Source organism: Mycobacterium sp. UM_CSW, from assembly GCF_000455205.1.
Taxonomy (GTDB): Bacteria; Actinomycetota; Actinomycetes; order Mycobacteriales; family Mycobacteriaceae; genus Mycobacterium.
On sequence record NZ_AUWQ01000053.1, the window covers coordinates 1 to 56,735 of the forward strand.

The window sequence follows — 56,735 nt, forward strand, 5'->3', positions numbered from 1 at the left end:
CGTCGACCTGGACGGCACCGAGCGGCTGATCACCTTCATCGACACCCCGGGCCACGAGGCGTTCACCGCCATGCGTGCCCGCGGTGCCAAGGCGACCGACATCGCGATCCTGGTGGTCGCCGCCGACGACGGCGTGATGCCGCAGACGGTGGAGGCCATCAACCACGCGCAGGCCGCGGACGTGCCGATCGTGGTGGCGGTGAACAAGATCGACAAGGAGGGCGCCGACCCGCAGAAGATCCGCGGGCAGCTCACCGAATTCGGTTTGGTCCCAGAGGAATTCGGCGGTGACACGATGTTCGTGGACATCTCGGCGAAGGTGGGCACCAACATCGAGGCGCTGGAGGAGGCGGTGCTGCTGACCGCGGACGCCGCCCTGGACCTGCGGGCCAACCCCGACATGGAGGCGCAGGGCGTGGCGATCGAGGCGCACCTGGACCGCGGCCGCGGGCCGGTCGCCACGGTGCTGGTGCAGCGCGGCACGCTGCGGGTCGGCGACTCGGTGGTGGCCGGCGACGCCTACGGCCGCGTCCGCCGGATGGTCGACGAGCACGGCGAGGACGTCGAGGAGGCGCTGCCGTCGCGGCCGGTGCAGGTCATCGGGTTCACGTCGGTGCCCGGCGCCGGTGACAACTTCCTGGTCGTCGACGAGGACCGCATCGCGCGGCAGATCGCCGACCGGCGCAGCGCCCGCAAGCGCAACGCCCTGGCGGCCCGCTCGCGCAAGCGGATCAGCCTGGACGATCTGGATGCCGCGCTGAAGGAAACCAGCCAGCTGAACCTGATCCTCAAGGGCGACAACGCCGGTACGGTCGAGGCGCTGGAGGAGGCCCTGATGGGCATCCAGGTCGACGACGAGGTGGCGCTGCGCGTCATCGACCGCGGCGTCGGCGGCATCACCGAGACCAACGTCAACCTGGCGTCGGCGTCGGACGCGATCATCATCGGGTTCAACGTGCGTGCCGAGGGCAAGGCGACGGAGCTGGCCAACCGCGAGGGCGTGGAGATCCGCTACTACTCGGTGATCTACCAGGCGATCGACGAGATCGAGAAGGCCCTGCGCGGCATGCTCAAGCCGATCTACGAGGAGAACCAGCTGGGCCGCGCCGAGATCCGGGCGATCTTCCGGTCCTCGAAGGTCGGCCTCATCGCCGGCTGCATGATCAGCTCGGGTGTGGTGCGCCGCAACGCGAAGGCCCGGCTGCTGCGGGACAACATCGTGGTCGCTGACAACCTCACGATCACCTCGCTGCGCCGGGAGAAGGACGACGTGACCGAGGTGCGCGAGGGCTTCGAATGCGGTATGACGTTGGGCTACAACGACATCAAGGAAGGCGACATCATCGAGTCCTACGAGCTGGTGCAGAAGGAACGCGCCTGATTGCCACCGCTGACGATGCAGAACGAAGTGATGAGGAAGAGGCGGTGAATCATGCCTGACCCCGCAAGGGCGCGCCGGTTGGCCAAACGGATCTTCACGATCGTCGCCTCGGCGATCGAGTTCGAGATCAAGGATCCGGGCCTGGACGGGGTGACCATCGTCGACGCGAAGGTGACCGCCGACCTGCACGACGCGACCGTGTTCTACACGGTGATGGGCCGCACGCTGGACGACGAGCCCGACTACGCCGCCGCGGCGGCCGCGCTGGAGCGTGCCAAGGGGGCGCTGCGCACCAAGGTCGGGGCCGGCACCGGCGTGCGCTTCACGCCGACGCTGACGTTCACCCGTGACACGACGGCCGACAGCGTGCAACGGATGGACGAGTTGCTGCAGCGTGCCCGCGCCGCGGACGCCGATCTCGCGCGGGTTCGCTCGGGTGCCAAGCCGGCCGGGGAGGCCGATCCATACCGGGTAAGCGGGGCCGGGGACGGGAGCGACAGGAACGCCGGTGACGACGATCGACCCGAAGACTGACCTGGCCAGTGCCCCGCGGATCGGGGCACGTGTCGACGCCGGCGGCGCCGTCGAGTTGCTGTCGCGCGCCGAGTCGATCGCGGTGATCGCCCACGTCCACCCCGACGCCGACACCATCGGCGCGGGGCTGGCGTTAGCGCTGGTGCTGGACCGGTGCGGCAAGCGCGTCGAGGTCAGCTTCGCCGCGCCGGCGTCGCTGCCCGAGTCGCTGGCCTCGTTGCCCGGCTGTGAGCTGCTGGTGCGCCCGGACGAGCTGCGCCGCGATGTCGATTTGGTTGTGACCGTTGACGTTCCGAGCGTCAAGCGGCTCGGGGAGCTGAGCGATCTGGCCGGCCCGGGCCGCCCGTCGCTGGTCATCGACCACCACGCCTCCAACGATCTGTTCGGCAGCGCCAACTTCATCGACGTGTCGGCGGACTCCACGACGATGATGATCGCGGACATCCTCGATGCGTGGGACGAGCCGATCGACCGTGACGTCGCGCACTGCATCTACGCCGGCCTGACGACCGACACCGGGTCGTTCCGCTGGGCCAGCGCCCGGGCGCTTCGGCTGGCGGCGCGGCTGGTCGACCTCGGCGTCGACAACGCCGCGGTCAGCCGGACGCTGATGGACACCCACCCGTTCGGGTGGCTGCCGCTGCTGTCGCGGGTGCTGGGCTCGGCGCAACTGGTGCCGGACGCGGCCGGCGGCCGCGGGCTGGTGTACGCGGTCGTCGAGCATCGGGACTGGATCAGTTCGCGCGCCGAGGAAGTCGAGAGCATCGTCGACATCGTGCGCACCACGCAGCAGGCGGAGGTGGCGGCGGTGTTCAAGGAGGTCGACCCGCAGCACTGGTCGGTGTCGATGCGGGCCAAGGCGCAGGTGGATCTGGCGGCCGTCGCGTCGGAGTTCGGCGGCGGGGGCCACAGGCTGGCCGCCGGCTATTCGACCGTCGGTTCGATCGACGACGCGGTCGCGTCGCTGCGCGCGGCGCTCGGCTAACCGCGGGCTAGAACGCCCAGCTTCCCGCGCGCTGCAGCACGAAACCGTGGTCGCCGCTGGTGGTGTCCAGGCAGGCCACCAGGTTGTCGGCGCCCACGGCGCACGTCACGTTCAGGTATGACACCTTCTGTCCCGCCGCCAACGGCTTGCCGCCGGATGTCAACGGGGGCGGGTTGCCTTCGCACCCGCTGTAGGTCATGCGGCTTAGCTCGTAGCCCGGCCCCTTGAAATTCACCGCGCCCACGACGCAGTCACCCGGCTTCGTGTGCCCGCCGCCGGGAAACGGCACGTCGTCCATCCCGGGCATGTCGCCGCTGCACTTGATGTCCTGTGACGGTTGCGGCGGGGGCGCCGTTCCGCCGTAGAAGTCGCACACCAGCGTCGGCGTGGGCGCAAAGCTGATCCGGGTCGCGCTGCCCTGGGGCGTGGTGGCGTAGCCGTCCGCGGCGACGGAGGTGAAGCCGTCGAGGTTGGGGAAGCCCGGGGGTGGCACCGCGCCGGCGTGCGGCGCGGGCGCCGCGATCGCGGCGGCCGCCAGGATCAGGCCGCCGAGGGCACGCAGGGCGTAGCGGCGAGCACGCATCGTTTCCTCCTAACGCACCTGGGCCCGCCCGCGCTGCAGCACCGCGTCGCGGTTGGCGGCGATGTCGTCGCCGCTGGTGCGGAACTGCCGGGCGGCCGTGGCCTCCAGCCACAGCCCGGTGCTGGTGTGCGTGTCGTCGATGCGGTGATAGGACGCCAGCAAGGCCCGCACCGCGTTCTGGTTGTTGCCGACGATCGACGCCGCCACCTGGCGGGCGGTGGGCAGCAGCCGGTCGTGCGGCACCACCTCGGTCACCAGGCCGGCGCGCAGCGCGTCGGCGGCCGACAGGTAGTCCCCGGTCAGGCTCATCCGCCGGGCCAGGCCGACGCCCACCTTCTGGGGGAGCCGCACGGTCAGTCCCCAGGTCGGCAGCAGGCCCACCCGGGCGTGCGTGTCGGCGAAGCGGGCCTGCTCGGAGGCGATCAGGACGTCGCAGTACAGGGCCAGCTCCAGCCCGCCGGTGACCGCGGCGCCGTTGATCGCGCCGATCACCGGCTTGGTCAGCGCCGGCCAGCGCGGCGAGATGTCGGGGAGCGCCGTGTCGCTGCCCAGCTCCTTGAGGTCCAGCCCCGCGCAGAACACCGGGTCGGCGCCGGTGACGATGACGACGTCGACGCCGTCGTCGGTCTCGGCGTCGGCCAGGGCCCCGAAGAAGCGGTCCCGCAGCGCCGAGGACAGCGCGTTGCGCGCCTCGGGACGGTTGAGGGTCAGGGTGCGCACCCGCTCGTCGGTCTCGATCAGCAGGACGTCTGTCATGTGTTCACCGTAGTCAGCCGGGATCGCCCGAATTCGCCGAGTCTGCGCTGAGAGCGTCGCTGCGCCGAAAATACTCGATCTGACCGCAGTCTCGATGCGCTGAACGCAGGCTCGCGGCTGGCGCATTTATCGTTGAGACCATGTGCCGGAACATCACCGAACTGCGGGGCCTGCAGCCCGAGGCCACCCCGGAGGAAGTCGCGGCGGCGGCGCGCCAGTATGTGCGCAAGGTCAGCGGCATCACCCGCCCCTCGGCCGCCAATGTCGACGCGTTCGAGGCCGCGGTCGCCGAGGTCACCGAGACGACGGCGCGATTGCTGGCGGCTCTGCCGCCGCGGCGCCAGCCACCGAAGACCGTGCCGCCGTTGCGCCGCCCGGAGGTGCGGGCCCGCCTCGCCAACGCGAAATGACACCCGCGCTCAAGGAGTGGAGCGCCGTCGTGCACGCGCTGCTCGACGGCCGCCAGCGGGTGCTGCTGCGCAAGGGCGGCATCGGCGAAAAGCGGTTCGAGCTCGCGGCCCGGGAGTTCTTGCTGTTCCCGACCGTCGCCCACAGCCACGCCCAGCGCGTCCGGCCCGAGCACCGCGACCTGCTCGACGCCGGGGCCGCCGACAGCACCGACGACCACCTGGTGCTGCGCGCAGCAGCGAAAGTCGTTGCGGCGCAAGAGGTCAACCGGCCGGATGGCCTGCCGGCGATCGAGGACCTGCACATCTGGACCGCCGAGTCGGTGCGCGAGGATCGGCTGGACTTCCGCCCCAAGCACAAGCTGGCGGTGCTGGTGGTGTCGGTGATCCCGTTGGCCGAGCCGGTGCGGATCCCGCGGGCCCCCGAGTACGGCGGCTGCACCAGTTGGACGCAGCTGCCGCTGGCCGACGTTCGCTTTGCCGCGCCGGTGCACGACGAGGCCGCGCTACGCCGGGTGGCGCTGCGGGTCCGCGACGCGGTCGGCTAGCGGATCGGCGGGGCCCTCGGGAAGTAGCAGCCGGGAAAGCCCGTAGTGCACAAAGTGCGTGGCCGGTGTGGCCTGCCCGGCCGTCAACAACGGTTCGGCGGAGCCAAGGTTGCGCGCGAAGCGTGGAAACCAGCTGCCCGCGATCAGGACGCGGATGCGTGAGCCGGCGCGGAAGCGGTGGGCGATCCCGTCGAGCTCCACCCGCACGATCTCGGTCCCGGCGGCGGCGTCGGCGGCGCCCAATCGCCGGTAGCCGTCGCTGACATTGCGGGAGCGGCCCTTGGCGTCCACCTCGCTGACCCGAACGAACAGATCGACGTGGGGGTTGTCGGAGCTGTGCGCCAGCTCGACCACGGGGGTCCCGTACACGTAGAGGTCGTGGGTGAGCGTGAGGCTGGTGAACGCCAGGACGTCGTCGCGCGAGGCGAGGCGGGTGTCGTCGCGGTAGCCCCCGTTCGTGGACAGCAGCGGGCCGCCGGTGGTGGGCGTCGGGTCGGCTGGGTCGGAGCGAAATGTGGCCGGGGCCAACCCATCCGGGGTCGGCGCGGTCTCGCCCAGGTGCCCGCCGGGGCGCAGGTGCAACGCCCGTTCGGTGGTGGCAGGCGGCCAGTCGGGCAGGTGGCGCCAGGCTTGGCCCTTGTCCGCGCCGGTGACGTACACGTGCACGCTGCTCGGCCGGCGCTGGGGCTCGCCGCGCAGGTGGGCGTCCAGCCAGTCCAGCGTCTCGCGCGCGCTGATCGGGAGCGCCTTGCCGAGCAACTGGGTGTGCGTCCACGGGCCGATGGTGAGCGCGACCTCGACACCGCGGCCGCGCAGCTGGGCATACTGCTGCAGCGTCTGCCGGATGAAGATGTCCTGCCAGCCGCCGATGAGCAGCACCGGCACCCGCGCCCGGTCCAGCGCGTCGGTGAACCGCCGGGCGTCCCAGAACACGTCGTCCCGCTCGTGGTGTTCGATCCACGATTCGAACCACGGCGCGCCCTCGCCGAGCATCGCCCGGGCGGCGGTGCCCAGGGGCAGCGCACCCGCCGCCTCGGCCACCTTGCGCCGGGCCTGCAGCTGGCGCAGCGCCATCTTGATTCCTCGCGGGTCCTCCTGGTGAGCGACCAGATCGCTCCAGCCCAGGAAGTCGTTGACGGCGAACGAGCCGGTGCCCCACACCGAGGCGTTGAAATCGTGTGGGCCCGCGGTGATCACGGCCGCGGCCAGCTCCGGTGGCGGGTCTTGCAGCAGCGCCCACTGGGTGAAGCCCAGGTAGGACACCCCGACGGTGCCGAATCGGCCGGTGAACCAGGGCTGCTCGCGCAGCCAGACGACCGTGTCGGCGCCGTCGGCGGCCTCGTTGACCATCGGATCGAAATCCCCGCCCGACCCGTATGTCCCGCGCACGCTCTGCAGCACGACGTGGTAGCCGCGGGCGGCGTGCACCCGGGCATAGGCGTGCGAAAACGGAAACCCTCGCCCATAGGGTCCGCGGACGAGCAGGGTGCCCGCGGGGCTGGAGGTGACCGGCGCGTAGTGGTCGGCCGCCAGCGTGACCCCGTCGCGCATCGGCACGTCGACGCGCTTCACGGTGTACTCGGTGGTGGCCCGGGGCAGGCCCAACAGCCGGCCGAGCGCGGCGTCGCCGACCCGTCCCAGCGTGCGCGGGTTGGGCTGAGCGGGGCGAGTCGAGGTGGTGCTCACCGACCCCACACTAGGTTTTTCCCCCGACGCCGGGCGGCTTTATCAGAACTTGTAGTAGGGCGCGAGGTCGTTGGCGCGCTGCAGATTGGTGGACATGCAGTCCACCTCCGGGTTGGAGTAGACGGCCGAGTAGTACAGCGCCTGCTGCAGGACCCCGTAGCTGGTCTTGAACGCGACCATGCAGGAGAAGAACCAGAAGCTGTTGTGGTAGGTCGGCTTCATCACCCAGTACTGCGCCGCGCGGTGCCCCGCAATCGTGGTCTCGATCGCGTCGGCGGGCAGCGATTGCTCGTAGGTGCGCCAGATGATGGGCTCGACGGCCAGCTGGTAGTTGCCCGCGTCGAAGTGGCAGCGCAGCCCGTCCTCGTGTTCGGGTGGCGTGAATCCCAACCCGAGCCGCTGCACGACGTCGAACGGGATGTCCTCGCAGGCGTCGAAGGGACGCGGGTCGGTGGTGGCCACGATGGGACTCTTCATGGTGGTCTCCATCGGTTCGGCCGTCGACCGCAGCTCGACCGGACCACCGCCGTTCGGGCCCGGCGGGGCGCTTTGCCAACCCGCGACCAGCGCCGTGGCCAGCGCACCCAGCGCCGAAACCAGCCGCAGCTTGGCGATCACCGACATGTCCTACCCTCCCTTGCCGGGAGTGTAGAGCCCCCGCAGTGAAAAGAGAACACGTTCTAATCCCGCGGGCAAGGGCCTGGCGGAAACCGGCTCATCGCCGCGGGTCGTTAGGCTGGTTAGTCGTGGCGAGCCGGGAATCGAGTAATGGTGCGCAGCCGACGCTGTGGGCGGTTTCCGACCTGCACACCGGTCACCTGGGCAACAAGCCGGTCACCGAATCGCTGTACCCGTCGTCGCCGGACGACTGGCTGATCGTCGCCGGCGACGTCGCCGAACGCACCGACGACATCCGCTGGGCGCTTGACGTGCTGCGGCGCCGGTTCGCCAAGGTGATCTGGGTGCCCGGCAACCACGAGCTGTGGACCACCACCCGCGATCCCGTGCAGATCTTCGGCAAGGCACGCTACGACTACCTGGTCAACATGTGCGACGAGATGGGCGTGGTCACGCCCGAGCATCCGTTTCCGGTTTGGACCGAGCGCGGCGGCCCGGCCACGATCGTGCCGATGTTCCTGCTCTACGACTACACCTTCTTGCCCGAGGGGGCGACGAGCAAAGCCGAGGGCCTGGCGATCGCGCGGCAGCGCAACGTGGTGGCCACCGACGAGTTCCTGCTCTCGTCCGAGCCGTACGCCACCCGGGAGGCCTGGTGTCGCGAGCGACTGGCCGCCACCCGCGCCCGCCTCGAACAGCTGGACTGGATGACACCGACCGTGCTGGTGAACCACTTCCCATTGGTGCGCGACCCCTGCGACGCGTTGTTCTACCCGGAGTTCTCGCTGTGGTGCGGCACCACCAAGACCGCCGACTGGCACACCCGCTACAACGCGATCTGTTCGGTGTACGGGCACCTGCACATTCCGCGCACCACCTGGTACGACGACGTGCGCTTCGAGGAGGTGTCGGTGGGTTACCCGCGGGAGTGGCGCCGCCGCAAGCCGTACAGCTGGCTGCGCCAGGTGCTGCCGGATCCCCAGTACGCGCCGGGCTACCTCAACGACTTCGGCGGCCACTTCGTGATCACCCCCGAGATGCGCCGTCAGGCCCAGCAATTCCGGGAACGAGTGCGGCAGCGGCAGTCTCGATGACGGCCCGCACGCTGGTGTCGGCGGTCTTGCCCGACACCGCATCGCAGGATCTCGCGTACGCGGAGGTGTATTCCGACCCGCCGGGCCTGACCCCGTTGCCCGAAGAGGAGCCGCTGATCGCCAAGTCGGTCGCCAAGCGGCGCAACGAGTTCATCACCGTGCGGCACTGCGCCCGCATCGCGATGCGCGAGCTCGGCGTGCCGCCGGTGCCGATCCTCAAGGGCGAGAAGGGCCAACCCTGCTGGCCCGACGGTGTGGTGGGCAGCCTCACCCACTGCACGGGCTACCGCGGCGCGGTGGTGGGGCGCGCGGGCGCGGTGCGCTCGGTGGGCATCGACGCCGAACCGCACGACGTGCTGCCCGACGGCGTCCTGGGCGCGATCGCCCTCGACGACGAACGCCAGGAGATCGCCGCGTTGCCCGCCGGCCTGCACTGGGATCGGATCCTGTTCTGCGCCAAGGAAGCAACCTACAAGGCGTGGTTCCCGCTGACCGAGCGCTGGCTGGGTTTCGAGGACGCCCACATCGTGTTCGACCCTGATTCACGCGGGGGCGGCACCGGGACGTTCGTCTCCAAGATCCTGATCGACGGCGCCGCGCTGTCGGGTCCGCCGCTGACCGCGCTGCGAGGCCGCTGGTCGGTCGAGCGGGGACTGGTGCTCACCGGCATCGTCCTATGACCGGACCGGGCATAGTCGTGGTCGACAAGCCGGCCGGCATGACCAGTCACGACGTCGTGGGTCGCTGCCGCCGCATCTTTGCCACCCGCCGGGTGGGGCACGCGGGGACGCTGGACCCGATGGCCACCGGCGTGCTGGTGATCGGCGTCGAGCGGGCCACCAAGATCCTCGGCCTGCTCACCGGGGCGTCGAAGTCGTACGCCGCCACCATCCGGTTGGGTCAGACCACCTCCACCGAGGACGCCGAAGGCGAAGTGCTGCAATCGGTTTCGGCCGCACACGTGACCGATGAGGAGATCGCCGCCGCAGTCGCCGGGCTGCGCGGGGACATCGAGCAGGTCCCGTCGGCCGTCAGCGCGATCAAGGTGGAGGGCCGCCGCGCCTATCGGCTGGTCCGCGAGGGCCAAATGGTCGAGCTGGCGGCTCGGCCGGTGCGCATCGACCGGTTTGAGGTGTTGCGCGTCCAGCGCCACGACGAGGACGTCGACGTCGACGTCGAGGTCGACTGCTCGTCCGGGACCTACATCCGCGCGCTGGCCCGCGATCTGGGCGCCGCGCTGGGCGTGGGCGGGCACCTGACGGCGTTGCGGCGCACCCGCGTCGGGCGCTTCTCGCTGGACCAGGCGCACACTCTCGACGATCTCGCCGAGGCGCCGCGGCTGACCTTGACCTTGGATGACGCGTGCTTGCTGATGTTTCCGCGCCGCGACCTGTCCGCCGGGGAGGCCCTAGCGGCGGGCAACGGCAGGGCCCTGGCGCCGGCCGGCATCGACGGCGTCTACGCCGCCACAGACGCGGACGGCCGAGTGATCGCGCTGCTGCGCGACGAGGGGCCGCGGACCAGGTCCGTCGTGGTGCTCCGCCCGGCCACGCTCTGACCCGTCAGAGCCGGCCGAGCAGTTCGGTCTTCTTCGCGGCGAACTCCTCGTCGGACAGGATGCCGCGCTCGTGCAGGCCGGCCAGCGATTCGATGGCCGCGACGATTGCCGCGGAGTCCTCCGGTGGGCCGGCAGGTTGTTTGGCGGCCGCTGCCTCGGGTGGGAATTGCACCTCCGGCGCGAACTGTGGCGTCGGGCCGGACTGGTACTGCGCCTGGTAGCCGGGGGCGGGCGCCGCGCTAGGAGTCTGCCGGGTCTGACCTGCCTGATGCGCACCGACCTCACTCAGACTCGACACGCCGAAGGTGCCGAACTGGCTGGTGAAGCTCACCGAGCTGTAGCCGGCGCCCTGCTGCTGTTGCACACCGCCGATTTGGTGCTCGCCGGTGTCGAAAATCCTTGTGACGCCGTTGATGTGGATGGCCAGGCGCCGCGTGCTCGGGAAGAACGCGTAGCGCACGTCGTTCTGTCCGCCGACCGAACTCGGCACCCCGAGGTCGGCCGGCCACCAGTTGTTCGAGGCGTACGCGGCCGGGGAGTCCGGGGGCGGGGCGGGAAATACCGCGGTGGTGGCGAGCAGCTGGGCCAGCTCGTTGCACAGCGCGTCGACGCGGGCCTTGAGCGCGTTGTCGAACATGTTGCCGACCATCGTCATGCCGCCCCGCATCCACTGCCCGTTGCCGCCGAGCTCGGGGATGGAGAACTGGGCCATCGTGCCGCCACCGATGCGCAGCGCGACCAGCATCGAAAGCACCGCTTCTTGGGAGAGCCCATGGCGCTTGGCGATCTCGGCAATCGCGTCGGCGGCCTCGGGGGTAACCGTTGCCTTCATAGTCGTGAATCTTTCGTCGTCGGTACTGGTTCGAGCCTACGCAAAACGGGTGGCGATGAGCATGGGATGACGGCGTCGCAGCCGGGGTTCCGGGTGACCAACCCGCAGAGCTAAGCTGCCGCCTAGACGGGTGTCAAAAAAGCCCACCATTCGGAAGGCGCGAGCTATGTCCAACAAGGTTTACGTCGTCGGCGTCGGCATGACGAAATTCGAGAAGCCGGGCCGCCGTGAGGGCTGGGACTACCCGGACATGGCGCGGGAGTCGGGCACCAACGCGCTCGCCGACGCCGGTGTCGACTACCGCGACGTGCAGCAGGGCTACGTCGGCTACGTCGCCGGCGACTCGACGTCGGGCCAGCGGGCGCTCTACGAGCTGGGCATGACCGGCATCCCGATCGTCAACGTCAACAACAACTGCTCGACCGGCTCGACCGCGCTTTTCCTGGCGGCGCAGGCCATCCGCGGCGGGATAGTCGACTGCGCGATCGCGCTCGGATTCGAGAAGATGCAACCGGGCTCGCTCAGCGGCGGCGCCCAGGACCGCGAATCGCCGATGGGCAAGCACGTCAAGGCGATGGCCGAGATCGACGAGTTCGCGATGCCCGTCGCGCCGTGGATGTTCGGCGCCGCCGGCCGCGAGCACATGCGCCAGTACGGCAGCACCGCCGAGCACTTCGCCAAGATCGGCTACAAGAACCACAAGCACTCCGTCAACAACCCGTACGCGCAGTTCCAGGAGTCCTACACGCTCGACGACATCCTGGCCGCGCGGATGATCTCCGACCCGCTGACCAAGCTGCAGTGCTCGCCGACCTCGGACGGTTCGGGCGCGGCGATCCTGGCCTCGGAGAGCTACGTCGACCAGCACGGGTTGGCCGGCCAGGCGGTCGAGATCGTCGGCCAGGCGATGACCACCGACTTCGCGTCGACGTTCGACGGCAGCGCCAAGAACCTCATCGGCTACGACATGAATGTCCAAGCCGCGCAACAGGTTTACGACCAGTCCGGGCTGGGCCCGGAGGACTTCCAGGTGATCGAGCTGCACGACTGCTTCTCGGCCAACGAACTGCTGCTGTACGAGGCCCTCGGCCTGTGCGGTCCGGGCGAGGCACCCAAGCTGGTCGACAACGGCGACACCACCTACGGCGGGCGCTGGGTGGTCAACCCGTCCGGCGGGCTGATCTCGAAGGGACACCCGCTGGGCGCGACTGGGCTGGCGCAGTGCGCCGAGCTGACCTGGCAGCTGCGCGGCACCGCCGACAAGCGTCAGGTGGACAACGTCAACGCCGCGCTACAGCACAACATCGGGCTGGGCGGCGCTGCCGTCGTCACCGCCTATCAGCGCGCCGAACGCTAAGGGCGCCATGTTCGAATGGTCCGACACCGACCTGATGGTTCGGGATGCGGTTCGCCAGTTCGTGGACAAGGAGATCCGCCCGCATCTGGACGAACTGGAAAGCGGTGAGCTGTCGCCCTACCCGATCGCGCGAAAGTTGTTCAGCCAGTTCGGCCTCGACGTCATGGCGGCCGAGTCGGTCAAGAAGATGCTGGAGCGCGAACGCGCGGGAAAGAACGAAAAGCACGACGGCGCGGGCGATTCCGGCGGAATGGGTGCCCAGGGGTCGATGGTCGCGGTGCTGGTGTCCGAAATCGCCAGGGTCAGCATCGGATTGCTGAGCACGGCGTCGGTCAGCCTCGGCCTGGGGGCGGCGACCATCATGAGCCGCGGCACGCTGGCCCAGAAAGAACGCTGGCTGCCCGACCTGATGACGCTGAAAAAGATTGCGGCGTGGGCCATCACCGAGCCGGACTCGGGCTCCGATGCGTTCGGCGGCATGAAGACGACGGTCAAGCGCGACGGCGAAGATTACATCCTCAACGGCCAGAAGACGTTCATCACCAACGGGCCCTGCGCCGATGTGCTGGTGGTCTACGCCAAACTGGACGAGGGTGACGCCACGGTGGACCGACGCAACCGCCCCGTGCTGATCTTCGTGCTGGACGCGGGAATGCCGGGCCTGACGCAGGGCAAGCCGTTCAAGAAGATGGGCATGATGTCCTCACCGACAGGCGAGTTGTTCTTCGACAACGTGCGGCTGACCCCCGATCGCCTGCTCGGCGAGAATCAGCGCGAGGCCGACGGCGACGGCCGCGACAGCGCCCGCGACAATTTCGCCGCCGAACGGATCGGGATCGCGATGATGGCGCTGGGCATCATCAACGAATGCCACCGGCTGTGCGTGGATTACGCGAAGACCCGCACGCTGTGGGGCAAGAACATCGGGCAGTTCCAGCTGATCCAGCTCAAGCTGGCCAAGATGGAGATCGCCCGAATGAACGTGCAGAACATGGTGTTTCACACCATCGAGCGGCAGCAGGCGGGCAAACCGCTGTCGCTGGCCGAGGCGTCGGCGATCAAGCTGTACTCGTCGGAGGCGGCCACCGACGTCGCGATGGAGGCCGTGCAGCTGTTCGGCGGCAACGGCTACATGGCCGAGTACCGCGTGGAACAGCTGGCCCGCGACGCGAAGTCGCTGATGATCTACGCCGGCAGCAACGAGGTGCAGGTCACCCACATCGCCAAGGGGCTGTTGAGCTAAGCGACGACCCAAATCGCCCGCGCGGCCGGGCTGCCGAGGTCGACCGTGCTCTCGGCGCCGTCGGCGGACTCGATCGCCACCGAGATCATTCCGGCGAATTCCCGGCGGGTCAGCACCCGAAGCCGCGAGTCGAGCTGTATCCCGACGCCGGTGAAATACCGCAGCATCTCCGGGTCGGCGTCGGAGATGCGGGCCACCGTCCCGCTGTCCCCGTCACGGCACGCCCACAGCTGGCGGGCCGGCGGGGTGGGGACCTGACCGTCGGAGGCCGGAATCGGGTCGCCGTGCGGGTCGCGTTGCGGGTAGCCCAGCTTGGCGTCGATGCGGGCCACCAGCCGGTCCGACACCGCATGCTCGAGCACCTCGGCCTCGTCGTGCACCTCGTCCCAGCGGTAGCCCAGCTCGTTGACCAGGAAGGTCTCCAACAACCGGTGCCGGCGCACCACCTCGAGGGCCGCGCGGCGCCCCGCCTCGGTCAGCGTGACCGCGCCGTACTTCTCGTGGTCGACCAGGCCCTGCTCGGCGAGCTTGCGGATCGACTCCGACGCGGTGCTGGCCGACACCCCGATCCGGTCGGCCAGCATCTTGGTGCTGACCTTCTGCGGGGCCCCGTCCGGCGACCACTCCTGGGCATTCCAGATGACCTTCAGGTAGTCCTGGCCGACCGCGGTGATGCCGCCTGGCTCGTCGTCAGCCCTCACAACCAGAGAGTTTAGGCAACCCACACCTGATTCGGCGTGCGGCGCCGGGATCTCGTCACCCCATGTTCGCGCCCGGCATCGTAGGCTTGCCATCGTGCAGCGGTGGCGCGGCCAAGACGAGATTCCCACGGACTGGGGCAGATGCGTGGTCACCATCGGGGTGTTCGATGGTGTGCACCGCGGCCACGCCGAGCTGATCGCGCACGCGGTGAAGGCCGGCCGCGCGCGCAACGTGCCGACGGTGCTGATGACGTTCGACCCACACCCGATGGAAGTGGTCTATCCCGGCAGCCACCCGGCGCAGCTGACGACGCTGACCCGCCGCGCGGAGCTGGTCGAAGAGCTTGGCATCGACGTCTTCCTGGTGATGCCGTTCACCACCGACTTCATGAAGCTCACCCCGGAGCGCTACGTCCACGAGCTGCTGGTGGAGAACCTGCACGTGGTCGAGGTCGTGGTCGGGGAGAACTTCACCTTCGGCAAGAAGGCCGCCGGCACCGTCGCCACCCTGCGCAAGGCCGGCGAGCGGTTCGGCTTCGCCGTGGAGTCGATGTCGCTGCTGTCCGAGCACCACAGCAACGAGACCGTGACGTTCTCGTCCACCTACATCCGGTCCTGCGTCGACGCCGGCGACATGGTGGCGGCGACGGAGGCGCTGGGCCGCCCGCACCGCGTCGAGGGCGTCGTCGTCCGCGGCGAGGGTCGCGGCGCGGAGCTGGGCTTTCCCACCGCGAACGTGGCGCCCCCGATGCACTCGGCCATCCCGGCCGACGGCGTGTACGCGGCCTGGTTCACCGTGCTCGGACACGGGCCGGTGACTGGCACCGTCGTGCCGGGCGAGCGCTACCAGGCCGCGGTGTCCATCGGCACCAATCCCACCTTCTCGGGGCGCACCCGCACCGTCGAGGCGTTCGTCCTGGACACCGCGGCCGACCTGTACGGACAGCACGTGGCGCTGGACTTCGTCGCGCGCATCCGCGGCCAGCGCAAGTTCGAGACGGTGAAGGGCCTCGTCGCCGCGATGGGGGACGACACCGAGCGGGCGCGCAACCTGCTGTCGGCGGGTTGATCTCTGTAGTCACATGCCACATCAGTCTCTGCGCGCGGCGGCGCCCTGTGTGCCCACCTCAAAGCGACAACGGCCCGTCGTCGGTGCCGTCTGCGGCCGTTGTCGCTGGAAGGCGGGCACACGCAGTGCTCTCCCGGCCAGGGACCAATGAGGCAAAAGTGAAGGATGCGGCGTCGGAGGTTCGTCGTTTGTGCCCCGGGGATGCGCCGCTGATAAACTGCCTGACGACATCGGCGCGTGCTGCGGTTCGCGGTGGCCGCGCCGTGAATTCCACTGATCGCGGACCAATTGATGGAGATATTTTCGTGGCGCTTACAGCCGAGCAAAAAAAGGAGATCCTGACCTCCTACGGCCTGCACGAGACCGACACCGGGTCCCCGGAGGCCCAGGTCGCGCTGCTGACCAGGCGGATCGCCGATTTGACCGAGCACCTCAAGGTGCACAAGCACGACCACCACTCGCGGCGCGGACTGCTGCTGCTGGTGGGCCGGCGCCGCCGGCTGCTGAAGTACGTGTCCCAGATCGACGTCGAGCGCTACCGCTCGCTCGTCGAGCGCCTGGGCCTGCGTCGCTGACGCTGGCAAATCGCCAGTGGGGCTGGCCGGCCAAGTTCGCCCGTGTAGAGTAGGAGCGTTCTGGGCCGGTTCGGCCCGAGCAAACGGTGCGGTTTGCGCAGATCCGCGTAGGCCGTTCCAGCAAGTCACAAGGGAGCAGCCCAGTCTGCATCGGGCGGTCTTCGGTAGTGGCTGCCGGGCTCTCCGGATCTGGGGCAGGTCGGCCGCTTCGATCGATGGCCGTAGCCGCATTCAGACTTCTTCCTTTCAGGGAAGCTCTCGGGTTACTCGCGCGTGACGACGCGAAACAGCTCAATACCCAGAGAGGCCATACGGACACCCATGTCTGTAGCTGAAATTGAAGAGGGCGTGTACGAGGCGACCGCCACCATCGACAACGGGAGCTTCGGCACCCGCACCGTACGTTTCGAGACCGGTCGGTTGGCCCAGCAGGCCGCCGGCGCCGTGGTCGCTTACCTGGACGACGAGAACATGCTGCTCTCGGCGACCACCGCCAGCAAGAGCCCCAAGGAGCACTTCGACTTCTTCCCGCTCACCGTCGACGTCGAGGAGCGGATGTACGCCGCGGGCCGCATCCCCGGCTCGTTCTTCCGGCGTGAGGGACGCCCGTCCACCGACGCGATCCTGACCTGCCGGCTCATCGACCGCCCGCTGCGCCCGTCGTTCGTCAACGGGCTGCGCAACGAGATCCAGGTCGTGGTGACGATCCTGAGCCTGGACCCCAACGACCTGTACGACGTGCTGGCGATCAACGCCGCGTCGGCCTCCACCCAGATAAGTGGCCTGCCGTTCACCGGCCCCATCGGGGGAGTGCGGGTGGCGCTGATCGACGGCACCTGGGTCGCCTTCCCGACCGTCGAGCAGCTCGAGCGCGCCGTGTTCGACATGGTCGTCGCCGGCCGGATAGTCGGCGACGGTGACGCCAAAGACGTCGCCATCATGATGGTCGAGGCGGAGGCCACCGACAAGGTCATCGAACTGGTCGAGGGCGGCGCCCAGGCGCCGACGGAAACCGTTGTGGCGCAAGGCCTGGAGGCCGCCAAGCCGTTCATCAACGTGCTGTGCACCGCGCAGCAGGAGTTGGCCGACGCGGCCGCCAAGCCCGTCGGTGAGTACCCGACGTTCCCGGACTACCAGGAGGACGTCTATTACTCGGTCGCCTCAATCGCGACCGACGAGCTGGCCAAGGCGCTGACCATCGGCGGCAAGGCCGAGCGCGACGCGCGCACCGACGAGCTGAAGGCCGAGGTGCTGCAGCGGCTGGCCGAAACCTACGAGGGCCGCGAGAAAGAGGTCAGCGCCGCGTTCCGCTCGCTGACCAAGAAGCTGGTCCGCCAGCGCATCCTGACCGACCACTTCCGCATCGACGGCCGCGGCATCACCGACATCCGTGCGCTGTCGGCCGAGGTCGCCGTCGTTCCGCGGGCGCACGGCAGCGCGCTGTTCGAGCGCGGCGAGACCCAGATCCTCGGGGTCACCACGCTCGACATGGTCAAGATGGCCCAGCAGATCGACTCGCTGGGACCGGAAACGTCCAAGCGCTACATGCACCACTACAACTTCCCGCCGTTCTCCACCGGCGAGACCGGCCGGGTCGGTTCGCCCAAGCGCCGCGAGATCGGGCACGGCGCGCTCGCCGAGCGCGCCCTGATCCCGGTGCTGCCCAGCGTCGAGGAATTCCCGTACGCCATCCGCCAGGTGTCTGAGGCGTTGGGCTCCAACGGCTCGACCTCGATGGGCTCCGTCTGCGCGTCCACCCTGGCGCTGCTCAACGCCGGTGTGCCGCTCAAGGCGCCGGTGGCCGGCATCGCAATGGGCCTGGTCTCCGACGACGTCGAGGTCGACGGTAAGACCGAGCGTCGCTTCGTCACCCTGACCGACATCCTGGGTGCCGAGGACGCGTTCGGCGACATGGACTTCAAGTGCGCCGGCACCAAGGACTTCGTCACCGCGCTGCAGCTGGACACCAAGCTCGACGGCATCCCGTCGCAGGTGCTGGCGGGCGCGCTGGCGCAGGCCAAGGACGCGCGCCTGACCATCCTCGAGGTGATGGCCGAGGCCATCGACGCGCCCGACGAGATGAGCCCCTACGCGCCGCGGGTGACCACGATCAAGGTCCCGGTGGACAAGATCGGCGAGGTCATCGGCCCCAAGGGCAAGGTCATCAACGCCATCACCGAGGAGACCGGCGCGCAGATCTCCATCGAGGACGACGGCACCGTGTTCGTCGGCGCCACCGACGGGCCCTCAGCGCAGGCCGCGATCGACCGGATCAACGCCATCGCCAACCCGCAGCTGCCGACCGTGGGCGAGCGCTTCCTCGGAACCGTGGTCAAGACAACGGATTTCGGCGCGTTCGTGTCGTTGTTGCCCGGCCGCGACGGGCTGGTGCACATCTCCAAGCTCGGCAAGGGCAAGCGCATCGCGAAGGTCGAGGACGTGGTGAACGTCGGCGACAAGCTGCGGGTGGAGATCGCCGACATCGACAAGCGGGGCAAGATCTCGCTGGTCCTGGTGGCCGACGAGGACTCAGCGGAATCAGCGGAGACGCCGCCCGCCACGCCCGCACCGGCCGATGCCACCAGCTCCGTTTAGGAAGCCAGCACCGGCGTCCCTGCGTCGCGGCACGCAGATCGCCGAGGTGAGCGCCGACCACAAGGCCGTCCGCCGCACCACACTGCCGGGGGGCCTGCGCGTGGTCACCGAGCACCTGCCCGCGGTGCGCTCGGCCTCGGTCGGGGTGTGGGTCGGCGTCGGATCGCGCGACGAGGGCGCCACCGTGGCCGGGGCGGCGCACTTCCTCGAGCACCTGCTGTTCAAGTCGACCCCCACCCGCACGGCCGTCGACATCGCCCAGGCGATGGACGCCGTCGGGGGCGAGCTGAACGCGTTCACCGCCAGGGAGCACACCTGCTACTACGCGCACGTGCTCGACAGCGACCTGGAGCTGGCGATCGACCTGGTCGCCGACGTGGTGCTCAACGGACGCTGCGCCGCGGCGGACGTGGAGCTGGAACGCGACGTCGTCCTCGAAGAGATCGCCATGCGTGACGACGACCCCGAGGACGCGCTGGGCGACATTTTCCTGTCGGCGCTCTTCGGTGACCACCCCGTGGGCCGGCCCGTGATCGGCACCGCGCGTTCGGTTTCGGCGATGACGCGGGGCCAACTGCACTCGTTTCACGTGCGGCGCTACACCCCCGAACGGATGGTGGTCGCGGTCGCCGGCAACGTCGATCACGAACAGGTGGTCGCGCTGGTGCGCGAGCACTTCGGGCCGCACCTGATCCGCGGGCGGCAGCCGATCGCTCCCCGCAAGGGCGCCGGGCGGGTCACCGGCCAGCCTGGGCTGGCGCTGGTCAACCGGGATGCCGAGCAGACCCACGTGACGCTGGGCGTCCGCACCCCCGGCCGCAGCTGGGAGCATCGCTGGGCGCTGTCGGTGCTGCACACCGCGCTGGGCGGGGGCCTGAGCTCCAGGCTGTTCCAGGAGGTCCGCGAGCTGCGCGGCCTGGCCTATTCGGTCTACTCGGCGGTGGACATCTTCGCCGACAGCGGCTCGCTGTCCGTGTACGCCGCGTGCCTGCCCGAGCGTTTCACCGACGTCATGCGGGTCACCAGCGACGTTCTCGACGCGGTCGCGCGCGACGGCATCACCGAGGCGGAATGCCGCATCGCCAAGGGGTCCCTGCGCGGCGGGCTGGTCCTGGGGTTGGAGGACTCCGGCTCCCGCATGAGCCGCATCGGACGCAGCGAGCTGAACTACGGCAAACACCGCAGCATCGAACACACCCTGCAGCAGATCGACGCGGTGACCGTCGAGCAGGTCAACGCGGTGGCCCGCCGGCTGCTGGGCAAGCGCTACGGCGCCGCCGTTCTGGGCCCGTATGCGTCGAAACGATCGCTGCCCCAACAACTTCGGGCGATGGTATCTTAGGCCGCATGTCCGCCTCCTCACTCGCGCCGTGCCGGCGCTCGCCGTCAGCGAACTAGCCGCATGGTCCTCGGCTTTTGGGATATCGCGGTGCCCATCGTGGGTGCGCCGATGGCCGGCGGTCCCGGCACCCCGGCGCTGGCCGCGGCGGTCTCCAACGCGGGCGGGCTCGGCTTCCTCCCCGGCGCGTACATCAGCGCCGAGCGGCTGGCCGAGGACATCGCCGCCGCGCGCGCCCTGACGACGGGCCCGCTCGGCGTGAACCTGTTGGTGCCCCAGCCCAGCGTCGCCGACTGGATCGCGCTGGACTACTACGCCGAGGAACTTGAAAACATCGCCGACCACTACCAGTGCGAGGTCGGTCGGCCCGAGTTCGGTGACGACGACGACTGGGAGCGCAAGCTCGAGGTGGTATCCGACGTCCACCCCGAGCTGGTCTCCTTCACCTTCGGTGTCCCGCCGCCGGACGTGATCCGCCGGCTCAGCGCGCAGGGATTGCTCGTGATGGTCACGGTGACGTCGCCGTACGAGGCCGGGATCGCCGTCGCCGCGGGCGCGGACAGCCTGGTGGTCCAGGGGCCCGACGCGGGCGGGCACCGCGGCACCTTCGCTCCGGACATGGAACCGGGCACCGAGTCGCTGCACCAGCTGATCGATCGGATCCACCGGGCGCACCGCGACATCCCGATCATCGCGGCGGGCGGGCTGGGCACCGCCGAAGACGTCGCGGGCGTGCTGCGCCGGGGAGCGGTGGCGGCGCAGGTCGGCACCGCGCTGCTGCTGTCCAACGAGGCCGGCACCAGCCAGGCCCATCGCACCGCCATGAAGAACCAGCTTTTCGGCAAGACCATCGTCTCGCGCGCGTTCTCGGGTCGGTACGCGCGCAGCCTGGAAAACGATTTCATCCGGCGCCTCGACACGGTCGCCCCGCTCGGTTATCCCGAGGTCAACCAGATGACCTTGCCGATCCGGGAAGCCGCCACCGAACGGGAAGACCCGGACGGGATGACCCTTTGGGCCGGAACGTCATTCGGTGATGCCCGACCGGGGCCGGTGGCCGACATCGTCGCCGGCCTCGACGTCTAGCAGGCTCGCCGGGTCGGTGTGGGGCAGGCCGAGGTCGGTGGCCACCCGCTCGGACAGCAGCATCCCGTCGTGCGTCGAAAGGCCCTTGGCCAGAGCGGGATCCGACCGGCACGCCGCCCGCCAGCCGGCGTCGGCCAGCCTGAGCACGTACGGCATCGTCGCGTTGGTCAGCGCGACGGTCGACGTCTTGGGCACGGCGCTGGGCATGTTCGCCACGCAGTAGAACAGGGTGTCGTGCACCGCGAACGTCGGATCGTCATGCGTGGTGGGCCGGGAATCCTCGAAGCAGCCGCCCTGGTCGATGGAAATGTCCACCAGCACCGCCCCCGGCTTCATCTGCGCGACAAGGGAATTCGAGATCAGCGTGGGGGCCTTGGCGCCGGGCACCAGGACGGCGCCGATCACCAGGTCGGCCCGCTTAACGGCACCCTCGAGCTCGTAGGCCGACGAGTATCGGGTGCCGACGCGGCCCGCGAACTCCGCGTCCAGCAGCCGGAGCTTGGCGATGTTGACGTCGAACACCATGACGGTCGCGCCCATGCCGCTCGCGACCCGGGCGGCGTTGTAGCCGGCCGTGCCGGCCCCGATCACCACGACGTCGGCGGGCTTGACGCCCGGCACCCCGCCCATCAGCACGCCGCGCCCGCCCTTGGTGCGCATCAGGTGATAGGCGCCGACCTGAGCGGAGAGCCGTCCGGCGACCTCGCTCATCGGGGCCAGCAAGGGCAGCGCGTCGTCGGCGGTCTGGACCGTCTCGTAGGCGATCGAGGTCGCGCCGGCGGCCAACAGGGCGTCGGTGCAGGCGCGTGAGGCCGCCAGATGCAGGTAGGTGAACAGGACCTGGCCGCGGCGCAGCAGTCCGTATTCGGACGGTATCGGCTCCTTGACCTTGAGCAGCAGGTCGGCATCGGCCCACACCTGTTCGGCGGCGCCGGCCAGGTCGGCGCCCGCGGCCTTGAACTCCGCGTCGGGGATCGCCGAGCCTTCCCCGGCGCCGGACTGGACGAGGACCTCGTGGCCGCGGCGGGTCAATTCCGCCACACCGGCCGGGGTGATGGCCACCCTGAATTCGTTGGTTTTGGTCTCGGTGGGGATCCCGACGCGCATGCGTCAAGTGTGAAGAAAGTTCGAGAGTGCAGCAAACATGCTGATGATAATTCTGTAGACTCGTGTTGTGCCCGATCCATCTCCCGAACAGAAGGGCAGGGCCGCCGACCCGCCGAAGGATGTTCGACCCGCGCCCCTCGATGCGGTCGACCGCAAAATCCTGGCCTTGCTGCACGCCGATGCGCGCATCACCAACAACGCGCTCGCCGAGGCGGTCGGGATCGCGCCGTCGACATGCCACGGCCGGGTTCGGCGGCTGGTGGACCTCGGCGTAATCCGCGGCTTCTACGCCGACGTGGATCCGGTCGCCGTCGGGCTGCCGCTGCAGGCGATGGTCTCGGTCACCCTGCAGTCCAATGCGCGCGGCAAGATCCGCAGCTTCATCCAGCAGATCCGCACCCGGCGGCAGGTCATGGACGTCTATTTCCTCGCCGGCGCAGACGATTTCATCCTGCACGTCGCCGCCCGCGACACCGAGGACCTCCGCTCGTTCGTCGTCGAAAACCTCAACGCCGATGCCGACGTCGCGGGCACCCAGACGTCGCTGATTTTCGAACATCTTCGTGGTGCGGCACCGATTTAGCCTTATGATCGGCGGATGAAGCGCGATCCCGCCGTAGCGATCGTGGGGGCCGGCATGTCCGGCCTGTGCGTCGCAATCGCGTTGCTGCGCAGCGGAATTCGCGACGTAACCATCTACGAGAAGGCCGACGAGGTGGGCGGCACCTGGCGGGAAAACACCTATCCCGGCCTGACCTGTGATGTGCCGTCGCGGGTGTACCAGTACACCTTCGCCACCAAGCCCGACTGGTCGCACATGTTCTCGCCCGGCGGCGAGATCCAGTCCTACTTCCGGGGAGTGGCCGACCAGTTCGGCCTGCGGGACCGGATCCGGTTCGGCACCGAAATCGTCGGCGCCCGGTTCGAAAACGACCGCTGGCTGCTGCGCACGGACGCCGGCGAGGAATCGAGTGTCGACTTCCTGATCTCGGCGACCGGCGTGCTGCACCATCCCCGGATGCCGTCGATCGCCGGGCTGGACAACTTCGGCGGCCACGCCTTCCACTCGGCGCGCTGGGACCATTCGGTGGAGCTGTCGGGGCGGCGAATCGCGTTGATCGGCAACGGATCCACCGGCGTGCAACTGGTCTGCGGGCTGGCCGGCGTGGCGGGCCGGGTGTTGCTGTTCCAGCGCACCGCACAGTGGATCGTCCCAATGCCCAACCCGCAATACTCCAGGTTCGCCAGCCTCACCCACCGGGCCGTTCCCTGGCTCGACCGGTTCGCGTATCGGGCCTACGGCCTCATCTTCGACACCTTCGCCGTCGCGCTGACCAAGCCGGGACTGCGCCGAAAGGCGATGGGGGCGCTGTGCCGGGTCAGCCTGCGCCAGGTGCGCGATCCCGAGTTGCGCGCGGCGCTGACGCCCGATTACCAGCCGATGTGCAAGCGGCTGGTGGTGTCGGGCGGTTTCTACCGCGCGATGCAGCGCGACGACGTCGAGCTGGTCACCGCCGGCATCGACCACGTGGAGCGGCGGGGCATCGTGACCGAGGACGGCGAGCTGCACGAGGTGGACATCATCGTGCTGTGCACCGGGTTCGACACGCACGCGTTCTTCCGCCCGATGTGCCTGACCGGGCGGGACGGCATCGCCGCCGACGACGTCTGGCGCGACGGGCCGCGGGCCTACCAAACGGTCGCGATGCCCGGTTTCCCCAACTTCTTCATGATGCTCGGCCCGCACAGCCCGGTGGGCAATCACTCGCTCACCGCCGTCGCCGAACACCAGGCCGAGCACATCCTGGGCTGGATCGAGCGTTGGCGCCGAGGCGAATTCGACACCATCGAGCCGACGGCCGCGGCGACCGAGCGCTACAACGCGCAGCTGCGCGCCGCGATGCCCGACACCGTGTGGACCACCGGCTGCAACAGCTGGTACCTGAACAAGGACGGGGTGCCCGAGGTTTGGCCGTTCACGCCCGCCAGGCACCGCGCCATGCTGGCGAACGCCGATCCCGCACAGTACGACCTGCGCCGCCGCGTCGCGGCAGGATAAACCCGGTACCGGCGGTTTCGCATAGCTGGACCGCGTCACTATACTTGCCTGCGATGTTCACCGTCGACGACCAGGCCGCGGGTCCGCATGACGCGTCGCTCGACCACGAACGCCTGGTCCTCGAGGCGCGCGACGTGGAGTTCGACTGGGCCGAGCTGCCTTTCCACTACGTGCCCGGCGAGCCGTTCGCGACCCACGTCCTCAACGTCCTGCACCTGCTGCTGCCCGCCGGCGAGGAGTTCTTCGTCGACGTGTTCAAGCAGGCGTTGCCGCTGATCAAGGACGACCAGCTGCGGCTTGACGTGCAGGGATTCATCGGTCAGGAGGCCATGCACTCGCAGGCGCACTCGAAGGTGCTCGCCCACTTCGCCGCGCAGGGCGTCGACCTCACCCCGTACACCGACCAGATCAGGTGGCTGTTCGAGAAGCTGCTCGGCCCCAAGCCGGGGTGGGGCCGGCGACGCCGGCACAGCTGGCTGCTGGAGCAGGTTTCGATCGTGTCGGCGGTCGAGCACTACACCGCCATCCTGGGCGAGTGGGTGCTGGGCGCGCCCGCCCACGACGCCATCGGCACCGACCCGGTGATGCTGGACATGCTGCGCTGGCACGGCGCCGAGGAAGTCGAGCACAAGGCCGTCGCCTTCGACACCATGAAGCACCTGCGCGCCGGCTATCTGCGCCGGGTGCGCGCCCAACTGGTCGTGACGCCGGCCATGCTGTTGTTCTGGGTCCGCGGGGTCCGCTTCCTGTACTCGGTGGACCCGCACCTGCCGCTGGGAACCAAGCCGCACTGGTGGGAGTACATCCGCGCGGCGCGCCGGGGTTTGGTGCCCGGGCCGCTGCGCTTCGTGCGGGTGGTCGCCGACTACTACCGGCCGGGTTTCCACCCGTCCCAGCTGGGCGGGCTGGAGGCGGCCGTCGACTACCTGGCGCTCTCGCCCGCTGCGCGGGCGTCGCACTGACCTATGGCCGCGACCTCGAGCGTCACCGCCTCCGACGGCGTCGCCTTGGCGGTGCACCGCTACACCGAGATCGACGCGGCGCGCCCCACCATCCTCGCGATTCACGGCTGGCCCGACAACCACCACCTCTGGGACGGCGTGGCGCACGAGTTCGACGAGCGCTACGCCGGCCGCTACAACGTGGTGGCCTACGACGTCCGCGGCGCCGGCGAATCATCGCGTCCCGCAAAGCGATCCGGCTACGCCTTCTCCCAGCTGGTGTCCGACATCGGCGCGGTGATCGACAGCCTGGGTGTCGGGCCGGTGCACCTGCTGGCCCACGACTGGGGTTCGATCCAGGCCTGGGCGGGGATCACCGACGACTCGGTGATGGCCAAAGTCGCGTCGTTCACGTCGATTTCGGGCCCGCACCTGCGCTACGCCGGCAGATTCCTGCGCTCGGCGCGAACCGCGCGGGCCGTCGGCCAGGTCGCCAGGCAGCTGCTGGGATCGATCTACATCGCGTTCTTCCTGTGTCCAGGCCTGCCGGAGCTGGCGTTCCGCTCGCGGCTGGGCGTGAAAGTCCATGAAACCCTTGAGCGCATCGGCCGGACGAGCACGCGCAGCCGCCGCGAGCGGCCGCCGCGGTCCATCGCCGACTACGTCAACGGGCTGGGCCTGTACCGCGCCAACATGCCCGGGCCGATGCTGCGGCCCGGCCCGGAGCTGCCCAAGACCACCGTCGCCGTGCAGACCCTGGTGCCGCGCAAGGACATCTTCGTGACGCCCGCGGTGCAACGGTTCACCGGCGCGATTCCCGAAGAGGGGCGGGTGATTCCGATCGAGGGCGGCCACTGGGCGGTGACGTCGCGCCCCGAGGTGATCGCCCGCCTGACCGCCGAGTGGGTCGACCACACCGTCAGCGGCGCCGCCGCCGGTTCGGTGGTGCGCGGCGGACCGCGCGAGGTCGGCGGCAAGCTGGCGCTGATCACCGGGGCGGGCGCGGGCATCGGCCGGGCCACCGCGGTGGAGCTGGCCCGGCGCGGCGCCCGCAAGGTGCTCATCGTCGACCGCGACCTAGCCGCGGCCAACGACAGCGCGGACGCCGTGCGCGCGGCGTGCGCCGAGGCGGTGGTGTACCAGGTCGATGTCAGCGACGAGTCCGCGATGAACGACCTTGCCGCGCAGGTGTTTAACGAGCACGGTGTGGTCGACATCCTGGTGAACAACGCCGGCATCGGGATGGCGGGCCGGTTCCTGGAGACCAGCTCGGCGAACTGGGACGACATCCTGGGCGTCAATGTCCGCGGCGTCATCTCCGGCAGCAGGGCGTTCGCCGCGCAGATGGTCGAGCGCGGCGAGGGCGGCACGATCATCAACGTGGCGTCGGCGGCGGCGTTCATCCCGTCGAAATCCATGGTCGCCTACGGCACCACCAAGGCGGCGGTGCTGGCGTTCAGCGAATCGCTGCGGGCCGACCTCGCCGACGAGGGCATCTCCGTCACGGCCGTATGTCCGGGATTCGTCAACACCAACATCGCCAAGAGCACCGTCTACGCCGGCATGACCGCCGAACAACAGGAGCGCGCCCGGGAGAAGGCTGACGCGGCATACCGGCGCCGCAACTACACGCCGGAGGCCGTGGCCAAGGCGATCGTCCGGGCCGTCGAGACCGGCCCCGCCGTGCTGCCGATCGCCGCCGAATCCCGGATCGGCTACGCGCTGCGCCGCATCAGCCCGTCGGCGCTGCGCCTGTTCGCCCGCTACGATATCCGGCAGAGTTAGGGATTCCGCCGTGCCCGAGAGCATTTGGGGAAGCAGGCCGGTCGACCTGTACGGTCGGCGCGACCGCGACCGCCTCGGCACGATGCTGTGGGGCGTGCGCCTGTGGTTCGGCGGATTCGCCGCGGTCTCGCGGTGGCAGCCGTCACGGGTGAAGCCGGTGCCGCGGGCCCTGCGCGCGGTGATCACGAAGCGCGAACTCGTCGCCCCCGACGTCGTCGCGCTGACGCTGGCCGACCCGGACGGCGGATTGCTCCCGTCGTGGACACCGGGCGGGCACATCGACGTGCAGTTGCCCTCCGGCCGGCGCCGGCAGTACTCGCTGTGCGGCCCGCCCGGGCGGCGCACCGACTACCGCATCGCCGTGCGCCGGATCGCCGACGGCGGAGGCGGTTCCATCGAGATGCACGACGCCTTCGCGGTGGGGGACACGTTGGTGTTCGAGGGCCCGCGCAACGCCTTTTACCTCGGCACCGCCGAACGCGACGTGCTGTTCGTCATCGGCGGCATCGGGGTGACGCCCATCCTGCCCATGATGCAGGCGGCGTCACAGCGCGGAATCGATTGGCGCGCAATCTATGCCGGAAGAAGCCGCGAGTACATGCCGTTCCTGGACGAGGTCTCCTCGCTGGCCGGGGACCGGCTGACGATCTGGGCCGACGACGAGCACGGCCGCTTCGCCGGTGTCGACGACCTGCTGGCCGGCGCCGGCCCGACGACGGCGGTGTACGTCTGCGGGCCGACGCCCATGCTGGAGGCGGTGCGCGCGGCACGCAACGAATTCGCCGACGCGCCCTTGCATTACGAGCGGTTCAGCCCGCCGCCGGTGGTCGACGGGGTGTCGTTCGAGCTGGAGCTGGCGCGCTCGGGGCGAGTGCTCAGCGTGCCGGCGAATCGTTCGGCGCTCGACGTCATGCGTGATCTTGATCCGACCACCCCGTACTCGTGCCAGCAGGGCTTCTGCGGCACGTGCAAGGTCAAAGTGCTTGGCGGGCAGGTCGATCACCGCGGCCGGGTGGCCGTCGGCGACGACGAAATGGTGGTCTGCGTGTCGCGGGCCAGCGGCGATCGGCTGGTCATCGACGCGTAAGCCGGTAGCCCACGTGGGCAACCTTGATGCCAGGCAGCGGCTCCCAGTCGAGGGTGCGGCCGTCGACGCGAAAGTTGTTCTTCTCGTAGAAGCGGCGCGCTTTGTCGTTCCGCACCGCGGCCCACAGGATCACGTCGCCGGACGGGTGCGCGCTCAGGATTTCGTCGAGCAGGCGGCGGCCGATGCCGTGCCGCTGGCTTTCGTCCGCGATATACAGCGCGTCGATCTGGACGGCGCCCCGTTCGTCGGGGTCCGGCCCGAAGATGGCGACGCCCAGCGTGCGGCCACCGGACTCGGCGACCCACATCCGCCAGCCCTCGCGGTTCAGCGTGTGCGGATAGATCTCGGCGACCCAGCGCTTCGGCGGACCCAGGATGTCGAGCAGCGGCGGCGTGAGTATTCCGTCCCAGGACCGCCGCCAAACCGGATAGTGCATCTCCGCGACGTCGGCGAAATCGTCCGGCGTGGCTTCGCGGATCCGGATGTCGAGGGCCTCCACACGTCAAGGCTAAGGGTCAAGGCCGGGGCCGTCGCTCCAGATAGGCGGCCAGGGCGTTGGTCAGACCGCGCCGGGCCATGTCCAGGTCGGCGTACGAGCCGAGCTGGCGCTCCGAGACCAGCCCGCGCATCGCGCCGGGGATGAGCGCGGCCACCTCACGCACCCGGTCCGGGTCGACGTCCAGGCCGGCGAAGGCGTTCTGGCACGTCTCGAGCCAGCTCTTGCCCCAGGAGAACAGCTCGGCCGCCGTGCGCGGGTAGAGCCGTTCGAGCTCGCGGGGGTCGCGGGGGAGTGCCGCCCGCAGGTTTTCGATGGCGCGGGAATCCGCCGACGCCAGGCCACGGTAGAGCGTGTCGATGATGGCGCCGACGCGCTCGCGCAGCGGGGCGTCGGGGTGTTCCGGCTCCGACAGCACAGAGAACGTGGCGGCGCGCCGCTCGGCGGTGCGGTGCAGCACGGCGGCCCAAAAGCCGTCGGTGTCGCCGAACTGGTATTGCACCGCGCCCCAGGTGGCGCCGATGTCCTTGGCGATGCGGTTGGCCGACACCGACCCCGGCTCGCCCGAGGCCAGCGACTTCAGCGCGGCCTCGAGCATGCTCTCGCGCGTCGCGTTGCCGCGCCGGTTGGGGCGCCGGCCGGCGACCTTGGTTTCGGCCACCCGCCTAGCCTAACATTTTCATAGAGGGTACTCTGATTCGGCGAGGAGGGATGCCCGCATGGCCAAACCGCCGCTGTCGATGAAGCCGACCGGATGGTTCCAGGTCGCGTGGTCCGACGAGATCGGAGTCGGCGACGTGCACAAAATGAAGTACTTCGACCAGGAGATGGTCGCCTGGCGCGCCGAATCCGGCGGCCTCACCGTGATGAACGCCTACTGCGAGCACCTCGGCGCGCATCTCGGCTACGGCGGCAAGGTCGTCGGCGAGGTGCTGCAGTGTCCGTTCCATGGCTGGCAGTGGAGCGCCGAGGGGCGCAACGTCTGCATCCCATATCAGGATCGGCCCAACCGCGGCAGGCGAATTCGCACCTATCCCGTGGTGGAGCGCAACCAGTCGGTCTACATCTGGCACGACGTCGAGCGCCGCGAACCCTTCTTCGACGCGCCCGACGTGTTCGCCTCGTTCGATGACGGCCGCAGCGCCGACGACTACTACCCGCAGCAGCGGCTTTACCGCCAGAGTCTGGAGCTGCATCCGCAGTACGTGCTCGAAAACGGTGTGGACTTCGCGCATTTCAAGTTCGTGCACAACACGCCGATCGTGCCGGTGTTCACCCGCCACGACTTCGCCGACGCGGTGTCCTTCGTCGACTTCACCATCACGTTCGAGGGCGACGACGGCCAGAAGATCGAGGACGTCAACAGCGGCGTGGAGGCGATCAACGGCGGGTTGGGCATCGCGGTGACCAAGAGCTGGGGGATGGTCGACAACCGCACCATCTCCGCCGTCACCCCCGTCGACGAATCCACTTCCGATGTCCGGTTCATGGTCTACATCGGGCGGGCCCCTGGCAAGGATCCGGCGCGGGCCGAGTTGAGGGCGGCTGAATTCGGCCGTGAGGTGATCCGGCAGTTCGAGCAGGACATCGAGATCTGGCAGCACCAGCGCTACTCCGACCCGCCCGCCCTGGCTCCCGACGAGTACGAGGGCTTCACCGCGATCCGCAAGTGGGCCAAGCAGTTTTATCAGGAAGGCTAAGCCAAAATGAATGCACCGATCCGCGTCTTCCAGGTGGCCACCGGAAACGTCGGTTCCGAGATGATCAGGCGGATCGCCACGCAGCCGGACCTGGAACTCATTGGCCTGCACTGCTATTCGCCTGAGAAGATCGGGCGCGATGCCGGCGAGCTCGCGGGCATCTCGCCCAACGGCGTGACGGCCACCGGCACCGTCGAGGAGATCATCGCGGCCAAGCCGGACGTGCTGACGTTTCACGGCGTCTTCCCCGACGAGGACCTCTACGTCAAAGTGCTTGAGGCGGGCATCAATATAGTCACCACCGCCGACTGGATCACCGGCTGGCACCGCGACACGAACCACCCGCACCCGTCGGGCAAGCCGGTGACCCAGGTGCTGGCCGAGGCCTGCGAGAAGGGGGGCTCGACGTTCTACGGCACCGGCATGAACCCGGGCCTGAACCAGATCCTCGGCGTGGTGTGCTCGGCCGACGTCGCCGACATCGAGAACGTCACCACCATCGAGTCCGTCGATGTCTCGTGCCACCACTCCAAGGACACCTGGCTCGAGGTGGGCTACGGCCAGCCGGTCGACGATCCATCGATCCCGTCGAAGCTGGAGAAGTACACCCGCGTCTTCGCCGACAGCGTGCTGATGATGGCCGACTGCTTCGACCTGCCGCTCGACGAGGTGAAGTTCAGCTACGAGCTGGGCGCCTGCACCAAGGACGTGGACCTGGGCTGGTACACACTGCCCAAGGGCTCGCTGGGCGGCAACTACATCAAGTACCAGGGCATGGTGGACGGGGTGCCCCGTGTCGAGACGCACCTGGAGTGGCAGATGACCCCGCACACCGACCCGAGCTGGAACATCAAGGGCTGCTACATCACTCAGATCAAGGGCGACCCGTGCGTATACAACAAGCACATGATTTTCCCCAAGCCCGGCGTGGACCTGTCCAATCCGGACAACTTCGCCTCCATCGGCATGACCGTCACGGGCATGCCGGCCCTCCGGGCGATCCAGTCGGTGGTGGCCGCGCGCCCGGGACTCCTCACCAGCGCCGACCTGCCGCTGCGCGGGTTCGCGGGGCGGTTCAAGACGTAGGCGGCCGGGTCAAGGGGCCTCGTCGTCATCGTCGTCGAAGAGGCGTTCCGGGTGGTGATAGTCGTTGGTGCGCGGTTGGCCGCGGTCTAAGTGCGGCGGCGGGATCCACTCGGTGCGGCCATCAGGGAGTTTTCTTGTCCGCCAGCCTTTTTCGATCAGCTTGTGATCGGGCTTGCAAGCGAACGTGAGCTTGTCCACATCGGTCATGCCGCCGGTGGCCCAGTCGTCGATGTGGTGGACCTCGGACCAGTAGCCCGGCATGTCGCAGCCGGGACGCGTGCAGCCGCGCGCCTTCGAGTAGAGGACGATGCGCTGGTCCGGTGACGCGATTCGCCTCGACCGGCCCAGATACAACGGCCGATTCGAGTGTTCGTCGAAAACCGCAAGATAGTGGTAGGCGTGGCTGGCCATCCGGATCACGTCGCGCATGGGCAGCAGCGTCCCGCCGCCCGTCACGGCTCGACCCGTGCCGGCGGTCAGTTCCCGCAGCGTGGTCGACACGATGACGGTCACCGGCAACCCGTTGTGCACCCCGAGTTTGGGGTCGCCCAGCCGGCTACGCACCAGGGCGTTGAGCGCGTCGTGCTGGCGTTGGGCGTGGCTTCGGGTGTCCCTGCTTGCGAACTCCTCGGCGGGCTCGCCATCGACGCGAGGGGTTTCGTCGTCCGGGTTGCACATCCCGGGTGCCGCGAACCGCGCCAGCCACGCATCGATGTTGGCGCGCAACTCCGGCGAAGCCACCAGCTTCCCGATGCTCATCCCGTCGGTGCGCTGCCCGCACCAGGTGAAGCCGCGCTGGCGGGCCCGGTCGGCGTCGGAGAACTTCCCGTCGGGATTGATCCGCAGCGCGCACTGATTCGCCACCCTCTGCAACTGGTCGGGGCGTAGTGCCAGCGCCTGGCGGGCCAGAAACCCCTCGGCTTTTTCGACCGTATCGACCGGTATGGCTTGCGGCAGGTCGCGGACGAAGGTCTGGATCACCCGCAGGTGCTGACCGTCGAGCATTCCTTCTCGCCACGCCTCGGCGGTCGCGGGCAGCTCGGGCGCCAGCTCCTGGCCGGTCAGGGTCCGGCGTGGCGAAAGCTGTTTGACGTCACGCAGCCGACGGCATGCCTCCGCGTAGCTGATCCGCAGCCAGTCGGCGACCACCTTGTGGACCGGTCCGCCGATGTCGGCGGAGTCCTCATCGGCCAGGCCGGCGATCACGTCGTGGCTCACCGCAACCTGGCGGCGGCGCGACGCTTCCATCTGCTCCAGCGCGCGAAGGCGGACGATCGGGCTGAGGGTGCCGAAATTCAGCCCGGCGACCTTCGCCGTGGCCGCGTGCAACTCGTCCAGCGCGGCGGACACCTCGGCCGGAAACGCCATCGAACCCATGTTCGAATGCTATCCAGCGCCGCCGACACCGGCTATCGAAAAAACGCGTTCCTGTGGATCAATGCCGAACTGTGGATAAAGCCATTTCCGAGGGTTTCCGAGGGTTTTCCGAACGAAATGTCAGGCGCTCGGACACAGATCGCGTTGGGCCCAGTAAACGAGGAGGTCCGCCTGCGCGGGGTTCAGCCCGTTGGGGCCCAGGTCGGTATCGGACTTCTGCAGCGCCATGGCCTGCAGCTGCGCGGGCGGAACTCCGTACGAAAGTTGCTGGCACAGCCGCTGACCCGTTTGCAACAGCGCCGGGTCACCGCCGGCGAAGTCCTGAATCCCGGCGTTGTGCAGATCGTTGAGATAGGAGATCGGGTCGGCCTGAGCCGGGCCGGCCCAGACAACCCCGGCGGCCACAAGTGGGCCAGTTATTGCCGCCAAGCTCATAAACCGGCCAGAGCGCCTCTGTGCCGCCATGGTTCCTCTCCTTTTTTAGGTTTGCCCAAATTGGAACGCTCAATATCTTGAAGCAAATTCGGCAAATGCGCCAGCGGTCTGACGAGGATCCTCGAGGAGCGGCAACGCCCCGGTCTAGGGTGAAGGCCATGCGGGTAGGCGTGCTGGGGGCGAAGGGCAAAGTCGGGTCGACGATGGTGGTGGCCGTGCAGGCCGCCGAGGATCTGGTCCTGTCGGCGGAAGTGGACGCCGGTGATCCGCTGAGCCTACTGACCGAGGGCGACACCGAGGTGGTCATCGACTTCACCCACCCCGACGTGGTGATGAGCAATCTAGAGTTCCTGATCGGCAATGGAATTCACGCCGTGGTCGGGACGACGGGCTTCACCCAGGAGCGCCTCGACCAAGTGCAGTCGTGGCTGGCCGACAAGCCCGACACGAGTGTGCTGATCGCGCCCAACTTCGCGATCGGGGCCGTCCTGTCCATGCATTTCGCGAAGCAGGCGGCGCCGTTCTTCGACTCGGCCGAGGTGATCGAGCTGCACCACCCGCACAAGGCCGACGCCCCGTCGGGCACCGCCGCGCGCACCGCGAAACTGATCGCCGAGTCCCGAAAGGGCTTGCCGCCCAACCCCGATGCCACCAGCAGCAGCCTGCCCGGCGCCCGCGGCGCGGACGTCGATGGAATACCGGTGCACTCCGTGCGGCTGGCCGGGCTCGTCGCCCATCAGGAGATCCTGTTCGGCACCGAGGGCGAGACGCTGACCATCTGCCACGACAGTTTGGACCGCACGTCGTTCGTGCCGGGCGTGCTGCTGGCCGTGCGGCGGATCAAGGAGCGCCTCGGCCTCACCGTGGGCCTCGAGCCCCTGCTGAACCTCACATGACCGCACGCACGCTGTACATCCAGCTGCTCATCGCGTTCCTGTGCGTGGCGATGCTGGTGTACTTCGTGCTGCTGGGACGCCTGGCCGTCACGATGATCGGGTCGGGACGGCCCGCCGCCATCGGGCTCGGCGCGGCGCTGCTGATCATGCCCGCGATCGGCCTATGGGCGATGATCGCCACGCTGCGGGCGGGGTTCGCCCACCAGCGCCTCGCCCGCCTGATCGCCGCTGACGGAATGGAACTCGACACCAGTGAGCTGCCGCGGCGGCCGTCGGGCCGCATCGAGCGGGAAGCGGCCGACGCGCTGTTCGCCACGGTGCGCACCGAGGTCGAGGCCGAACCCGACGACTGGCGGCGCTGGTACCGGCTGGCGCGGGCCTACGACTACGCGGGGGACCGCCGGCGCGCGCGAGAGGCCATGAAGACCGCGTTGGAACTGCAGGCGGGCCGATGAGCAAGACGCTGCTGATCGTCCACCACACGCCGTCGCCGCACACCCAGGAGATGTTCGAGGCCGTGCTGTCCGGCGCCACCGATCCCGACATCGAGGGCGTCGAGGTCGTACGACGGCCCGCGCTCACCCTCGCACCCGCCGACGTGCTCGGCGCGGACGGCTACCTGCTCGGGACTCCCGCCAATCTCGGTTACATGAGCGGTGCGCTCAAGCACGCGTTCGACGTCTGCTACTACCCGTGCCTCGACGCGACGCGAGGGCGACCCTTCGGCGTGTACCTGCACGGCAACGAGGGCACCGAGGGCGCCGAGCGGGGCATCGAGGCCATCACCACCGGGCTCGGTTGGACGAAAGTGGCTGAGACCGTGGTGGTTTCGGGAAAGCCCAGCAAGGCCGACCTGGAATCGTGCTGGGAACTTGGCGCGACCGTCGCCGCTCAGTTGATGGGTTGATCGAAAGAAGCCGGCATGAAGGCGTCCGCGGGTTGGGCCAGCGCCAGCGCCGTGCTGGAGCCGAACGGTCCGTGCCGGTCGAACAGAATCGCGGTGCCGGTGGCCACACCCGATGTGCCGTAATGGCTCTGGGCCGCCAACCCGAGGAACTCGCCGTCCGGCAGGCGGCTCGCGGTGACGGTGTAGTCGGCGTTGATATAGCGCAAACCCCCAGTGCCCCAATGGGTCAGCGAACTCGTGATGTCGCCGACGAACGCCAGCCGGGTGAAGGGCGTGAGCGGGTAGCCCTGCACCATCGGGCGAAACAGCCGCGTCCAGGCGAACTTCTGGGAATGGGCCTGCTCCCACTCGCCCGCCGCGATGCCGGGGCTGCCCACACGCGTCGCGCCGTACCCCCAGATGAGAAACGGCATGTCGGCCGGGAAGCCGTCGGAGTCGGCGGGAAGCGGCGGCATCTCGACCGGGCCGGACCACACCTCGCCTTCGGGGTGGTCGCCCCGTCGCAAGAACAGCGAGCTGGCCCGCGCGACGATTCGCCCGTTCTGCACCAGCGCGGCGTCGACGAGCTTGATGCGCCGGCCTTCGCGCTGCACCGAGGTCTCGATCCGCACCGGTTCGGGCAGCACCGGGCGCAGCAGGTCGACCGTGATGCGCGCGGGCTGAAGGTCGGGTTCGATCCCGGATCGCTCGATGCCGAACGCCAGCAGGCCGCCGACGTTTTGGCCTCCCAGCGCCGTGCCCCAGGGTCCTCGCGTCAGCGGGCCGGGCAGATAGGAGTCGCCATCGACAGCGAAGAACGCCTCGGGCATGATGGCGGAATCCTCGATGGTCACCGCTATCACGATAGGACAGGAGGATAACTAAGGACCGGGCATGCCTCCAGTGATCGAAATTCCCCGCACGCACAACCCATTCCCGACGACCGGCGTGTCCCGTGGCGTCGACGGTGTCCCGCGCTACGAGCGCCTGCCCGCCACCCTGCTGGACATGCTCGCCGAACAGGTCGACAACCGCCCGAGCAGTGAGGCCGTCGCTGAATTGGGCGCCGGCCGATTGACCTACCGGCAGCTGTGGGACCGCGCGGCACGGGTGGCCGGCGGCCTTCGGGCCGACGGCCTGAGCCCGGGCGATCGCGTCGCCGTTCGTTACCCGGCCGGCATCAACTGGGTGCTCGCGTTCTGGGGCACCGTGATGGCCGGCGGCGTTGCGGTCGCGGTCAATACGCGCTCGGCGCAGCCGGAGGTGGAGTTCGTCCTGTCCGACTCGGGTGCGCGGATGGACCTGGCGGCGGACGCGCCATTGCCCGACGGCGACCCCTACGTCACTCACGGGCTCGGGCCCGCGGATATTGCCGCCCTGTTCTACACGTCGGGCACCACCGGCCACCCGAAGGGCGTGCCGACCACCCACGAGGCGTTCGTGACCAACACCGAGAACGCGATCCGCTGCCTTGAGCAGCCGAGGGACCTCGGCGAGGAAATGCGCACCCTCGTCTCGGTGCCGCTGTTCCATGTAACCGGTTGCAATTCACAGCTTTTGGCCGCCGCTCGCCTCGGGGGAGCGTCGGTGATCATGCCCGCGCTCAACCTCGACGAATTGATCGCGACGCTGGCGGCCGAACGCATCTCCGTGATGGTGACGGTGCCGGCGATCTACGCCCTGATGTTGCGGCACAAGGCCTTTGCCGGCGCCGACGTGTCCTCGGTCCGCTGGGTCGGTTATGGGGGCGCGCCCATTGCGCCCTCGTTGGTGGGGGCGGTGAAGGAGGCGTTTCCGCAAGCCACCGTGTTCAACGGGTACGGCATGACCGAGACCGCCTCGCTGATGACTGTCCTGCCGGATCGCGACGCCGTCGAGCACGCCGACTCCGTGGGGTACGCGGTCCCGTCGGTGGACCTCGGCCTGGTCCCGTTCGGCGGCGACGAGCCGGGGGTGGGCGAGTTGGTCACGCGCGGCGCCAATGTCACGGCGGGCTACTGGAATCGGCCGGACGCCAACCGGGCCACGTTCGCGGATGGCTGGCTGCACACCGGCGACGTGGTTCGCGTCGACGATGCGGGGCGGGTGCACATCGTCGATCGGCTCAAGGACATCATCAACCGGGGCGGCGAGAACGTCTCCAGCGTCGAGGTCGAGGCGGCGCTGTTGTCTGCGCCGAATGTCGCCGACGCCTGCGTGCTCGCGGTGCCCGACGACGTGATGGGCGAAAAGGTCGGCGCCGTGCTGTTCGCCGGCGAGGGCGAGATCGACGTGCGCGCCGTCCTCGACCATTGCCGCGGCCGGCTGGCCGACTACAAGATTCCGCAATACGTCACCGTGGTGACCGAAGCGCTGCCCCGCAACGCCGGCGGCAAACTGCTCAAGGGCAAGCTGCGCGGCGAGGTGAAATGGGGCGACCCGCTCCGATGAGCGCCCTGCTGATCGCCAACCGCGGCGAGATCGCCCTCCGAATCATCCGCACGGCAACGGAACTGGGCATCCGAACGGTGGCGGTCTACGCCGAAGACGACGCCGAGAGCCCCCACGTGCACGCGGCCGACGAAGCGATCGGCCTGCCGGGCGCCGGGCCGGCGGCCTACCTGAACCAGCCCGAACTGCTCGCCGCGGCCAAGCAGTCCGGCGCCGAGCTGATCCACCCGGGTTACGGGTTCCTCTCCGAGAATGCCGAATTCGCGCGCGACTGCGCGGCCGCCGGATACACGTTCGTAGGTCCGGGCCCCGACGTGCTCGAGCTGGTCGGCGACAAATCGTCGGCCCGCGACGCCGCGGCCGCCGCGGGCGTGCCGGTGCTGCCGGCAACCCAGGGACCCAGCAGCGTCGAGGACGTCAAGGCATTTTTCGCTGAGCAGGGTGGCGCCGTCATGATCAAGGCCCTCGCCGGCGGCGGGGGCCGGGGAATGCGGAAGGTGAGCCGCGCCGAGGAGATCGAGCACGCTTACCAACAGTGCGCGGCGGAGGCGCAACTCGGCTTCGGGGATCCCACGCTGTTCGCCGAGGCCGTCCTCGACGCCGCGCGGCACATCGAGGTGCAGGTCGTCGGCGCGCCCGCCGGGCACCAGACGCGCGCGCTGGCCCTCGGTGACCGCGACTGCAGCGTCCAGCGGCGCTACCAGAAGCTGGTCGAAATCGCACCCGCCCAACAGCTTTCGGACCCACTACGCCATTCGGTGCATCAGGCCGCGGTCCGGCTGTGCGCCAGGGTGGGTCTGCACGGTGTGGCCACCGTCGAATTCCTGGTCGCCGGGGACCGGTTCGTCTTCCTCGAGGTCAACCCGCGCATCCAGGTCGAGCACCCCGTCACCGAGGAAACCACCGGGGTTGACTTGGTGGCCATACAGCTGGCCATCGCCCGCGGCGCGTCGTACTACGAACTCGGGCTCCCCGCCGGGATCGCCTCGGACGGAAGCGAAGTGATCGGCGAGCCGGCCGCCCGGCGCGGCATCGCGATCCAGGCCCGGGTGAACATGGAGACCTTCGCCGCCGACGGTTCGGTGGTGCCGGCGGCGGGCACGTTTACGGTGTTTTCGCCGCCGAGCGGCCCGGGCGTACGTGTCGACACTTACGGCCGGCCGGGCCTGGTCACCAGCCCGCGCTACGACTCGCTGCTGGCCAAGGTCATCACCCACGTGCGCGGAACGTCGTGGCCCGCGGCGGTGCGCAAGGCTCACACCGCCCTGGGTGAATTCGGCGTCGAGGGCGTGCGCACCAACATCGGGTTCTTGCGAGAGCTGCTGGGCGACAGCGAGATCCAATCGGGCTGGGTGACGACGGATTTCCTCGACGAGAAGCTTCCCGCGCTGGCCGCCGCCGCGCTGGCTCACCAGCAGGACGTCCGCGTCGCGCCGGTCGAGCTCTACCCCGGCGAGGAAGTGCTGCGCGCCCAACTGGCCGGCACGGTCTTGGAGGTGGCCGCGGAGGGCGAGGCGTTCGGGGCCGGCGCCCCGCTCGTCGTCCTCGAGGCGATGAAGATGCAGCACGTGCTCGCCGCCCCGGACCCGCTGCGGACCGTCCGGAGCCTGGTGGCGCCGGGCCAGGTGGTCGGCACCGGCGATCCGCTGCTGGTGTTCACCCGCACAGGCGCCGAGGCCGGCACCGAATCCTACTCGACCGCAATGGATCTCGACCGGCCCCGCGCCGACCTCGACGAGGTGCACAGGCGGCACCTGCTCACCCGGGACGAGGGCCGGGAGGCGGCCGTCGCCAAGCGGCACGCGCGCGGGCGGCGCACCGCCCGGGAGAACATCGCCGACCTCGTCGACCCGGGCAGCTTCGTCGAATACGGCGCGCTGGCCATCGCCGCCCAGCGCAGCCGGCGCTCCGAAGAGGACCTGATCGCCAACACCCCGGCCGACGGCCTGGTCGCCGGCCTGGCCCGGATCGGGGGCGCCGAGGCCGTCGTCGTGTCCTACGACTACACCGTGCTCGCCGGGACCCAGGGCATGCGCAATCACGCCAAGACCGACCGTGTCTTCGAGCTGGCCACCCGAAAACGCCTGCCGGTGGTGCTGTTTGCCGAGGGCGGCGGCGGCCGGCCGGGCGACACCGACGTCGGTGGCCATGCGGGCCTCGACGTGCCGACGTTCCGGATGCTGGCCGCGCTGAGCGGCCGGGTGCCGCTGGTGTCGATCGTCTCCGGCCGCTGTTTCGCCGGCAACGCCGCACTTGCCGGGGTGTGCGACGTGATCATCGCGACCCCCGACGCCAACATCGGGATGGGCGGTCCGGCGATGATCGAGGGCGGCGGCCTTGGGGTGTACCCGCCGGAGGCGATCGGGCCGATCGACGTGCAGCGGCACAACGGCGTCGTGAGCCTGGTCGCCCGCGACGAGGCGCACGCGGTGTCGCTGGCCAAGCAGTACCTGTCGTATTTCGACGGCCCCTTGCAGGAATGGGCCGCGCCGGACCCCCGGGCGGCCCGACATGTGGTCCCGGAGAACCGATTACGCGCCTACGACGTCCACCGCGCGATCGAGTCGATCGTCGACGTGGGTTCCGTGCTGGAACTGCGCGCCGACTACGGCGTCGGGATCGTCACCGCGCTGGTTCGCGTCGAGGGCGTGACATACGGGCTGATCGCGAACAGCACCCATCACCTCGGCGGGGCGATCGACGCCGAGGCCGCCGATAAGGCCGGTGACTTTCTCGCGCTGTGCGAGAGTTTCCGGCTGCCGGTCGTCTCGCTGTGCGACACCCCCGGGTTCATGGTCGGGCCGGACGCGGAAAAGGAAGCCGCCGTGCGCCGCTTCGGCCGGATGTTCGTGCTGGGCGCGCGATTGACGGTGCCGCTGGGAATGATCATCCTGCGCAAGGGTTATGGGCTGGGCGCGATGGCGATGGCCGGCGGGTCCTTCCGCGCGCCCCAGTTCACCGTGGCGTGGCCGACCGGTGAAATCGGCGGCATGGGGCTGGAAGGGGCGGTGCGGCTCGGGTTCAGCAAAGAACTTGCGGCCGAACGGGACCCGATCCAGCGCCAGCAGCTATTCGACAAGCTGGTGGCGGCGGCCTACCAGCACGGCAAGGCGCTGCGGTCGGCTACCACGTTCGAGCTCGACGACGTCATCGACCCGGCAGACTCCCGGGCCTGGATCACCAGGCTGCCGGGAGGCTGACGGTCAAAGGGTTATCCGTGGCCGGAACCGCAGCCGACGCCGGGCAGACACCCGGTGCCGCCGGGCACGCCACCGGGTCCGGCGAACTGGCCGCCCGAGCCGCAGCCGACGCCCGGCACGCAACCCTGCCCGCCGGGGCCGCCGCCGGGCCCCTGGTTCTGGCCGCCCGAACCGCAGTTGCCGTTGGCGTCGCAACCGCCGCCGCCCGGGTCGTCCTTGATGACGATGTGCGTGGGCGCGGGCCCCGTCATCGCCGGTCCTGCCCCAAACGCGTCCGCGGCGGCCGTCGGTGCGGCGGCGATCGCTGCGGCGACCGCCCCGGCCACGACCAGTGGTTTCACGAGGTTTAGTTTGGCTAACATGCGTGTCGCATACCACGCGCACACGGGTACAAAACATCGCTAACGATAATTATTGGTGCGGACAGAAGGCACACGATGACCTCACTGGATTTGACCGGACGGACCGCGATCATCACGGGCGCCTCGCGCGGAATCGGGCTGGCGATCGCCCAGCAACTGGCCGCCGCCGGCGCCGACGTGGTGCTCACCGCCCGCAAGCAGGAGGCGGCCGACGAGGCCGCGGCGCAGGTCGGCGAGAAGGCCGTCGGCGTCGGCGCCCACGCCGTCGACGAGGACGCCGCCCGGCGCTGCGTGGACCTCACGCTGGAGCGCTTCGGCAGGGTCGACATCCTGGTCAACAACGCGGGCACGAATCCGGCGTATGGCCCGCTCATCGAGCAGGACCACGCCCGCTTCACCAAGATCTTCGACGTCAACCTGTGGGCACCGCTGCTGTGGACCTCGCTGGTGGTCAAGGCATGGATGGGGGAGCACGGCGGGTCGATCGTCAACACCGCCTCGATCGGTGGCCTGCACCAGTCGCCGGCAATGGGCATGTACAACGCCACCAAGGCCGCGTTGATCCACGTCACCAAGCAACTGGCGCTGGAACTTTCCCCCCGCGTCCGGGTCAACGCCATCGCGCCGGGGGTGGTGCGCACCAGGCTCGCCGAGGCGCTGTGGAAGGACCACGAGGATCCGCTGGCGGCGACGATCGCGCTCGGGCGCATCGGTGAGCCGGCCGACGTGGCGGGCGCCGTCGCGTTCCTGGTTTCGGATGCGGCGAGCTGGATCACCGGCGAGACGATGGTGATCGACGGCGGCCTGCTGCTCGGCCCGGCCCAGGGATATCAGGCCCAATGAGCACCATAGACGTCACAGCGGACTTGGCCGCGCGGGTCCAGGCGCTGCTCGACGAGCACGACCCGGCCACCACCGAAGCGCGGGAATTCCTTGGCGCGCAATACGATGCGGGGCTGGCCTGGGTCCACCTGCCGCCGGGTTTCGGCGGGCTGGGCCTGCCGCGGGACACGCAGCAGTTCGTCGACGCGCGGCTGGCCGCCGCCGGCGCGCCGGTGGGCGGCACCGTCAAAAACTACATCGGCATGGGCATGGCGGCGCCGACGATCGCGGCGTTCGGGACCGACGAGCAGAAGCGAAAGTTTCTGCGCCCGTTGTTCACCGGCGAACAGATCTACTGCCAGCTGTTCAGCGAGCCCGGCGCCGGCTCGGACCTGGCCGGGGTGTCCACCCGCGCGGTCCGCGACGGTGACGACTGGATCGTCAACGGGCAGAAGGTGTGGACGTCGCAGGCGCAGCACGCGGACATGGCCATCCTGGTCGCCCGCACCGACCCGACGGTGCCCAAACACGCCGGCCTGACCTACTTCCTGTGCGACCTGACCCAGCCGGGCGTCGACATCCGGCCGCTGCGCCAGATCACCGGCGAGGCGGAGTTCAACGAGGTGTTCCTCACCGACGTTCGGGTGCCGGATGCGAATCGGCTCGGCGCGGAGGGCGGCGGCTGGCGCGTCGCGACCACCACGCTCAACAACGAGCGCGTCGCCATCGGAACTCGCGCGGGAATGCCGCGGGAGGGCGGGCACATCGGCAAGGTCACCGGCGCCTGGCGCGACCAGCCGGCGCTGCGCAACCCCGCGATGCACGACGAGCTGATGCGGCTGTGGGTCGACGCGGAGGCCCTTCGGCTGACGGGTGAACGCTCGCGCCAGCAGGCCAGCACCGGGCAGCCCGGACCGGAGGGTGCGGGCATGAAGGTGGCCTTCGCCCGTCTGGCCCAGGCGATCTCGGGTTTCGAGATCGAGCTGCACGGCGAGGCGGGCCTGCGCTACGACGACTGGACCCTGCGCAGACCGGAGACGGTCGACCTCGTCGGTCGCGGGCCCGGATACCGCTACTTGCGGGCGCGCGGCAACTCGATCGAGGGCGGCACGTCGGAGATCTTGCGCAACACCATCTCCGAACGAATCCTTGGCCTGCCGGGCGAACACCGGGTCGACAAGGACGTCGCGTGGAAGGACCTGCCGCGGTGAGCGATCTCCTTTATTCCGATACCGAGGAGGCGTTGCGCGACAGCGTTCGTCACCTGTTCGCCGACCGCTGCCCGCCCGAATCGGTGGCCCGAGCGTATGACGCTGCGCCACAGGACTTTTCGGAAATATGGCGGACGCTGGCCGCCGACCTCGGGGTGGCCGGCCTGCTGGTCCCCGAGTCGCTCGGGGGTGCCGGCGCGTCGGCGCGCGAGGCCGCGGTCGTCATGGAGGAGATCGGACGCGCGGTGGCGCCGGTGCCGTTCCTGTCCAGCGCGGTCCTGGCCACCGTCGCGCTGCTGCGGGGCGGCGACGACGAGACGGTGGGTGCGCTGGCCCGCGGCGAGATCACCGCGGCGCTGGTGGTGCCGCTGTCCACGGCGCCGGGCGATTCAGTTGGGGGCGTCAGTGCCGGCCCCGATGGGCTGAGCGGAGAGGTCGGCAGCGTTGCGGGCGCCGTCGAGGCCGATGTGCTGGTGGTGCCGGCGGTCGCGCCCGGCGGGCTCGAGCTGCACACCGTGCCGCGCACCGCCGCGGGCGTGCAGGTGTCACCCGTGCTCGCGCTGGACATGACGAGACCGCTTGCGAGCGTGCGCTTTTCGGGGGCGGCTTCGTCACGGCTGGGGGCGGCGGACCTCGCGGTGGCCGAAGCGCTTCAGACCGGGGCGGCGCTGCTCGCGTCCGAGCAACTGGGCGTGGCCCAGTGGTGTTTCGACACGACGCTGGCGTATGTCAAGCAGCGCAAGCAGTTTGGCCGCGCGATCGGGTCCTACCAGGCGATCAAGCACCGGCTGGCGGATCTTTGGTTCGAGGTCGGCACTGCGACGGCGGTGGCAAGGCACGCCGCCGACACCTGCGCCACGGCCGATGAAGACGCGGCGACCGCGGCGGCGCTCGCGCAGGCCTACTGCAGCGGCGTTGCCGTGCATGCCGCCGAGGAGTGCGTACAGCTGCATGGCGGCATCGGAATGACCTGGGAGTATCCGGCGCACCTCTACCTCAAGCGCGCCAAGAGCGATCAGTTAGCTCTGGGCACCGCTTATCGCCACCGCGCCCTGTTGGCAAAGCTGGTGAACCTGCCGTCCTCGTGACGTCGGCAGTCGCCGGTCAGCCACATCTCTTCGGTGAGGTCGTGGAAGGTGACCAGGGCGACGGTGTCGTCGCGGCGTCGCATCGCCGACCTGCTCATGCTGGCCCACACCGAGTGCCCGCCCCTGTTCCGCAGCTCGACGGTGCGCTTGGCGCCCGTGCCGACCAGCGTGATCCAGCCGTCGTCGGCCGGCATGCGGTAGAAGAGGTCTTCGAAGTTCATCGACGCGAGCTGGTCGGGCGAGTAGCCCACCATGTCGCAGAACGAGCCGTTGGCGAACAGGATGGTTCCCGCGCGGTCGACTGCGATGGCCGGGGCCGGTAGCCGTTCCAAGACGACCAACGCCGGCATCCGTTGCAGTTCGTCGATCGGCAGGTTGCCGGGCGGCCTCGGGCGTCGGCGCTCGATGCGCGAACCGTCGGCGGCTTTGGGAATCATCGGGATCACTGTCCTCCCGTCGTCGCGCGCCGGCATGGTCTCCCGGATGCGGCAAAGGCGCGCTTTTAGTTGAACGCGCCCACAGCAAATATTATGGGAAGCCTTGAAAGAAGTCCATAGCGGTTAGCTGAGTTAGCTATTCGGCATGTGCACAATTGACGCTGGGGCCAGAACAATACCATTGGCATGTAATTTCCTAGGCCGTTTTGTTAGCTGAACCCGGGCGCCGACGCTTGTTACGCGGCTAGACGCGGTTCTACAGCAAACTTGGGAGGTCGGCTTCGCTAACTCTTCTCATGAACGCGGCATCGTCGCCACGCCGCGGCAGCAAGTGCTGCGCCCGGGCTGTCGCTAACTCACGTCGGCGCGCAACCCGGGCGACAGACAAGTTGCTTGTCTTTCAGCGGCACTGGTCGGTGCCCCGAGCCCGCGGGGGGTTTTGCTCAAGGCGATCGTTAGCTATTGGTCCGGCAAACAGCTTCGGCGACATATCGTGGGCTCGCGGCGCAGGCGGCGCCGCTGCACAATCGGTTTCCGAATCAGCGTTGCGAATGGAGATAGCGAATGCGTGTGTTGCTGTCGACATACGATTCGCGCGGTGGCGTCGAGCCGCTGCTGGGCCTCGCCGTCCAACTGCAAGCGCTCGGCGCGGAGGTTCGCATCTGCGCGCCGCCGGACGACGAGTTCGCCGAGCGGGCCGGCGGATTCGGCGTGCCGCTGGTGGCGTTTGGCGAGTCGGTGCGCGCCATGACCAGCGCGGCCGGTCCGCAGTCCGAGGCGTACCTGCGGCGGCACTTCGATGAGTTGATCGCCGCGCAGTTCGACACCGTCGCGGACGCGGCCCGGGGATGCGATGCGCTGGTGGCCGCGGGCCTGCTGCCGGCGGCGGCCGGCGCCCGGTCGGCGGCCGAAATGCTCGGCATCCATTACGTTTACGCGAGCTATCACCCGACCAACCTGCCGTCGCCGCACCACCGACCGCCCTCGTTCTGGAGCTGGCCGCTGCCACCGGGCGCGATCGACCACCGGGCGCTGTGGGACCTGGACGCCCAAAACGTGAATGCGCTTTTCGGCCCGACGCTCAACCGTCACCGCGTCGAGGTCGGCCTGCCGCCGGTGCACGACGTCCGTGGTCACGCCTTCACCGACCGCCCGTGGCTGGCGTCGGACCCGACGCTGGGCCCGTGGCAGGAGCAGACGGACCTCGACGTCGTCCAAACCGGCGCGTGGATGCTGCGGGACACGCGTCCGCTGCCGGCGGAGTTGGTCGAGTTCCTGGACGCCGGGACGCCACCGGTGTACGTGGGCTTCGGCAGCATGCCGCTGCGCGGCCCGGCCGACCTCGCCCTTGCGGCCGTCGAGGCGATCCGCGGGCTGGGCCGCCGCGTGGTCGTCGCCCGGGGGTGGGCCGGCCTGGCGCCGATAGACGACGGGGACGACTGCTTTTCCGTCGGTGAGGTGAACCAGCAGTCATTGTTCGGGCGGGTGGCCGCCGTCGTGCACCACGGCGGCGCGGGCACCACGACGACGGCCGCCGGCGCGGGCGCCCCGCAGGTGGTGGTGCCGCAGGGCGCCGACCAGTTGTACTGGGCCGGACGGGTCGGCGAACTGGGCATCGGGACCGCGCACATAGGTGTGGCGCCCACCGCCGAGTCGCTGGTCGCCGCGCTCGAACCCGTGTTGACCCCCGAGGCCCGCGCGCGAGCGGGCGCCGTGGCGAGCACGATCCGCACCGACGGGGCGGCGGTGGCGGCGAACCTGCTGCTCGAGACGATCAGCCGGGAAAAGGCCGCCAGCCTAGCGCGGTAGCGCCGACCCGAAGACCTCCGTCATTGCCGCCCAGTGCCGCTCGTCGGCGGCGGGGTCGTAGGGAGGGTTGTCCGGGACCGCGAAGCCGTGGGCGGCGGGATACCACTCGATGGTGTGCGCCACGCCGGCCGCCGTCAGCGCCTTGTCGAGCTGCTCCGCGTGGTCGGTCGTGAACGACGGGTCGTTCTCGGCGCCACCGACGTACACCGTGGCGGTGATCCGGTCGGCCAGCAGGTGGGGGCTGTCCGCGCCGTCGCTCACCAGCCCGCCGCCGTGGAAGGACGCCGCGGCGGCGACGCGGTCCGGTTGGCGGCCGGCCACCACCAGCGACGTCCGCCCGCCCATGCAGTAGCCGCACACGCCGAATCGCTCGCCGGACACCTCGGGGCGACCGGCCAGGTAGTCGAAGAACGCGCCGGCGTCGCTGGCCATTTTGTCCGGTGTGATGCCGCCGATCATTCCGAAAAGGCGCCTGCGTTCCTGCTCGTCGCTGAACACGGTGGCCATGTCGAACGGGGTCCAGTCGCCGCTGCGGTAGTACACGTCGGGAAGCAGCACCGCGTAGCCGAATCCGGCCAGCTTGGCGGCCATCTCGTCGAAGGTGTCTCGCACCCCGCCGGCGTCGCAATACATCACAATTCCTGGCCAGGGGCCGGGTCCTTCGGGGGTGAAAAATCGGACGGGGCAGGAGCCGTCGGGGGTGGTGACACTGTCGGTGAACTTCGGCATGGGATCCGTTCTACTCTCCGTCCCGCGGGGTAGATTGGCCGCGTGCCGATCGCCACCCCCTACGAGGACCTGCTTCGCGTGGTGCTCGACCGGGGCGCCGCCAAATCCGACCGCACCGGCACCGGGACCCGCAGCCTGTTCGGCCAGCAGTTGCGCTACGACCTGTCGGCCGGCTTCCCGCTGCTGACCACCAAGAAGATTCATTTCAAGTCGGTGGTCTACGAGTTGCTGTGGTTTCTGCGCGGCGACTCCAACGTCGCCTGGCTGCACGAGCACGGCGTCACCATCTGGGACGAATGGGCAAGCGAGACAGGCGATCTCGGGCCCATCTACGGCGTGCAGTGGCGGTCCTGGCCGACGCCGACCGGAGAGCACATCGACCAGATCAGCGCGGCACTGGAGCTGCTGCGCACCGACCCGGATTCCCGGCGCATCATCGTCTCGGCGTGGAACGTCGGCGAGATACCGCAGATGGCGTTGGCGCCATGCCACGCGCTGTTCCAGTTCTACGTCGCCGACGGGCGGCTGAGTTGCCAGCTCTACCAGCGCAGTGCCGATCTGTTTCTCGGGGTCCCGTTCAACATCGCCAGCTACGCGCTGCTCACCCACATGATGGCCGCCCAGGCCGGCCTCGCGGTCGGCGAGTTCGTATGGACCGGCGGTGACTGCCACATCTACGACAACCACGTCGAACAGGTGCGGACCCAGCTCGCCCGCGAACCGCGGCCATACCCGGAACTAGTTCTGGCGCACAGGGATTCGATCTTCGACTACACCTATGAAGACGTCGTCGTGAAGAACTACGATCCGCACCCGGCGATCAAAGCTCCCGTCGCGGTATGACCCGCGCCGGCGACGATGCAGAGCCAAGCGATGAGGAGAAGCGGCGCACTTGCACCGCGGGTCTGGTCTGGGCTCAGTCGACGTCCGGTGTGATCGGGCGCGGCGGCGATATTCCGTGGCGGGTGCCCGAGGACCTGGCGCGCTTCAAAGAGGTGACCATGGGTCACACGGTGGTGATGGGGCGGCGGACGTGGGAGTCGCTGCCGGCGCGGGTGCGCCCGCTGCCGGGCCGGCGAAACGTCGTGCTGTCCCGGGACCCCGATTACGTGGCCGAGGGGGCCGAGGTGCTCGATTCGCTGGAGGCGGCGCTGACCGAGCCGCAGGCGTGGGTCATCGGCGGCGAGCAGATCTACCTGCTCGGGCTGCCGCTGGCCACCCGCTGCGAGGTCACCGAGGTCGAAATCGACCTGCCGCGCGACGACGGCGACGCGCTGGCCCCGGTGCTCGACGAGTCGTGGTTGGGCGTGACGGGGGACTGGCAGGTCAGCCGCACGGGGCTGCGTTACCGGTTTCACACGTACCGTCGTCCGTAGGGGTCGCCCCGGCGGCGCCGCCCGCGTGACGCGCACCGCCTGACATACTCGGGACTCGGGGGTCGGTCTCACGGGTCTATAACTCATTTCCAGTAAAGGGGGGATTTTGCAGTGATAACCGAACCCGCGAAGACGTTTCCGCGTGTGTTCAGGGGCTACGATTCGGCGGCGGTTGACGCGTCCATCGAGGCGCTGACCGCCAAGCAGCAGCTGCTGCTCAACGACGTCAGGAGCCTGGAGGCGCGACTGACCCAGGCCGGCGACGAAGCGGCGGCCCTGCGCAAGGAAGTCGCCGTCCTCACCGACACCTCCCCGTCGCCCCACGCCATGCAATTGCGGATGGCCAACATGCTGCGGCGCACGGTCGACGAGGTTTCCCAGCTGCAGGCCGAGGCGCGGGCCGAGGCGGACGCGCTGATCGCGTCGGCGGAGGCGGAGGCCGAGGAGTCCCGGCGAGAGCACGAGGAGCAGATGGCGCAGCTGACCGCGCGCCGGGAGGCCCTCGAGGCGGATTACGACGAGAAGAAGAAACAGCTCGAGGCCGAGCTCGCCGAGATGCGTGACGAAACCGAACGGGCTATCGAGCAGGCGTGGCGCGATGCCCGGCGGGAGGCCGATCACTACCGCGAGCAGGCCCGGCGGGCCGCGGACGAGGCCAGCCAGCAGCGAATCAAGATCCTCGAGCAGCTGGAGCGGGTCTACCGCGACCTGGAGCCCGTTCCGGCCGCTCTCGCGGCGGCGCGCCAGGAGCAGAAGGATTTGCCGGAGGCGAGCGTCGTCGTGCCGCTGGGCGAGAAAGTCGGCGCGGGCTGATCCCGCGGTAGCGTTGCCGCGTAGGGCGGCCAAAACGCGGTATTCTCGGCGCCGTGCCGATCGGGAAACGCACGCTGACCGCCGCCCAGGCTCGGCGCTTAGCCGTTGCGGCACAAGGGTTTAGCGAGCCGCGACCCAAGGGCCCGGTCACCCGCGCGCATCTGAAGAGCCTGATCTCGAGAATCCAAGTGCTGCAGCTGGATTCGGTATCGGTGGCGGTGCGCGCCCACTACGCCCCCGTGTTCAGCCGGCTGGGGCCCTACGACCGCGACGTGCTGGACCGCGCCGCCTGGTCGCATTCGGCGCGCTCGCCGCGGCTGCTGGTCGAGTACTGGGCCCACGAGGCCGCGCTGATGGCCGTCGACGACTGGCCGCTGCTGCGGTGGCGGATGCGCCAATACCGGCACGGCCGCTGGGGCACCCACATCGTCAAGGCCAATCCCCAACTCGCCGAGGACATTCTCGCCGCCGTCGCCGAGCTGGGGCCCAGCACCGCCGGGCAGATCGAGGCGCACCTGGCCGCCGAGCCGCGGCGGAAAAAGGGGACCTGGTGGACCCGCAGCGACACCAAGTGGGTCGCCGAGGCGCTGTTTGCCTCCGGCGCGCTCACCACGGCCACCCGGGTCGGCTTCGCCCGCCACTACGACCTGGTGGAGCGGGTGCTGCCGCATAGCGTGCTGACCCGCGAGGTCGACGACGACGAGGCGATCCGCGAGCTCACGCTGCGGGCCGCCACCGCGCTGGGCGTGGGCACCGAGGCCGACATCCGCGACTACTTCCGGCTGTCGGCCCAGCAGGTCAAGCCCGCGATCGCCGACCTGCTGGCCGCTGGTGAGATCGAACGGGTCGACGTCGACGGCTGGTCGGCCCCGGCGTACCTGCGGGCGGGCCGCACGCTGCCGCGCTCCGATCGCGGCACCGCGCTGTTGTGCCCGTTCGACCCGTTGATCTTCTTCCGGCCCCGGGTGGAGCGGCTGTTCAACTTCCACTACCGCATCGAGATCTACACCCCGGCCGCCCAACGCAGGTATGGCTACTACGTGTGGCCGCTGCTGATGGACGGCCGATTGGTCGCGCGGGTGGACCTCAAGGCCGACCGGGCGACCGACTCGCTGCGCGTGGTGGGCGCGTTCGCCGAGCGCGACGTGTCTCGGCCCGCCGTCGCCGACGCGCTGGCGGGCGAACTGAATTCGATGGCGTCGTGGCTGGGGCTGGGCGGGTTCAGCGTCGCCGGCCGCGGCGACCTGGCGGGCGAATTGCGCGCGGCGGCCAAGCGGGCCGGCTGATGAAAGCGCTCAAGGACACGCTCTGGAAGGCCGCGGAAAAACTGCGCGGGTCGGTCCCGGCCGGTGAATACAAGGACGTGATCCTGGACCTGGTGTTCCTGCAGCACGTCGCCGGTTCGCAGTGGCAAGCCCTGGTGGACAACGCGACATCACCGGACCTCGGCCGTCGCATCGACGACGCGATGGAGGCCGCCGCGATGCCGCGGCGCTACGAGAACCTCGACCCGCGCCGGCTCGGTGAGCTGGTGGGTCTGCTCGACGGTGCGCGACGCGGCCGAGACATGCTGGGCGAGATATACGAGTACTTCCTGGCCAACTTCGCGCGCTCCGAGGGCAAGCGCGGGGGCGAATTCTTCACCCCGCCAAGCGTCGTGCGGGTCATGGTCGAGGTGCTCGAACCGTCCAGCGGCCGCGTGTACGACCCGTGCTGCGGTTCGGGCGGAATGTTCGTGCGCACCGAGCAATTCATCGCCGAGCACGACGGCGATCCCGCGAAGGTCACGATCTACGGCCAGGAGAGCATCGAGCAAACCTGGCGGATGGCCAAGATGAACCTCGCCGTGCACGGCATCGACGACGCGGGCGTCGTCCGCGGCGACACGCTCGTTTGCGACCAGCACGCCGGCGTGCAGATGGACTACGTGATGGCCAATCCGCCGTTCAACATCAAGGATTGGGCCCGCGACGAACGGGACGCGCGCTGGCGCTTCGGCGTTCCGCCCGCCGCCAATGCGAACTACGCCTGGATTCAGCACATCCTGTCCAAACTGGCCCCCGGCGGAAAGGCCGGCGTGGTGATGGCCAACGGGTCGATGTCGTCGAACACGCTCGGGGAGGGCGACATTCGGGCGCGGATCGTCGAGGCGGACCTGGTGTCGTGCATGGTGGCGCTGCCCGGGCAGCTGTTCCGCAGCACCGGAATTCCGGTGTGCCTGTGGTTCTTCGCGCTCGACAAGGCCGACCGCGCGGGCCAGGTGCTGTTCATCGACGCCCGCGCGCTCGGCTACCTGGTGGACCGCACGGAGCGCGCGCTGACCGACGAGGAGATCGTTCGCATCGGCGATACTTACCACGCTTGGTGCGCATCGGAGTCCGCTACTGCCAAAGGCGTTGTCTACCAAGATGTCCCGGGTTTCTGCAAATCCGCGTCGCTGGACGATATCCGGGCCGCGGGCTATGCGCTCACGCCGGGACGTTATGTGGGCGCGCCCGAGTCCGACGACGACGGGGAGCCGCTCGACGCCAAGATCGCCCGGTTGACGGGCGACCTGTTGGCGGCGCTCGACGAATCCGCGCGGCTGGAGCGGATGGTGCGCGAGCAGGTGGAGCGGCTGCGGTGAAGGCCAAGCTGGGCGACCACCTCGACTTCAGCAACGGGACCTGCTCTCCGGCGCGAACCCCGGACGGCCGCTTTCGCGTTTACGGCTCCAATGGGCCGATCGGCTATGCGGCGCAATGCAATGCGGCCGGCCCACTGATCGTGCTCGGGCGCGTCGGATCGTATTGCGGCAGCCTGCGGTACTGCGATTCCGACGTCTGGGTCACCGACAATGCGCTGGTGTGCCGGGCCAAGGACCCAGCGGAGACGCGGTACTGGTATTACGCGCTGCACACCTGCGGGCTCAACGGACACCGGGGCGGATCGGGACAGCCGCTGCTCAACCAGACGATCCTGCGTGAGGTTTGCGTCTCGACCGTCGCGGCCCCGCAGCGCCGCCGTGTCGCCGAGGTGCTCGGTGCCATTGACGACAAGATCGCCGCCAATCAACGCGTGATCGAGGCCGCGGAGAGCCTGATGGTCGCGACCGCCGAGTCGGTGTCCGAACGCGTGCCGCTGTCCGCCCTCGCCCGCCGGTCGACGGAACTCCTCGGTCCGCCCGGGTTCGACGACGTGGTGGCCCACTTCAGCCTCCATGCGTTCGACGACGGCGCGAAACACCGGCTGGTCGCCGGGGAAAGCGTGAAGAGCGCCAAGTTCGTCCTGTCCGAGCCGTGCGTGCTGTTCGCGAAGCTCAATCCCAGGATTCCGCGCGTCTGGAATGTGGTGGGCCTGCCCCCGCAAATGGCTTTGGCCAGCACGGAGTTCGTCGTGTTGCGTCCCGTCGGCGTCGACACGTCGGCGCTGTGGGCGGCTTTGCGGCAGCCCGACGTCGTCGCGACGTTGCAGCGGCGGGCCGCCGGGACGTCGGGGAGCCACCAGCGCGTCCAATCGCGCGACCTGCTGGAGGTTCCGGTCCGCGACGTCCGGCGCCTGGCGCCCGCGGCGGCGCGGACGCTCACCGGACTGGGCGCGCTGTGTCACGCGCGCCGCGCGGAATCCGCGCGGTTGTCCACCTTCCGCGACACGCTGCTGCCGTTGCTGATATCGGGCGAGCTCGCGGTGGGCCCGGTCTAGCGCCGAAACTGCGCTCAGAGCGCCCGATCGGGCCCGAAACACGCGCTGAGCGCAGACTCGGCGCGCCCAACGATCGCCCAACGATAAGGTGGGCGCCGTGGCCGAGACCGCGCCGCTGCGCGTGCAACTGATCGCCAAGACGGAGTTCCTGGCGCCGCCGGACGTGCCCTGGACGACCGACGCCGAGGGCGGCCCCGCGCTGGTCGAGTTCGCCGGGCGGGCCTGCTATCAGAGCTGGTCGAAGCCCAACCCGAAGACGGCGACCAACGCCGGCTACATCGGACACATCATCGACGTCGGACACTTTTCGGTGCTCGAGCATGCCAGCGTCTCGTTCTACATCACCGGCATCTCGCGATCCTGCACCCACGAGCTGATCCGACACCGGCACTTCTCCTACTCGCAGCTGTCGCAACGCTATGTGCCGGAGGGGGACTCGCGCGTCGTCGTCCCGCCGGGCATGGACGACGACCCCGAACTGCAGGAGATCCTCGTCAAGGCCGCCGACGCCAGCCGCGCCACCTACGCCGAGCTGTTGGCGAAACTGGAAGCCAAGTTCGCCGACCAGCCGAGCGCGATATTGCGCCGCAAACAGGCGCGCCAGGCCGCCCGCGCGGTGCTGCCCAACGCCACCGAGACCCGCATCGTCGTCACCGGGAACTACCGCGCGTGGCGGCACTTCATCGCCATGCGCGCCAGCGAGCACGCCGACGTGGAAATCCGGCGCCTGGCCATCGAGTGCCTGCGCCAGCTCGTCGGCGTGGCGCCCGCGGTGTTCGCCGACTTCGAGGTCTCCACCCTGGCCGACGGCACCGAGGTCGCCACCAGCCCTCTGGCCACCGAAGCCTGAGGCGGCGCAGCCGGGGAAGGCTGAGGCGGCAATCCGGCCTGAGCCCACCGAAGCCTGAGCCGCGCGGCGGCTAATTGCGTTTGGTACCGCCAGGTAACCTGAAGACCGTGAGCACCGTCGGATTCGACGCCCCCGCCCGGTTGGGAACCCTGCTGACGGCGATGGTGACGCCGTTCGCCGCCGACGGCGCGCTGGACCCCAAGGCTGCGGCGCACCTGGCAAACCACCTGGTGGACGGGGGGTGCGACGGCCTGGTGGTTTCCGGGACCACCGGCGAGTCGCCTACCACCACCGACGACGAGAAACTCGAGCTGCTGCGCGCCGTGCTCGAGGCGGTCGGTGACCGGGCCCGCGTCATCGCCGGCGCCGGCACCTATGACACGGCTCACAGCGTCCGGCTGGCGAAGGCCTGCGCGGCCGAGGGTGCGCACGGACTGCTGGTCGTCACGCCGTACTACTCGAAGCCGCCGCAGAGCGGGCTGATCGCGCATTTCAACGCCGTCGCCGACGCGACCGAGCTCCCGGTGCTGCTCTACGACATCCCACCCCGCTCGGTGATACCGATCCAGACCGAGACCATCCACGCGCTGGCCGCGCACCCGAACATCGTCGGGATCAAGGACGCCAAGGGCGACCTGCACAGCGGCGGCCAGATCATCGCCGAAACCGGGCTCGCCTACTACTCCGGCGACGACGCGCTGAACCTGCCGTGGCTGGCCGTGGGCGCCACCGGTTTCATCAGCGTGATCTCGCACGTCGCGGCGGGCCAGCTGCGGGAGTTGTTGTCCGCCTTTGCCTCCGGCGACATGGCGACCGCCCGCAAGATCAACGTCGCGGTCGCACCGCTGTGCAACGCCATGGGCAGGCTCGGCGGGGTGACCATGTCGAAGGCGGGTCTGCGCCTGCAGGGCGTCGATGTCGGCGACCCCCGGTTGCCGCAGATGCCGGCGACGCCGGAGCAGATCGAGGCGCTGGCCGCCGACATGCGCGCGGCCTCGGTTCTCAGGTGAGTCGAACGTGAACGAGGAACTCGCCCCACCGGGTCCCCTGGCTCCGGGCGGGTTGCGGGTCACCGCGCTTGGCGGCATCAGCGAAATCGGCCGCAACATGACGGTTTTCGAGCACCTGGGCCGGCTGTTGATCATCGACTGCGGGGTGATGTTCCCCACCCACGACGAGCCCGGTGTCGACCTGATCCTGCCGGACCTGCGCCACATCGAGGACCGCCTCGAGGACATCGAGGCGCTGGTGCTCACCCACGCGCACGAGGACCACATCGGGGCGATCCCGTTCCTGCTCAAGCTGCGCCCCGACATCCCGGTCGTCGGTTCGAAGTTCACCCTCGCGCTGGTCGCGGCCAAATGTCGCGAGCACCGCATCAAGCCGGTCTTCGTCGAGGTCACCGAGGGGCAGCGCAGCACGCACGGCGTCTTCCAGTGTCAGTACTTCGCCGTCAACCACTCCATCCCCGACGCGCTGGCCATCGCCGTGCACACCGGTGCCGGAACCGTGCTGCACACCGGCGACATCAAGCTCGATCAGCTGCCGCTCGACGGCCGGCCGACCGACCTGCCCGGCATGTCTCGGCTGGGCGACGCGGGTGTGGACCTGTTCCTGTGCGACTCGACGAATTCGGAGATCCCGGGCGTCGGCCCGTCGGAAAGCGAGGTCGGCCCGACGCTGCACCGGCTGATCCGGGGCGCCGACGGCCGCGTGATCGTGGCGTGCTTCGCCTCCAACGTGGACCGGGTGCAGCAGATCATCGACGCCGCAGTGGCTTTGGGCCGGCGGGTGTCGTTCGTCGGGCGCTCCATGGTGCGCAACATGGGCATCGCGCGGGAGCTGGGTTTCCTGCGCGTGGACGACTCCGACCTGATCGACATCTCCGCCGCCGAGATGATGGCGCCTGAGCGGGTCGTGCTGATCACCACCGGCACCCAGGGTGAACCGATGTCGGCGCTGTCGCGGATGTCACGCGGCGAGCACCGCAGCATTACGCTGACGTCCGAGGACCTGGTGATCCTGTCGTCGTCGCTGATCCCCGGCAACGAGGAGGCGGTGTACGGCGTCATCGACGAGCTGGCCAAGATCGGCGCCCGCGTCGTCACCAACCAGCAAGTGCGCGTTCACGTTTCCGGCCACGCGTACGCGGGCGAGCTGCTCTTCCTCTACAACGGGGTGCGGCCGCGCAACGTGATGCCGGTGCACGGCACCTGGCGGATGCTGCGCGCCAACGCCAAGCTCGCGGCGCGCGCCGGGGTGCCCCAGGACTCGATCCTGTTGGCGGAGAACGGGGTCAGCGTCGACCTGATGGCCGGCAAGGCCACGATCGCCGGGGCCGTGCCGGTGGGCAAGATGTTCGTCGACGGGCTGATCACCGGCGACGTCGGCGACATCACCCTGGGCGAGCGGCTGATCCTGTCGTCGGGATTCGTAGCGGCGATCGTGGTGGTGCAGCGCGGCACCGGGCGTCCGGCCGCCGCGCCGCAACTGATTTCGCGCGGCTTCTCCGAAGACCCCAAGGCGCTCGAGCCGGCCGTGCGCAAGGTCGAGGCGGAGCTGGAGCAGCTGGCCTCCGATAACGTGACCGATCCCGTCCGCATCGCCCAGGGCGTGCGCCGCACGGTCGGCAAGTGGGTGGGCGAAACCTACCGCCGGCAGCCGATGATCGTGCCGACCGTCATCGAGGTCTAGGTCTTCTCCGCGTACGCCGACCATTCCAGCTGCGAGGCACCGAGTTTGCGGCCGGCGGGCTGCACGTACCGCGCCACCAGCTCGTCGGGGCCGGCCTGCTCCACCAGCCGCCAACCGTATTCGCCGATGAACCCGGCGACCTCGTCGGGATCCAGGCCGAAGTGCCACAGCTGGTGACGCTCGCGGACGTTGCGGTACAGCGTGCGGGTGCCGTACCGATGGCTGCCGTCGATGAAATCCCTTCGGACATAGGTGAATACGATCCGGCTGCCGGGCGCGGCCGCGCGCAGTCCCTCCAGCGTGCGCCGGACGCCGTCCTCGGTCAGGTACTGGGTGACCCCTTCCCACACGAAGAACGCCCGGTAGTCGGGGCGATAGCCGTGCTCGGCCAACGAGGTGAGCAGGTCGTCGCGCTCGAAGTCCAACGCCAC

At 69.3% G+C, this 56,735-nt stretch carries 56 protein-coding genes (1 of these 56 running past the window's edge); 40 read left to right on the plus strand and 16 right to left on the minus strand.

Features of this window, described 5'->3' with window-relative positions; all coding sequences use genetic code 11:
• From infB to N415_RS18360, 3 genes are all read left to right on the plus strand, one after another.
• A partial coding sequence (infB, locus tag N415_RS18350) for a translation initiation factor IF-2 (RefSeq protein WP_068185018.1) occupies positions 1-1,381 on the plus strand: 1,381 nt, incomplete at its 5' end.
• 51 nt (positions 1,382-1,432) lie between these two features.
• Complete coding sequence (gene rbfA, locus N415_RS18355; RefSeq protein ID WP_068185022.1) at positions 1,433-1,915, plus strand: 30S ribosome-binding factor RbfA; 483 nt, start codon at positions 1,433-1,435, stop codon at positions 1,913-1,915.
• Complete coding sequence (locus N415_RS18360; protein WP_152531467.1) at positions 1,890-2,900, plus strand: bifunctional oligoribonuclease/PAP phosphatase NrnA; 1,011 nt, start codon at positions 1,890-1,892, stop codon at positions 2,898-2,900. Before rbfA ends, N415_RS18360 begins: the two co-directional genes overlap by 26 nt.
• Before the next feature lie 7 nt (positions 2,901-2,907).
• Here the strand turns inward: N415_RS18360 and N415_RS18365 are convergent, their stop codons facing one another.
• Positions 2,908-3,483: a hypothetical protein gene (locus N415_RS18365; protein ID WP_068185025.1), complete on the minus strand. Its 576-nt coding sequence runs from the start codon at positions 3,481-3,483 to the stop codon at positions 2,908-2,910.
• Positions 3,484-3,492: 9 nt separating this feature from the next.
• Positions 3,493-4,239, minus strand: coding sequence for an enoyl-CoA hydratase (locus N415_RS18370; protein ID WP_068185028.1), 747 nt, complete (start codon positions 4,237-4,239; stop codon positions 3,493-3,495).
• 140 nt (positions 4,240-4,379) lie between these two features.
• Between N415_RS18370 and N415_RS18375 the strand changes: the two genes are divergently transcribed.
• Together N415_RS18375 and N415_RS18380 are read left to right on the plus strand one after the other, a co-directional pair.
• On the plus strand, positions 4,380-4,649 hold the full coding sequence (locus N415_RS18375; RefSeq protein WP_068185030.1) for a DUF2277 domain-containing protein: 270 nt from the start codon (positions 4,380-4,382) through the stop codon (positions 4,647-4,649).
• Positions 4,646-5,194 (plus strand): DUF1802 family protein, encoded by a 549-nt coding sequence (locus tag N415_RS18380; protein WP_068185033.1) that lies wholly within the window; start codon positions 4,646-4,648, stop codon positions 5,192-5,194. Before N415_RS18375 ends, N415_RS18380 begins: the two co-directional genes overlap by 4 nt.
• Here the strand turns inward: N415_RS18380 and N415_RS18385 are convergent.
• On the minus strand, positions 5,153-6,880 hold the full coding sequence (locus N415_RS18385) for a CocE/NonD family hydrolase (RefSeq protein WP_068185168.1): 1,728 nt from the start codon (positions 6,878-6,880) through the stop codon (positions 5,153-5,155). The two genes, N415_RS18380 and N415_RS18385, sit on opposite strands and share 42 nt — an antisense overlap.
• Before the next feature lie 42 nt (positions 6,881-6,922).
• Positions 6,923-7,498, minus strand: coding sequence for a hypothetical protein (locus N415_RS18390; RefSeq protein WP_068185171.1), 576 nt, complete (start codon positions 7,496-7,498; stop codon positions 6,923-6,925).
• 128 nt (positions 7,499-7,626) lie between these two features.
• Between N415_RS18390 and N415_RS18395 the strand changes: the two genes are divergently transcribed.
• The 3 genes from N415_RS18395 to truB are packed head-to-tail and all read left to right on the plus strand — an operon-like array spanning position 7,627 to position 10,150.
• On the plus strand, positions 7,627-8,592 hold the full coding sequence (locus N415_RS18395; RefSeq protein WP_068185035.1) for a metallophosphoesterase: 966 nt from the start codon (positions 7,627-7,629) through the stop codon (positions 8,590-8,592).
• Positions 8,589-9,272, plus strand: a complete 684-nt coding sequence (locus N415_RS18400; protein ID WP_068185037.1) for a 4'-phosphopantetheinyl transferase — start codon at positions 8,589-8,591, stop codon at positions 9,270-9,272. Before N415_RS18395 ends, N415_RS18400 begins: the two co-directional genes overlap by 4 nt.
• Positions 9,269-10,150, plus strand: a complete 882-nt coding sequence (gene truB, locus N415_RS18405) for a tRNA pseudouridine(55) synthase TruB (protein ID WP_068185039.1) — start codon at positions 9,269-9,271, stop codon at positions 10,148-10,150. Before N415_RS18400 ends, truB begins: the two co-directional genes overlap by 4 nt.
• A 4-nt stretch (positions 10,151-10,154) precedes the next feature.
• On the opposite strand, the gene N415_RS18410 is transcribed toward truB, so the two are convergent.
• Complete coding sequence (locus N415_RS18410) at positions 10,155-10,982, minus strand: SHOCT domain-containing protein (protein WP_068185042.1); 828 nt, start codon at positions 10,980-10,982, stop codon at positions 10,155-10,157.
• A 166-nt stretch (positions 10,983-11,148) separates the two neighbouring features.
• On the opposite strand from N415_RS18410, the gene N415_RS18415 reads away from it, so the two are divergent.
• A complete protein-coding gene (locus N415_RS18415) occupies positions 11,149-12,339 on the plus strand; it encodes a lipid-transfer protein (RefSeq protein ID WP_068185045.1) in 1,191 nt (396 codons plus the stop codon).
• A 7-nt stretch (positions 12,340-12,346) separates the two neighbouring features.
• The gene (locus tag N415_RS18420) at positions 12,347-13,582 is read left to right on the plus strand and encodes an acyl-CoA dehydrogenase family protein (protein ID WP_068185048.1); all 1,236 of its coding nucleotides are present in this window, start codon (positions 12,347-12,349) and stop codon (positions 13,580-13,582) included.
• On the opposite strand, the gene mntR is transcribed toward N415_RS18420, so the two are convergent.
• Positions 13,579-14,283 carry a manganese-binding transcriptional regulator MntR gene (gene mntR, locus N415_RS18425; RefSeq protein ID WP_068185051.1) on the minus strand — a complete coding sequence of 235 codons (705 nt, stop codon included), beginning with the start codon at positions 14,281-14,283 and terminating at the stop codon, positions 13,579-13,581. The two genes, N415_RS18420 and mntR, sit on opposite strands and share 4 nt — an antisense overlap.
• 94 nt (positions 14,284-14,377) lie before the next feature.
• On the opposite strand from mntR, the gene N415_RS18430 reads away from it, so the two are divergent.
• The 5 genes from N415_RS18430 to N415_RS18450 all read left to right on the plus strand — a co-directional run bounded on the left by N415_RS18430 (position 14,378) and on the right by N415_RS18450 (position 20,947).
• On the plus strand, positions 14,378-15,352 hold the full coding sequence (locus N415_RS18430) for a bifunctional riboflavin kinase/FAD synthetase (protein WP_068185054.1): 975 nt from the start codon (positions 14,378-14,380) through the stop codon (positions 15,350-15,352).
• Between the two features lie 305 nt (positions 15,353-15,657).
• Positions 15,658-15,927, plus strand: a complete 270-nt coding sequence (rpsO, locus tag N415_RS18435) for a 30S ribosomal protein S15 (protein WP_066928262.1) — start codon at positions 15,658-15,660, stop codon at positions 15,925-15,927.
• Positions 15,928-16,248: 321 nt separating this feature from the next.
• Positions 16,249-18,522, plus strand: coding sequence for a polyribonucleotide nucleotidyltransferase (locus N415_RS18440; protein ID WP_161630325.1), 2,274 nt, complete (start codon positions 16,249-16,251; stop codon positions 18,520-18,522).
• Positions 18,503-19,864, plus strand: coding sequence for a pitrilysin family protein (locus N415_RS18445; protein ID WP_068185059.1), 1,362 nt, complete (start codon positions 18,503-18,505; stop codon positions 19,862-19,864). Before N415_RS18440 ends, N415_RS18445 begins: the two co-directional genes overlap by 20 nt.
• Before the next feature lie 60 nt (positions 19,865-19,924).
• Entirely contained in the window at positions 19,925-20,947 is a 1,023-nt protein-coding gene (locus N415_RS18450; protein ID WP_068185061.1) for a nitronate monooxygenase, read from the plus strand.
• Here N415_RS18450 and ald read toward each other — a convergent pair.
• On the minus strand, positions 20,888-22,054 hold the full coding sequence (gene ald / locus N415_RS18455; RefSeq protein ID WP_068185065.1) for an alanine dehydrogenase: 1,167 nt from the start codon (positions 22,052-22,054) through the stop codon (positions 20,888-20,890). The two genes, N415_RS18450 and ald, sit on opposite strands and share 60 nt — an antisense overlap.
• A gap of 67 nt (positions 22,055-22,121) precedes the next feature.
• Here ald and N415_RS18460 point away from each other — a divergent pair, with 67 nt between their 5' ends.
• Genes N415_RS18460 through N415_RS18480 form a run of 5 tightly spaced genes read left to right on the plus strand, consistent with a single transcriptional unit; the run spans position 22,122 to position 27,926 of the window.
• Positions 22,122-22,637, plus strand: a complete 516-nt coding sequence (locus N415_RS18460; protein WP_068185068.1) for an Lrp/AsnC family transcriptional regulator — start codon at positions 22,122-22,124, stop codon at positions 22,635-22,637.
• Between the two features lie 15 nt (positions 22,638-22,652).
• A complete protein-coding gene (locus N415_RS18465; protein WP_068185072.1) occupies positions 22,653-24,113 on the plus strand; it encodes an NAD(P)/FAD-dependent oxidoreductase in 1,461 nt (486 codons plus the stop codon).
• A gap of 53 nt (positions 24,114-24,166) precedes the next feature.
• On the plus strand, positions 24,167-25,075 hold the full coding sequence (locus N415_RS18470) for a metal-dependent hydrolase (protein WP_068185076.1): 909 nt from the start codon (positions 24,167-24,169) through the stop codon (positions 25,073-25,075).
• 3 nt (positions 25,076-25,078) lie between these two features.
• The gene (locus N415_RS18475; RefSeq protein ID WP_068185079.1) at positions 25,079-26,839 is read left to right on the plus strand and encodes an SDR family oxidoreductase; all 1,761 of its coding nucleotides are present in this window, start codon (positions 25,079-25,081) and stop codon (positions 26,837-26,839) included.
• A gap of 10 nt (positions 26,840-26,849) precedes the next feature.
• Entirely contained in the window at positions 26,850-27,926 is a 1,077-nt protein-coding gene (locus tag N415_RS18480) for a PDR/VanB family oxidoreductase (RefSeq protein ID WP_068185082.1), read from the plus strand.
• On the opposite strand, the gene N415_RS18485 is transcribed toward N415_RS18480, so the two are convergent.
• Both N415_RS18485 and N415_RS18490 read right to left on the minus strand, forming a co-directional pair.
• Entirely contained in the window at positions 27,913-28,425 is a 513-nt protein-coding gene (locus N415_RS18485) for a GNAT family N-acetyltransferase (protein ID WP_068185086.1), read from the minus strand. The two genes, N415_RS18480 and N415_RS18485, sit on opposite strands and share 14 nt — an antisense overlap.
• 16 nt (positions 28,426-28,441) lie before the next feature.
• Entirely contained in the window at positions 28,442-29,020 is a 579-nt protein-coding gene (locus N415_RS18490; RefSeq protein WP_068185174.1) for a TetR family transcriptional regulator, read from the minus strand.
• 121 nt (positions 29,021-29,141) lie between these two features.
• On the opposite strand from N415_RS18490, the gene N415_RS18495 reads away from it, so the two are divergent.
• Together N415_RS18495 and N415_RS18500 are read left to right on the plus strand one after the other, a co-directional pair.
• The gene (locus N415_RS18495; protein WP_068185090.1) at positions 29,142-30,122 is read left to right on the plus strand and encodes a Rieske 2Fe-2S domain-containing protein; all 981 of its coding nucleotides are present in this window, start codon (positions 29,142-29,144) and stop codon (positions 30,120-30,122) included.
• A 6-nt stretch (positions 30,123-30,128) separates the two neighbouring features.
• Positions 30,129-31,208 carry a dihydrodipicolinate reductase gene (locus N415_RS18500; protein ID WP_068185093.1) on the plus strand — a complete coding sequence of 360 codons (1,080 nt, stop codon included), beginning with the start codon at positions 30,129-30,131 and terminating at the stop codon, positions 31,206-31,208.
• A gap of 9 nt (positions 31,209-31,217) precedes the next feature.
• Here the strand turns inward: N415_RS18500 and N415_RS18505 are convergent, their stop codons facing one another.
• Positions 31,218-32,585 (minus strand): HNH endonuclease signature motif containing protein, encoded by a 1,368-nt coding sequence (locus tag N415_RS18505; RefSeq protein WP_068185096.1) that lies wholly within the window; start codon positions 32,583-32,585, stop codon positions 31,218-31,220.
• A gap of 120 nt (positions 32,586-32,705) precedes the next feature.
• Positions 32,706-33,050, minus strand: coding sequence for a DUF732 domain-containing protein (locus N415_RS18510; RefSeq protein WP_068113371.1), 345 nt, complete (start codon positions 33,048-33,050; stop codon positions 32,706-32,708).
• A gap of 128 nt (positions 33,051-33,178) precedes the next feature.
• On the opposite strand from N415_RS18510, the gene dapB reads away from it, so the two are divergent.
• From dapB to N415_RS18525, 3 genes are read left to right on the plus strand one after another with little or no spacing between them, the layout of a single operon-like run.
• Positions 33,179-33,916 (plus strand): 4-hydroxy-tetrahydrodipicolinate reductase, encoded by a 738-nt coding sequence (gene dapB / locus N415_RS18515; protein WP_068185098.1) that lies wholly within the window; start codon positions 33,179-33,181, stop codon positions 33,914-33,916.
• Positions 33,913-34,371 carry a hypothetical protein gene (locus N415_RS18520; RefSeq protein ID WP_068185100.1) on the plus strand — a complete coding sequence of 153 codons (459 nt, stop codon included), beginning with the start codon at positions 33,913-33,915 and terminating at the stop codon, positions 34,369-34,371. Before dapB ends, N415_RS18520 begins: the two co-directional genes overlap by 4 nt.
• Positions 34,368-34,823 (plus strand): NAD(P)H-dependent oxidoreductase, encoded by a 456-nt coding sequence (locus N415_RS18525; RefSeq protein WP_068185103.1) that lies wholly within the window; start codon positions 34,368-34,370, stop codon positions 34,821-34,823. Before N415_RS18520 ends, N415_RS18525 begins: the two co-directional genes overlap by 4 nt.
• Here the strand turns inward: N415_RS18525 and N415_RS18530 are convergent.
• Positions 34,808-35,656, minus strand: coding sequence for a thioesterase family protein (locus tag N415_RS18530; RefSeq protein WP_193376476.1), 849 nt, complete (start codon positions 35,654-35,656; stop codon positions 34,808-34,810). The two genes, N415_RS18525 and N415_RS18530, sit on opposite strands and share 16 nt — an antisense overlap.
• Before the next feature lie 40 nt (positions 35,657-35,696).
• On the opposite strand from N415_RS18530, the gene N415_RS18535 reads away from it, so the two are divergent.
• Entirely contained in the window at positions 35,697-37,232 is a 1,536-nt protein-coding gene (locus N415_RS18535) for a class I adenylate-forming enzyme family protein (RefSeq protein ID WP_193376477.1), read from the plus strand.
• Positions 37,229-40,432 (plus strand): carboxyl transferase domain-containing protein, encoded by a 3,204-nt coding sequence (locus N415_RS18540; protein WP_068185109.1) that lies wholly within the window; start codon positions 37,229-37,231, stop codon positions 40,430-40,432. Before N415_RS18535 ends, N415_RS18540 begins: the two co-directional genes overlap by 4 nt.
• 11 nt (positions 40,433-40,443) lie before the next feature.
• Here N415_RS18540 and N415_RS18545 read toward each other — a convergent pair whose 3' ends face one another.
• Positions 40,444-40,773 carry a PE-PGRS family protein gene (locus tag N415_RS18545; protein WP_068185179.1) on the minus strand — a complete coding sequence of 110 codons (330 nt, stop codon included), beginning with the start codon at positions 40,771-40,773 and terminating at the stop codon, positions 40,444-40,446.
• Between the two features lie 96 nt (positions 40,774-40,869).
• On the opposite strand from N415_RS18545, the gene N415_RS18550 reads away from it, so the two are divergent.
• From N415_RS18550 to N415_RS18560, 3 genes are read left to right on the plus strand one after another with little or no spacing between them, the layout of a single operon-like run.
• The gene (locus tag N415_RS18550; protein WP_068185112.1) at positions 40,870-41,637 is read left to right on the plus strand and encodes an SDR family oxidoreductase; all 768 of its coding nucleotides are present in this window, start codon (positions 40,870-40,872) and stop codon (positions 41,635-41,637) included.
• A complete protein-coding gene (locus tag N415_RS18555; protein ID WP_068185114.1) occupies positions 41,634-42,827 on the plus strand; it encodes an acyl-CoA dehydrogenase family protein in 1,194 nt (397 codons plus the stop codon). The genes N415_RS18550 and N415_RS18555 overlap by 4 nt, the downstream gene beginning before the upstream one ends.
• Complete coding sequence (locus N415_RS18560; protein WP_081665347.1) at positions 42,824-43,915, plus strand: acyl-CoA dehydrogenase family protein; 1,092 nt, start codon at positions 42,824-42,826, stop codon at positions 43,913-43,915. The genes N415_RS18555 and N415_RS18560 overlap by 4 nt, the downstream gene beginning before the upstream one ends.
• Here the strand turns inward: N415_RS18560 and N415_RS18565 are convergent.
• Entirely contained in the window at positions 43,864-44,352 is a 489-nt protein-coding gene (locus tag N415_RS18565) for a PAS domain-containing protein (RefSeq protein WP_161630326.1), read from the minus strand. The genes N415_RS18560 and N415_RS18565 overlap by 52 nt on opposite strands.
• Before the next feature lie 564 nt (positions 44,353-44,916).
• Between N415_RS18565 and N415_RS18570 the strand changes: the two genes are divergently transcribed.
• On the plus strand, positions 44,917-46,161 hold the full coding sequence (locus N415_RS18570) for a glycosyltransferase (RefSeq protein WP_068185122.1): 1,245 nt from the start codon (positions 44,917-44,919) through the stop codon (positions 46,159-46,161).
• Here N415_RS18570 and N415_RS18575 read toward each other — a convergent pair.
• Positions 46,150-46,890, minus strand: coding sequence for a dienelactone hydrolase family protein (locus N415_RS18575; RefSeq protein WP_068185125.1), 741 nt, complete (start codon positions 46,888-46,890; stop codon positions 46,150-46,152). The two genes, N415_RS18570 and N415_RS18575, sit on opposite strands and share 12 nt — an antisense overlap.
• A gap of 42 nt (positions 46,891-46,932) precedes the next feature.
• Here N415_RS18575 and N415_RS18580 point away from each other — a divergent pair, with 42 nt between their 5' ends.
• The 9 genes from N415_RS18580 (at position 46,933) to N415_RS18620 (ending at position 56,304) form a co-directional block, all read left to right on the plus strand.
• Positions 46,933-47,733: a thymidylate synthase gene (locus N415_RS18580; RefSeq protein WP_068185128.1), complete on the plus strand. Its 801-nt coding sequence runs from the start codon at positions 46,933-46,935 to the stop codon at positions 47,731-47,733.
• Complete coding sequence (locus tag N415_RS18585) at positions 47,730-48,266, plus strand: dihydrofolate reductase (protein ID WP_068185131.1); 537 nt, start codon at positions 47,730-47,732, stop codon at positions 48,264-48,266. Before N415_RS18580 ends, N415_RS18585 begins: the two co-directional genes overlap by 4 nt.
• A gap of 111 nt (positions 48,267-48,377) precedes the next feature.
• Positions 48,378-49,079: a cell division protein DivIVA gene (locus tag N415_RS18590; protein ID WP_068185134.1), complete on the plus strand. Its 702-nt coding sequence runs from the start codon at positions 48,378-48,380 to the stop codon at positions 49,077-49,079.
• Positions 49,080-49,138: 59 nt separating this feature from the next.
• A complete protein-coding gene (locus N415_RS18595; RefSeq protein ID WP_068185181.1) occupies positions 49,139-50,365 on the plus strand; it encodes a crosslink repair DNA glycosylase YcaQ family protein in 1,227 nt (408 codons plus the stop codon).
• Positions 50,365-51,705, plus strand: coding sequence for an N-6 DNA methylase (locus N415_RS18600; RefSeq protein ID WP_068185137.1), 1,341 nt, complete (start codon positions 50,365-50,367; stop codon positions 51,703-51,705). The genes N415_RS18595 and N415_RS18600 overlap by 1 nt, the downstream gene beginning before the upstream one ends.
• A complete protein-coding gene (locus tag N415_RS18605) occupies positions 51,702-52,760 on the plus strand; it encodes a restriction endonuclease subunit S (protein ID WP_068185140.1) in 1,059 nt (352 codons plus the stop codon). Before N415_RS18600 ends, N415_RS18605 begins: the two co-directional genes overlap by 4 nt.
• A 97-nt stretch (positions 52,761-52,857) precedes the next feature.
• Positions 52,858-53,610: an FAD-dependent thymidylate synthase gene (gene thyX, locus N415_RS18610; RefSeq protein ID WP_068129205.1), complete on the plus strand. Its 753-nt coding sequence runs from the start codon at positions 52,858-52,860 to the stop codon at positions 53,608-53,610.
• A gap of 107 nt (positions 53,611-53,717) precedes the next feature.
• On the plus strand, positions 53,718-54,620 hold the full coding sequence (dapA, locus tag N415_RS18615) for a 4-hydroxy-tetrahydrodipicolinate synthase (protein ID WP_068185143.1): 903 nt from the start codon (positions 53,718-53,720) through the stop codon (positions 54,618-54,620).
• A 7-nt stretch (positions 54,621-54,627) separates the two neighbouring features.
• Complete coding sequence (locus N415_RS18620) at positions 54,628-56,304, plus strand: ribonuclease J (RefSeq protein ID WP_068185146.1); 1,677 nt, start codon at positions 54,628-54,630, stop codon at positions 56,302-56,304.
• Here the strand turns inward: N415_RS18620 and N415_RS18625 are convergent.
• Positions 56,301-56,735, minus strand: the final stretch of a protein-coding gene (locus N415_RS18625) for an SAM-dependent methyltransferase (RefSeq protein ID WP_068185149.1). The gene runs 438 nt beyond the window's last position; 435 of the gene's 873 nt are visible here — the last part of the coding sequence; its start codon lies off the right edge, out of view; it ends in the stop codon at positions 56,301-56,303. The genes N415_RS18620 and N415_RS18625 overlap by 4 nt on opposite strands.

Excerpts from the sequence above, each read along its gene's own strand:
- N415_RS18415 (WP_068185045.1), top strand. The coding sequence starts at position 11,149 with ATGTCCAACAAGGTTTACGTCGTCGGCGTCGGCATGACGAAATTCGAG.
- N415_RS18505 (WP_068185096.1), bottom strand. The coding sequence starts at position 32,585 with ATGGGTTCGATGGCGTTTCCGGCCGAGGTGTCCGCCGCGCTGGACGAG.
- N415_RS18510 (WP_068113371.1), bottom strand. The coding sequence starts at position 33,050 with ATGGCGGCACAGAGGCGCTCTGGCCGGTTTATGAGCTTGGCGGCAATA.
- N415_RS18520 (WP_068185100.1), top strand. The coding sequence starts at position 33,913 with ATGACCGCACGCACGCTGTACATCCAGCTGCTCATCGCGTTCCTGTGC.
- N415_RS18585 (WP_068185131.1), top strand. The coding sequence starts at position 47,730 with ATGACCCGCGCCGGCGACGATGCAGAGCCAAGCGATGAGGAGAAGCGG.
- dapB (WP_068185098.1), top strand. The coding sequence starts at position 33,179 with ATGCGGGTAGGCGTGCTGGGGGCGAAGGGCAAAGTCGGGTCGACGATG.
- N415_RS18490 (WP_068185174.1), bottom strand. The coding sequence starts at position 29,020 with ATGCTCGAGGCCGCGCTGAAGTCGCTGGCCTCGGGCGAGCCGGGGTCG.
- N415_RS18570 (WP_068185122.1), top strand. The coding sequence starts at position 44,917 with ATGCGTGTGTTGCTGTCGACATACGATTCGCGCGGTGGCGTCGAGCCG.
- N415_RS18575 (WP_068185125.1), bottom strand. The coding sequence starts at position 46,890 with ATGCCGAAGTTCACCGACAGTGTCACCACCCCCGACGGCTCCTGCCCC.
- N415_RS18495 (WP_068185090.1), top strand. The coding sequence starts at position 29,142 with ATGGCCAAACCGCCGCTGTCGATGAAGCCGACCGGATGGTTCCAGGTC.
- N415_RS18470 (WP_068185076.1), top strand. The coding sequence starts at position 24,167 with ATGTTCACCGTCGACGACCAGGCCGCGGGTCCGCATGACGCGTCGCTC.
- truB (WP_068185039.1), top strand. The coding sequence starts at position 9,269 with ATGACCGGACCGGGCATAGTCGTGGTCGACAAGCCGGCCGGCATGACC.
- N415_RS18365 (WP_068185025.1), bottom strand. The coding sequence starts at position 3,483 with ATGCGTGCTCGCCGCTACGCCCTGCGTGCCCTCGGCGGCCTGATCCTG.
- N415_RS18600 (WP_068185137.1), top strand. The coding sequence starts at position 50,365 with ATGAAAGCGCTCAAGGACACGCTCTGGAAGGCCGCGGAAAAACTGCGC.
- N415_RS18550 (WP_068185112.1), top strand. The coding sequence starts at position 40,870 with ATGACCTCACTGGATTTGACCGGACGGACCGCGATCATCACGGGCGCC.
- N415_RS18445 (WP_068185059.1), top strand. The coding sequence starts at position 18,503 with ATGCCACCAGCTCCGTTTAGGAAGCCAGCACCGGCGTCCCTGCGTCGC.
- N415_RS18465 (WP_068185072.1), top strand. The coding sequence starts at position 22,653 with ATGAAGCGCGATCCCGCCGTAGCGATCGTGGGGGCCGGCATGTCCGGC.
- N415_RS18400 (WP_068185037.1), top strand. The coding sequence starts at position 8,589 with ATGACGGCCCGCACGCTGGTGTCGGCGGTCTTGCCCGACACCGCATCG.
- N415_RS18410 (WP_068185042.1), bottom strand. The coding sequence starts at position 10,982 with ATGAAGGCAACGGTTACCCCCGAGGCCGCCGACGCGATTGCCGAGATC.
- N415_RS18540 (WP_068185109.1), top strand. The coding sequence starts at position 37,229 with ATGAGCGCCCTGCTGATCGCCAACCGCGGCGAGATCGCCCTCCGAATC.
- N415_RS18535 (WP_193376477.1), top strand. The coding sequence starts at position 35,697 with ATGCCTCCAGTGATCGAAATTCCCCGCACGCACAACCCATTCCCGACG.
- N415_RS18525 (WP_068185103.1), top strand. The coding sequence starts at position 34,368 with ATGAGCAAGACGCTGCTGATCGTCCACCACACGCCGTCGCCGCACACC.
- N415_RS18370 (WP_068185028.1), bottom strand. The coding sequence starts at position 4,239 with ATGACAGACGTCCTGCTGATCGAGACCGACGAGCGGGTGCGCACCCTG.
- N415_RS18440 (WP_161630325.1), top strand. The coding sequence starts at position 16,249 with ATGTCTGTAGCTGAAATTGAAGAGGGCGTGTACGAGGCGACCGCCACC.
- ald (WP_068185065.1), bottom strand. The coding sequence starts at position 22,054 with ATGCGCGTCGGGATCCCCACCGAGACCAAAACCAACGAATTCAGGGTG.
- N415_RS18375 (WP_068185030.1), top strand. The coding sequence starts at position 4,380 with ATGTGCCGGAACATCACCGAACTGCGGGGCCTGCAGCCCGAGGCCACC.
- N415_RS18555 (WP_068185114.1), top strand. The coding sequence starts at position 41,634 with ATGAGCACCATAGACGTCACAGCGGACTTGGCCGCGCGGGTCCAGGCG.
- N415_RS18475 (WP_068185079.1), top strand. The coding sequence starts at position 25,079 with ATGGCCGCGACCTCGAGCGTCACCGCCTCCGACGGCGTCGCCTTGGCG.
- N415_RS18565 (WP_161630326.1), bottom strand. The coding sequence starts at position 44,352 with ATGATTCCCAAAGCCGCCGACGGTTCGCGCATCGAGCGCCGACGCCCG.
- rbfA (WP_068185022.1), top strand. The coding sequence starts at position 1,433 with ATGCCTGACCCCGCAAGGGCGCGCCGGTTGGCCAAACGGATCTTCACG.
- N415_RS18380 (WP_068185033.1), top strand. The coding sequence starts at position 4,646 with ATGACACCCGCGCTCAAGGAGTGGAGCGCCGTCGTGCACGCGCTGCTC.
- N415_RS18450 (WP_068185061.1), top strand. The coding sequence starts at position 19,925 with ATGGTCCTCGGCTTTTGGGATATCGCGGTGCCCATCGTGGGTGCGCCG.
- N415_RS18500 (WP_068185093.1), top strand. The coding sequence starts at position 30,129 with ATGAATGCACCGATCCGCGTCTTCCAGGTGGCCACCGGAAACGTCGGT.
- N415_RS18420 (WP_068185048.1), top strand. The coding sequence starts at position 12,347 with ATGTTCGAATGGTCCGACACCGACCTGATGGTTCGGGATGCGGTTCGC.